The 57,671-nt window shown below is 50.8% G+C and carries 49 protein-coding genes and 1 pseudogene (2 of these 50 cut by a window edge); 37 read left to right on the forward strand and 13 right to left on the reverse strand.

The genetic code is table 11. The features are described from left to right. From SBG_RS01555 to SBG_RS01570, 4 genes are all read left to right on the forward strand, one after another. Window positions 1–361: the 3' portion of a hypothetical protein gene (locus SBG_RS01555; protein WP_001286315.1), read on the forward strand. It extends 74 nt beyond the left edge of the window; only the last 361 of its 435 coding nucleotides appear in the window; its start codon lies beyond the left edge, outside the window; it ends in the stop codon at window positions 359–361. A 78-nt stretch (window positions 362–439) separates the two neighbouring features. Beyond that, window positions 440–922, forward strand: coding sequence for a CaiF/GrlA family transcriptional regulator (locus SBG_RS01560; RefSeq protein WP_001015732.1), 483 nt, complete (start codon window positions 440–442; stop codon window positions 920–922). Beyond that, entirely contained in the window at window positions 909–1,616 is a 708-nt protein-coding gene (locus tag SBG_RS01565) for a LuxR C-terminal-related transcriptional regulator (RefSeq protein ID WP_141024918.1), read from the forward strand. The genes SBG_RS01560 and SBG_RS01565 overlap by 14 nt, the downstream gene beginning before the upstream one ends. A 178-nt stretch (window positions 1,617–1,794) precedes the next feature. Then, window positions 1,795–2,139, forward strand: coding sequence for a GrlR family regulatory protein (locus tag SBG_RS01570; RefSeq protein ID WP_000651477.1), 345 nt, complete (start codon window positions 1,795–1,797; stop codon window positions 2,137–2,139). Between the two features lie 316 nt (window positions 2,140–2,455). Here the strand turns inward: SBG_RS01570 and SBG_RS01575 are convergent, their stop codons facing one another. The 3 genes from SBG_RS01575 to SBG_RS01585 are packed head-to-tail and all read right to left on the reverse strand — an operon-like array spanning window position 2,456 to window position 8,341. Next, entirely contained in the window at window positions 2,456–3,913 is a 1,458-nt protein-coding gene (locus SBG_RS01575) for an efflux transporter outer membrane subunit (RefSeq protein ID WP_000691230.1), read from the reverse strand. A gap of 16 nt (window positions 3,914–3,929) precedes the next feature. Beyond that, a complete protein-coding gene (gene mdsB / locus SBG_RS01580; protein ID WP_000673165.1) occupies window positions 3,930–7,106 on the reverse strand; it encodes a multidrug efflux RND transporter permease subunit MdsB in 3,177 nt (1,058 codons plus the stop codon). Then, a complete protein-coding gene (locus SBG_RS01585; RefSeq protein ID WP_001250375.1) occupies window positions 7,103–8,341 on the reverse strand; it encodes an efflux RND transporter periplasmic adaptor subunit in 1,239 nt (412 codons plus the stop codon). Before SBG_RS01585 ends, mdsB begins: the two co-directional genes overlap by 4 nt. A gap of 279 nt (window positions 8,342–8,620) precedes the next feature. Between SBG_RS01585 and golT the strand changes: the two genes are divergently transcribed. The 10 genes from golT to SBG_RS01640 all read left to right on the forward strand — a co-directional run bounded on the left by golT (window position 8,621) and on the right by SBG_RS01640 (window position 21,368). Continuing rightward, window positions 8,621–10,909 (forward strand): gold/copper-translocating P-type ATPase GolT, encoded by a 2,289-nt coding sequence (gene golT / locus SBG_RS01590; protein ID WP_001076402.1) that lies wholly within the window; start codon window positions 8,621–8,623, stop codon window positions 10,907–10,909. Between the two features lie 11 nt (window positions 10,910–10,920). After that, on the forward strand, window positions 10,921–11,391 hold the full coding sequence (gene golS / locus SBG_RS01595) for an Au(I) sensor transcriptional regulator GolS (protein ID WP_001020591.1): 471 nt from the start codon (window positions 10,921–10,923) through the stop codon (window positions 11,389–11,391). Between the two features lie 89 nt (window positions 11,392–11,480). After that, complete coding sequence (locus SBG_RS01600) at window positions 11,481–11,675, forward strand: heavy-metal-associated domain-containing protein (RefSeq protein ID WP_001159472.1); 195 nt, start codon at window positions 11,481–11,483, stop codon at window positions 11,673–11,675. Window positions 11,676–11,944: 269 nt separating this feature from the next. Beyond that, window positions 11,945–13,198 carry an MFS transporter gene (locus SBG_RS01610; RefSeq protein ID WP_000288511.1) on the forward strand — a complete coding sequence of 418 codons (1,254 nt, stop codon included), beginning with the start codon at window positions 11,945–11,947 and terminating at the stop codon, window positions 13,196–13,198. Window positions 13,199–13,389: 191 nt separating this feature from the next. After that, window positions 13,390–15,348 carry a site-specific DNA-methyltransferase gene (locus tag SBG_RS01615; RefSeq protein ID WP_000910355.1) on the forward strand — a complete coding sequence of 653 codons (1,959 nt, stop codon included), beginning with the start codon at window positions 13,390–13,392 and terminating at the stop codon, window positions 15,346–15,348. Window positions 15,349–15,360: 12 nt separating this feature from the next. Continuing rightward, window positions 15,361–18,330 (forward strand): type III restriction-modification system endonuclease, encoded by a 2,970-nt coding sequence (locus SBG_RS01620; RefSeq protein WP_001023604.1) that lies wholly within the window; start codon window positions 15,361–15,363, stop codon window positions 18,328–18,330. A 277-nt stretch (window positions 18,331–18,607) separates the two neighbouring features. Then, on the forward strand, window positions 18,608–18,709 hold the full coding sequence (gene ssaA / locus SBG_RS01625; protein WP_000884894.1) for a small effector SsaA: 102 nt from the start codon (window positions 18,608–18,610) through the stop codon (window positions 18,707–18,709). A gap of 117 nt (window positions 18,710–18,826) precedes the next feature. Then, a complete protein-coding gene (locus tag SBG_RS01630; RefSeq protein ID WP_000393714.1) occupies window positions 18,827–20,230 on the forward strand; it encodes a cytochrome ubiquinol oxidase subunit I in 1,404 nt (467 codons plus the stop codon). Further along, window positions 20,227–21,237: a cytochrome d ubiquinol oxidase subunit II gene (gene cydB / locus SBG_RS01635; RefSeq protein WP_000151053.1), complete on the forward strand. Its 1,011-nt coding sequence runs from the start codon at window positions 20,227–20,229 to the stop codon at window positions 21,235–21,237. The genes SBG_RS01630 and cydB overlap by 4 nt, the downstream gene beginning before the upstream one ends. Next, window positions 21,237–21,368, forward strand: a complete 132-nt coding sequence (locus SBG_RS01640) for a DUF2474 domain-containing protein (protein ID WP_020842769.1) — start codon at window positions 21,237–21,239, stop codon at window positions 21,366–21,368. The genes cydB and SBG_RS01640 overlap by 1 nt, the downstream gene beginning before the upstream one ends. Before the next feature lie 56 nt (window positions 21,369–21,424). Here SBG_RS01640 and SBG_RS01645 read toward each other — a convergent pair whose 3' ends face one another. Beyond that, complete coding sequence (locus tag SBG_RS01645) at window positions 21,425–22,057, reverse strand: LysE family transporter (protein WP_000433506.1); 633 nt, start codon at window positions 22,055–22,057, stop codon at window positions 21,425–21,427. 232 nt (window positions 22,058–22,289) lie between these two features. Here SBG_RS01645 and yahO point away from each other — a divergent pair, with 232 nt between their 5' ends. Next, a complete protein-coding gene (gene yahO / locus SBG_RS01650) occupies window positions 22,290–22,565 on the forward strand; it encodes a DUF1471 family periplasmic protein YahO (protein ID WP_000848023.1) in 276 nt (91 codons plus the stop codon). Window positions 22,566–22,736: 171 nt separating this feature from the next. Here yahO and prpR read toward each other — a convergent pair whose 3' ends face one another. Continuing rightward, window positions 22,737–24,359: a propionate catabolism operon regulatory protein PrpR gene (gene prpR, locus SBG_RS01655; RefSeq protein WP_000259045.1), complete on the reverse strand. Its 1,623-nt coding sequence runs from the start codon at window positions 24,357–24,359 to the stop codon at window positions 22,737–22,739. A gap of 265 nt (window positions 24,360–24,624) precedes the next feature. Between prpR and prpB the strand changes: the two genes are divergently transcribed. The 4 genes from prpB to prpE all read left to right on the forward strand — a co-directional run bounded on the left by prpB (window position 24,625) and on the right by prpE (window position 30,180). Beyond that, window positions 24,625–25,509, forward strand: coding sequence for a methylisocitrate lyase (gene prpB / locus SBG_RS01660; protein ID WP_000172495.1), 885 nt, complete (start codon window positions 24,625–24,627; stop codon window positions 25,507–25,509). Between the two features lie 87 nt (window positions 25,510–25,596). Further along, entirely contained in the window at window positions 25,597–26,766 is a 1,170-nt protein-coding gene (gene prpC / locus SBG_RS01665; protein WP_001285884.1) for a bifunctional 2-methylcitrate synthase/citrate synthase, read from the forward strand. Between the two features lie 36 nt (window positions 26,767–26,802). Further along, window positions 26,803–28,254 carry a bifunctional 2-methylcitrate dehydratase/aconitate hydratase gene (locus SBG_RS01670; RefSeq protein ID WP_001275800.1) on the forward strand — a complete coding sequence of 484 codons (1,452 nt, stop codon included), beginning with the start codon at window positions 26,803–26,805 and terminating at the stop codon, window positions 28,252–28,254. A 39-nt stretch (window positions 28,255–28,293) separates the two neighbouring features. Beyond that, window positions 28,294–30,180 carry a propionate--CoA ligase gene (gene prpE, locus SBG_RS01675; protein WP_000010247.1) on the forward strand — a complete coding sequence of 629 codons (1,887 nt, stop codon included), beginning with the start codon at window positions 28,294–28,296 and terminating at the stop codon, window positions 30,178–30,180. A gap of 93 nt (window positions 30,181–30,273) precedes the next feature. On the opposite strand, the gene SBG_RS01680 is transcribed toward prpE, so the two are convergent. Beyond that, window positions 30,274–33,351 (reverse strand): beta-galactosidase, encoded by a 3,078-nt coding sequence (locus SBG_RS01680; protein ID WP_001071127.1) that lies wholly within the window; start codon window positions 33,349–33,351, stop codon window positions 30,274–30,276. Between the two features lie 601 nt (window positions 33,352–33,952). On the opposite strand from SBG_RS01680, the gene SBG_RS01685 reads away from it, so the two are divergent. Continuing rightward, window positions 33,953–34,669, forward strand: a complete 717-nt coding sequence (locus SBG_RS01685) for a YebC/PmpR family DNA-binding transcriptional regulator (protein ID WP_000532932.1) — start codon at window positions 33,953–33,955, stop codon at window positions 34,667–34,669. A 165-nt stretch (window positions 34,670–34,834) separates the two neighbouring features. Further along, a pseudogene (locus tag SBG_RS23005) lies at window positions 34,835–35,245 on the forward strand (LEM-3-like GIY-YIG domain-containing protein); the annotation flags it as partial. 57 nt (window positions 35,246–35,302) lie between these two features. Here the strand turns inward: SBG_RS23005 and SBG_RS01695 are convergent. After that, window positions 35,303–36,391 (reverse strand): LacI family DNA-binding transcriptional regulator, encoded by a 1,089-nt coding sequence (locus tag SBG_RS01695; protein WP_001101346.1) that lies wholly within the window; start codon window positions 36,389–36,391, stop codon window positions 35,303–35,305. Window positions 36,392–36,540: 149 nt separating this feature from the next. Here SBG_RS01695 and mmuM point away from each other — a divergent pair, with 149 nt between their 5' ends. Further along, window positions 36,541–37,476, forward strand: coding sequence for a homocysteine S-methyltransferase (mmuM, locus tag SBG_RS01700; protein WP_001135927.1), 936 nt, complete (start codon window positions 36,541–36,543; stop codon window positions 37,474–37,476). A gap of 72 nt (window positions 37,477–37,548) precedes the next feature. Here the strand turns inward: mmuM and hemB are convergent, their stop codons facing one another. Further along, window positions 37,549–38,523 carry a porphobilinogen synthase gene (gene hemB / locus SBG_RS01705; protein ID WP_000130732.1) on the reverse strand — a complete coding sequence of 325 codons (975 nt, stop codon included), beginning with the start codon at window positions 38,521–38,523 and terminating at the stop codon, window positions 37,549–37,551. Window positions 38,524–39,026: 503 nt separating this feature from the next. Between hemB and SBG_RS01715 the strand changes: the two genes are divergently transcribed. Together SBG_RS01715 and iprA are read left to right on the forward strand one after the other, a co-directional pair. After that, window positions 39,027–41,930: an autotransporter outer membrane beta-barrel domain-containing protein gene (locus SBG_RS01715; RefSeq protein WP_000556494.1), complete on the forward strand. Its 2,904-nt coding sequence runs from the start codon at window positions 39,027–39,029 to the stop codon at window positions 41,928–41,930. 84 nt (window positions 41,931–42,014) lie between these two features. Beyond that, the gene (gene iprA / locus SBG_RS01720; protein ID WP_000950237.1) at window positions 42,015–42,638 is read left to right on the forward strand and encodes a hydrogen peroxide resistance inhibitor IprA; all 624 of its coding nucleotides are present in this window, start codon (window positions 42,015–42,017) and stop codon (window positions 42,636–42,638) included. A gap of 42 nt (window positions 42,639–42,680) precedes the next feature. Here the strand turns inward: iprA and ampH are convergent, their stop codons facing one another. After that, on the reverse strand, window positions 42,681–43,838 hold the full coding sequence (ampH, locus tag SBG_RS01725; RefSeq protein ID WP_000830790.1) for a D-alanyl-D-alanine-carboxypeptidase/endopeptidase AmpH: 1,158 nt from the start codon (window positions 43,836–43,838) through the stop codon (window positions 42,681–42,683). Between the two features lie 359 nt (window positions 43,839–44,197). On the opposite strand from ampH, the gene sbmA reads away from it, so the two are divergent. Continuing rightward, window positions 44,198–45,418, forward strand: a complete 1,221-nt coding sequence (gene sbmA / locus SBG_RS01730; protein WP_000477014.1) for a peptide antibiotic transporter SbmA — start codon at window positions 44,198–44,200, stop codon at window positions 45,416–45,418. 14 nt (window positions 45,419–45,432) lie between these two features. Further along, on the forward strand, window positions 45,433–46,527 hold the full coding sequence (locus tag SBG_RS01735; RefSeq protein ID WP_001110469.1) for a DUF1615 domain-containing protein: 1,095 nt from the start codon (window positions 45,433–45,435) through the stop codon (window positions 46,525–46,527). A gap of 39 nt (window positions 46,528–46,566) precedes the next feature. Here the strand turns inward: SBG_RS01735 and SBG_RS01740 are convergent, their stop codons facing one another. Continuing rightward, window positions 46,567–46,875, reverse strand: coding sequence for a YaiY family protein (locus SBG_RS01740; RefSeq protein ID WP_000763142.1), 309 nt, complete (start codon window positions 46,873–46,875; stop codon window positions 46,567–46,569). Between the two features lie 266 nt (window positions 46,876–47,141). On the opposite strand from SBG_RS01740, the gene SBG_RS01745 reads away from it, so the two are divergent. Beyond that, window positions 47,142–47,357, forward strand: a complete 216-nt coding sequence (locus SBG_RS01745; protein WP_000550606.1) for a DUF2754 family protein — start codon at window positions 47,142–47,144, stop codon at window positions 47,355–47,357. A 25-nt stretch (window positions 47,358–47,382) separates the two neighbouring features. On the opposite strand, the gene ddlA is transcribed toward SBG_RS01745, so the two are convergent. Beyond that, entirely contained in the window at window positions 47,383–48,477 is a 1,095-nt protein-coding gene (gene ddlA, locus SBG_RS01750; RefSeq protein WP_001096579.1) for a D-alanine--D-alanine ligase, read from the reverse strand. Window positions 48,478–48,554: 77 nt separating this feature from the next. On the opposite strand from ddlA, the gene SBG_RS01755 reads away from it, so the two are divergent. From SBG_RS01755 to adrA, 5 genes are all read left to right on the forward strand, one after another. After that, window positions 48,555–49,268 (forward strand): extensin-like domain-containing protein, encoded by a 714-nt coding sequence (locus SBG_RS01755; RefSeq protein WP_000911640.1) that lies wholly within the window; start codon window positions 48,555–48,557, stop codon window positions 49,266–49,268. Window positions 49,269–49,436: 168 nt separating this feature from the next. Then, complete coding sequence (locus SBG_RS01760; protein WP_013991378.1) at window positions 49,437–50,645, forward strand: multidrug efflux MFS transporter; 1,209 nt, start codon at window positions 49,437–49,439, stop codon at window positions 50,643–50,645. A gap of 300 nt (window positions 50,646–50,945) precedes the next feature. Then, window positions 50,946–51,206 (forward strand): anti-adapter protein IraP, encoded by a 261-nt coding sequence (gene iraP / locus SBG_RS01765; protein ID WP_013991379.1) that lies wholly within the window; start codon window positions 50,946–50,948, stop codon window positions 51,204–51,206. Between the two features lie 349 nt (window positions 51,207–51,555). Then, a complete protein-coding gene (gene psiF / locus SBG_RS01770; RefSeq protein ID WP_000705168.1) occupies window positions 51,556–51,876 on the forward strand; it encodes a phosphate starvation-inducible protein PsiF in 321 nt (106 codons plus the stop codon). 91 nt (window positions 51,877–51,967) lie between these two features. Next, on the forward strand, window positions 51,968–53,080 hold the full coding sequence (gene adrA / locus SBG_RS01775; RefSeq protein WP_000484104.1) for a diguanylate cyclase AdrA: 1,113 nt from the start codon (window positions 51,968–51,970) through the stop codon (window positions 53,078–53,080). Window positions 53,081–53,094: 14 nt separating this feature from the next. Here adrA and proC read toward each other — a convergent pair whose 3' ends face one another. After that, the gene (gene proC / locus SBG_RS01780) at window positions 53,095–53,904 is read right to left on the reverse strand and encodes a pyrroline-5-carboxylate reductase (protein WP_000412199.1); all 810 of its coding nucleotides are present in this window, start codon (window positions 53,902–53,904) and stop codon (window positions 53,095–53,097) included. A gap of 139 nt (window positions 53,905–54,043) precedes the next feature. Between proC and SBG_RS01785 the strand changes: the two genes are divergently transcribed. The 5 genes from SBG_RS01785 (at window position 54,044) to ppnP (ending at window position 56,733) form a co-directional block, all read left to right on the forward strand. After that, window positions 54,044–54,499 (forward strand): YaiI/YqxD family protein, encoded by a 456-nt coding sequence (locus tag SBG_RS01785; protein WP_000158132.1) that lies wholly within the window; start codon window positions 54,044–54,046, stop codon window positions 54,497–54,499. Window positions 54,500–54,683: 184 nt separating this feature from the next. Next, window positions 54,684–55,229 (forward strand): shikimate kinase AroL, encoded by a 546-nt coding sequence (gene aroL, locus SBG_RS01790; RefSeq protein WP_000983563.1) that lies wholly within the window; start codon window positions 54,684–54,686, stop codon window positions 55,227–55,229. 26 nt (window positions 55,230–55,255) lie between these two features. Next, window positions 55,256–55,447: a protein YaiA gene (gene yaiA, locus SBG_RS01795; RefSeq protein ID WP_001143166.1), complete on the forward strand. Its 192-nt coding sequence runs from the start codon at window positions 55,256–55,258 to the stop codon at window positions 55,445–55,447. A 253-nt stretch (window positions 55,448–55,700) separates the two neighbouring features. Then, window positions 55,701–56,378 carry an AroM family protein gene (locus SBG_RS01800; RefSeq protein WP_001276435.1) on the forward strand — a complete coding sequence of 226 codons (678 nt, stop codon included), beginning with the start codon at window positions 55,701–55,703 and terminating at the stop codon, window positions 56,376–56,378. Window positions 56,379–56,448: 70 nt separating this feature from the next. Then, the gene (gene ppnP, locus SBG_RS01805) at window positions 56,449–56,733 is read left to right on the forward strand and encodes a pyrimidine/purine nucleoside phosphorylase (protein ID WP_000941949.1); all 285 of its coding nucleotides are present in this window, start codon (window positions 56,449–56,451) and stop codon (window positions 56,731–56,733) included. Window positions 56,734–56,769: 36 nt separating this feature from the next. Here ppnP and rdgC read toward each other — a convergent pair whose 3' ends face one another. Continuing rightward, on the reverse strand, window positions 56,770–57,671 hold the 3' portion of the coding sequence (gene rdgC / locus SBG_RS01810; RefSeq protein WP_000964299.1) for a recombination-associated protein RdgC. The gene runs 10 nt beyond the window's last position; the window shows 902 of its 912 coding nt (coding positions 11–912); its start codon lies beyond the right edge, outside the window — the gene reads right to left on this strand; it ends in the stop codon at window positions 56,770–56,772.

Here is a 57,671-nt window from a genome sequence, read left to right on the forward strand (position 1 = left end):
TGACATGAATGTAGGTAGTTTTTATCAATGGAGAGAGTCTGTTGGAGACCGAAAGATAAAGCGACTACTGAAATTAATGGAGTTACTGTTATGTCCTGAGAGTAGTAAACTTGAAATAAATTTTCTCACAGACATGATCATTAGCCAATTAAACGGACAAGAGCTTTTTAGTTGTTTTAAAATAAGTGGTAAAAAGATAGCCAAAGAGGGAATGAAAGGCGATATATATTGTATGCCAGTTTTGTACGTTTTGATTCGATATTTAATTGATAACACCCGGATTGTATCCCCATCCGATTTTGAGCTCGATCGGGAAGCCAGCTTAAATCTGACCCTTAGATTTAACCCAGACAAGATGTAGCATGGCTCACTACGTCCAAAATAACTAGAATCGTAGTTTATTAAATTTTGCAGCAATTTACACCATGGAGCGAAAAATATGAATCATAAAGAGCGTTACTTGAAAAAGCCAAATCAAAGCAACCATGAAAATACAATTATACCTGAAAGTGTTTCACAATATAGCAAACAACCTCTTTATATAATAATTGCTTTATGGTGCCAGCAACAAAACCGATGGATTAATCGTAATGATATTGCCCATGCTTTTTCGATGCCAGTAAGAAGGGCATCCTTTCAGCTTTCATACATGACGCGTCGTCCAAAGCATATCCATTTTCGATCGCGCCAGCAGATATCGTCCGGGGAAGGAAAACAACACCTGTACAATGAAATATGGGTAGAAAATGTCATCATAGAATCGCAGGACCAGAGTATAGAAAGAGCCCCGCCTAAGGGTGAACGAGGCGTTATGGGAGCCTATCGTTCACGTGTAGGAAACGGTATGTCTGGCGGGGCAAACATCTGGGATACGCTTATTACAATGCGGCGTGCAAAGAAGGAGGGAGATGATGAATTATAATCAATGTATTATTGTATATTCTTTGCGATGGCCAGAAACTTGTGCGATTGCGGGCTTGTATGCGCATATATCACCAAAAACTCATATTATGACATGTTTTTCACCAGAGGAACTGGTCGAGTTGTTGTCAGAATACACGACTGCACCAGTCATTCTGGGGATACATCCTCATGAAAGTGTTTTTTTAATATCCCTGCTTGGACCCTATTTGCAACATCGACCTGTGCTATTTTTTGGACAAAAATTTAACTATGCAGATAGAATGATACCTTTATATTTCTTAATCGGTAATATAATATTCTATCCATGGAAGGATAAATCGCTTATACAAACCCAGATGATGTTATCAGATTTTATAAGAGTTAAAAGCACTAATAAAAAAATCCAACACCATAGAACGGTATCATCAGAAATGTCGAGTGCTGATGAGTTGATATACCATCTTAATGGGTACTTATACCAAATGTTTTCCCATCATGGCCTGGAGGAACAATCTGGAATAATATTGATCATGCTATCACATGGCTTATCAGCCAAGAGGATTGCTACGTTATTGAATATTTCAACAAGAAATGTTAGCGTGCATAAATATAAAGGGTTGGCTCTCCTTGGAATAGAAACAGGTAGCTACAATATTTATCGAGGGATTTTAGTAAGAATAACGCTTCAGCAATATTCATTCGAGAGAAAATAAACCAACAGGGCTGTCTTGTGCTGGAAAAAGAACAGCAGGTATCTGTTTTTTTATCTATATTCAGAATGAGATAATTTCCTGTGAGTATAAATACCGTATTATGAATCAGTAGAACATGGAAGGGCTAAGTAGATACGAGGCAGGGATTTACCAGTAAATTTGATCAGTTGAGAAAAAAATGAAAGATGGTGTGTATCACGTGGCATTCACCAGCAATAGAGGCTCAGTTGGCGAAGGTATTTTAGTTCTTTGTTGTGGGCTGGTTAATGGTGGGGATATCGGTTTTGTTTATCAGGGCAAACTGGCTCGCCCGGAGATGACTTTACGAATTACCCGCTATTATGACGGTATACCTTCTGTTCTGGGTATAGAGAATGACTATGAACTGGAACTCTTAATGCAATATTCAAATGAAACAGAAGGAAAATACATGCTTCATGGTTATGTCAGGGAATACCCGGAACTTACCATTGATGCGTGTGCCAGTTTTTTAATGCCCATGCTTAAGAGTGACCAGGTGTAACGTGAAAAGAGAGTGACATGGATCAGGTTCAGGATGATACTGACTGCTTTAAGAAATCATAAACCTCTAAGTGTCTTCCTTATGCAAAGGTTATGGTGCTCCCATATTTGTCCGGATGCGAAGTAAGCACCATGATTTCTATCATGTCGCTTCTTACATAAACAGTGGGCTGGGCGAATGACCAGTCTACCTTAGTCGGCACCAGATAACGGGGCTGCTGCTGATAAGCTCACTGCTACTCATAGGGTAAGGAGCGGCAGGCAATGTATTCTGTTTAGCGCACGCGCCGCGCTGTCGGTGCGTGCGCTATCTTTGGTTAACCTGTTCTTTCCCGGCTGTATTCTCTCCAGCCGCCGCCTAAGGCCTTATACAGCCTGATGATATTCAACTGCTGCATGAGACGCGTACGCACCAGACGTTGCTGCGCGCCGTAAAGCATTTGATGGGTCTCAAGCAGTGTAAGGTAGTCATCAACGCCTTCCTGAAAGCGGAGTGCGGCCAACTCATATGCGATTTGGCTGGCTTCAACGGCACGTCGTTCTGAATGTACCTGGTCATTTAACGTGTTTTGGCCCGCCAGACCATCAGCGACCTCGCGAAAGGCCTCCTGGATAGTTTTTTCATACCTGACGATTTCAATCCGTTTTTGTACATGCGCCAGATCCAGATCGGCGCGTAACGCGCCCCCGTAAAAGAGAGGCAAGGTTATTTGTGGTAGAAAACGCCAACTTCCTGATCCCGGTTCGAAGAGCCCATTAAGAGACGCGCTGGCCGTTCCAGCTGTCCCCGTCAGGCTGATTGTGGGGAAGAAAGCGGCCCGCGCCGCGCCTATCCGGGCATTTGCGCTGCGTAGTTTGTGTTCGGCAGCGCGAATATCAGGACGGCGAATCAACAGTTCTGATGGTAATCCGCCCGGCAGCGTGCCGGGGAGCGTGCTTTCCGTAAGCGTGGCCGGTTCGTTTAGCCGACGTGACAGTTCTGGCGTGAGTGGCTGGCCTAACAGTAATTCCAGTGCGTTGCGATCCTGCGCGAGCTGTCGTGTATATGCCGCGCGGTTGATTTCAGCAGAACGTAGCGCGATCTCTGCCATACGCAGATCGAGCTGTGTGGCATTGCCTGTCCGGGCAAGTTGGGCCGTCAGTGCGTATGATTTTCTTTGCGCGACAAGGGTATCCTCGGTTAAGCGCAGAAGCGCTCTGTCAGCCCGTAGCGTCAGCCAGGCGCTGGCAACTTCAGAAACCAGACTCATTTGCGTCGCAATGCGCGTCTCGTCAAGCGCCATATAGGTGGCTAATGCCTGCTCGCTAAGGCTTTGCACACGCCCCCAGAGATCCAGCTCCCAGGCGGTCGTTGTTCCTGTTGCCTCGTAGCGCCGGTTCATCTCAGGCGCGTCCGTGGCGCGGAGATCGGCGGGAGTGCGACTGGCATCCAGAGTAGCGGAGAGGCTTAGATTCGGCAGCATCTCTGCGCGCTGGATACGGTATAACGCCCGGGCTGCTTCAACATTAAGACCTGCTTTACGTAAATCCCGGTTATTGCGTAATGCTATCTCGATCAATTCCTGTAGAAGCGGATCGTCGAAGAAATCACGCCAGCCAATGTCAGCGGCACCCGGCGCGCCTGAAACGGCTGACGTTTCGTAGGGATAGACCACCGCAGTCGGTAATGCAGGACGTTCATGCTTCGGCGCCATCGTACAGCCAGCAAGCATGGTGACGAAAGCAAGTGTCGACAGCGTGGTAGCCTGCCGATAGCGTGTAAAAATGATCTTCATTATGCCACCCCCATCGTTATGCTTGCTGATCGTGCGAACCAATACGGTTCTGTCGGGCTTCACGCTTTAACGCCAGCCTGCGAACTATCACGTAAAAGACGGGTGTCAATAACAGGCCAAATAGCGTTACTCCCAACATGCCAGCAAACACGGCGATACCCATGGCATGTCGCATTTCCGCGCCGGCCCCCGTAGCGAGCACCAGCGGTACTACTCCTGCAATAAAGGCGAAGGAGGTCATCAGGATTGGACGCAGACGTAGGCGAGACGCTGCCAGTACGGCGCCCAGAGGGTCTGTGCCTTCCTGTTCTTTGGCGCGGGCAAACTCGACAATCAAAATGGCATTCTTGGCCGCCAGGCCAACCAGCACCACGAAGCCAATCTGCGTAAAGATATTGTTATCTCCGCCGGATACCCATACGCCGATAATGGCCGAGAGTAGCGACATAGGCGCAATCAGCAGGACGGCGAAAGGTAGCGACCAACTGTTATACTGCGCCGCCAGAATCAGGAAGGCCAACAGTACCGCCAGGGCGAAGATAGCAAGCGCAGAGTTGCCAGCCTGTTTTTCCTGATAAACCAGATCGGTCCATTCGAAGACCATTCCCTCCGGCAGCGTTTCACGCACGATTTTTTCAATCGCGTCCGTCGCCTGGCCGGAGGAGTAGCCCGGCGCCGGGCCGCCGCTAATATCTACTGACGGGAAACCATTGTAATGGATGATTCTGTCTGGTCCCGACTGACGCGTGATGGTGACGAAAGCGCTCAGCGGGATCATCTCGCCCTTCGCATTACGGACTTTAAGCAGGCTAATATCCTCGCGCTGCATACGGAATGGCGCATCGGCCTGCACCATAACCCGCCAGGTGCGGCCAAAACGGTTGAAATCGTTGACATAAAGCGAGCCGAGGTTAATTTGTAAGGTTTCAAAGATGTCGGTGAGCGATACGCCCATTGCTTTCGCTTTCACCCTGTCGATATCCACCTGCAACTGTGGGGCGTTTGTCTGAAAACTGGCCAGCATATTGGCCAGTTCCGGCGCCTGCATTGCCTTATTCATAATCTCGCCTTGTACTTTGGCCATCGCTTCAAACCCCAGTTCCGCACGATCTTCGATCTGCAATTTAAATCCGCCAGTCGCGCCGAGCCCCGGGACGGGCGGTGGCGGGAAGATGCCAATAAATCCGTCGGGAATCTGGCTAAATTTATGCATTAGCTTTCCGGCAATCGCGTTAGCGGAAAGAGAAGGAGCTTCACGCTCATTAAAGGGCTTCAGCATGGCGAACATCAGCGCCGAGTTTGGCACATTCACCGGGCCGTTTACCGACAGGCCGGGAAAGGCGACGACGCTTTCAACGCCGGGTTCGGCCAGCGCGATAGCGGACATCTGTTTTACGACCGCCTCTGTGCGATCCAACGACGCACCACTCGGAAGCTGGGCGATGCCGACGAGAAAATATTTATCCTGCGCGGGCACAAAGCCGTTCGGCACCTGATGGAAACCAAGCCAGGTTAGCCCTACAAAGCCTGCATAGAGCAGCATCACAATAGTGCTGCCGCGCACGGCCCGACGGACGGCGCCAACGTAGCGGTTCGAAGCGCTGTCGAAGAAACGGTTAAAGCGATGGAAAAAACCACCAAGTGCGACGCCCATTAGCCGTGTTAACCAGTCCGCCTTCACGGTATCGTGATGCGGTCTGAGTAAAATAGCGGCAAGGGCAGGGGAGAGTGTCAGCGAGTTAATCGCCGACAGAATGGTCGAAATAGCAATGGTCAACGCGAACTGACGATAAAACTCGCCCTGCAAGCCCGCCAGGAATGCGGAGGGGATAAAGACCGCCGTTAGCACCGAGGTGATTGAGAGGATGGGGCCGGTGACTTCATCCATCGCTTTTAGCGCAGCCTCTCGGGGGCTTTTACCCTGTGAGATATGCCGCTCCACGTTTTCGACCACGACGATGGCGTCATCCACAACGATGCCTATCGACAGGACTAAACCAAACAGCGAAAGTGTATTAAGTGAAAAACCAAACAGATGCATGAGCGCAAAGGTGCCGACCAGGGAAACAGGAACCGCCACCAGCGGAATAATAGATGCGCGCCAGGTTTGCAGGAACAGCACCACGACAAGAACAACCAGCACGATAGCTTCAAGCAACGTAATCGCTACCGATTGCAGCGATGCGCGCACGAAGACCGTAGGGTCATAAGCGATTCGGTATTCGATATCTTGTGGGAAGGTTTGCTGCAATTCATCCATTTTGCCACGAATCGCGTTAGAGACATCGATCGCGTTAGCACCCGGACTTTGGATAATCTGCAGCGCAGGCGCCGCTTCGCCGTTCAGTAAGCTGCGCAGCGTATAGGCATCGGCACCCAAAGTGACGCGGGCAACGTCACGCAGACGTGTCACCTGGCCGTCAGCACCGATTTTTACCACAATCTCACCGAACTGTTCTTCGCTGGTCAGACGGCCCAGAGTATTCACTGTTACCTGAAAGGCGGCTGAAGCTTCTGGCTGTTGGCCGACCGATCCTGCGGCAACCTGCACGTTTTGTTCCCGCAGCGCTGTAACGATATCGCTGGCAGTGAGACCGCGACTGGCGACTTTTGCAGGCTCCAGCCAGACACGCATCGCATATTCGCCAGCCCCCCAGACCAGAACATCGCCGACGCCGGGTAAACGGGCCAGTTCGTCACGAACCTGCCGGATGGCGAAGTTAGACAGATAGAGCGAATCATAACGTTTTTGCGGCGAGACAAGATGTACGACCATCAGCACATCGGGTGACGTTTTCTCTGTGACCACGCCAATTCGCTGGACTTCTTCGGGCAGACGGGGCAGCGCGCGTGATACCCGGTTTTGCACCTGGATTTGCGCCATATCAGGATCGGTACCCTGTTCAAAGGCGATAGAGATGACCATTCGGCCATCAATGGCCATCTGGGTATTCATATACAACATATTATCAACGCCGTTGATCACCTGCTCCAGCGGCGCGGCTACCGTATCGGCAATGACTTTCGGGTTGGCCCCGGGATAGCTGGCGGTAACCTGTACTGTGGGCGGCGTAACGGCCGGATATTCGCTGAGCGGCAGTTTTAAAAAAGCGATAGCGCCAGCCAGCAGCATTAACAGTGACAGGACGATGGCGAAGACAGGACGCGCGATGAAAAAGTGGGTGAATTTCATTGGCGCACCGCCTTCGACACGCTGTCGCCGCCCGCTTTAGCCAGGGTCGCGGTCTGTTTGCCCGCTTCGTTTTGCCGCATCGGCACCAGACGCGGCGCGACCGTCATACCGGGACGTACCAGACCTTTAAGAATGATTTTTTCACCCGGCTGTAATCCTTGGGTTATGACGCGGAGCCCATCGACCATTTGTCCAGGCTCGACCTGACGATACTCAGCCTGATTTTCCTTTCCGACGATTAACACATAGCTTTTTCCCTGATCGGCTCCAATGGCCAGGTCGTCAATCAATACGGTTTCCTGCGGTTCGCCGGTGGGCAAACTGACCCGGGCGAACAGACCAGGGGAAAGGATGCCGTCGGGGTTAGGTATAATGGCGCGCGCACGGATAGTGCCGGTGCTGCGGTTTATCTGGTTACCGACAAAGTCGAGTTCTCCCTGATAAGGCAGCCCGTTATCCGTGGTTAAGCCCATGCGGACCCGTAGCGGCGATGTTCGCGGGGTTGTGTCGGAGCGGGAGTGCCGCACCGCTTTCAGCCAGGTCGCTTCGTCAATATCGAAGTACACATACATGGGATCGTGAGACACGATGGTCGTCAGAAGCGTGGCATTACCCGCGACGCCGCCGCTGACCAGATTGCCGCGAGTTACCTGGATTTGGTCAACGCGTCCGGCAATGGGGGCGGTAATACGGGTCCAGGAGAGCTCAAGGCGCGCTGCGGCGACGGCTGCTTTTGCCGACTGTACCTGCGCGCGTTGCGCGTTACGTGTGGCGACCGCATCGTCAAAATTCTTACGCGAAACGGCACCGCTGGTGACCAGCCGCTGAACGCGGTCGAAATCCGCCTGCGCCTGACGGGCCACGACTTCCGCCTGGCGTAACTGCGCGACGGCGGTGTCCAGGGCAACCTGGAACGGACGCGGATCGATCTGGAACAGTAGTTGACCACGATTAACCAGACGTCCTTCCGGAACGCTCACGGCCTCAAGAATTCCGCCCACGCGCGAACGTAGTTCCACGGTCTCCGGCGCGGCCAGAAAACCGGTGAATTCCGTGGTCGGCGTGAGCGGGCGGCTAAGGACTTCCGCAACCGGTACAGATGGCGGCGGCGCGCTGGCCGGTGGTCCTCCGATGGCGTTGCCCTTATCCCATAATGCTTTGCCCGCAATGATAATAACGCCGCCGATGGCGGCGATGACGCCAGCTATCAACGTAATTTTAAATGCTCTACGCATAGTCGTTTCCCTCTTTACCGCAGCCTTCCGGCCATTCCAGAACGCTGCCGCAGTATTTTTGGCAAAGGCTAGACGTTACAACGAAGGAAAGGTCAAGCATCCTGGCGGGGTTTTGACGAGGGGGCTTGTCGGCATCGCATGGCGGTTGTCTTGCATCTTCACGCTTTTGTGAGACATCTCTCATGCTGGCCGGGCCGCTCAGCCTGAATAAGCTTGACCTTCCCACAATGGCAAGCTTTACGCTTTCTGATACCGAATAGTCACGATGGGAAATTCGTCATGAATCAGTCAGAAAACCGCCACGACACGATAAGTCTGCTTATTGAAGGCATGACCTGCGCGTCGTGCGTCGCTCGCGTTGAAAAAGGTATTAAGGCTGTGCCAGGCGTAGCGGACGCCACGGTGAATCTGGCGACGGAGCGCGCCACCATTCGTGGGACAGCATCACCAGCCGCGTTAATCGCAGCAATTGAAAAAACCGGGTATGAGGCGCGGCCAGTAGAGGCAGAACGGCACGCTGAAGATGATGCTGAAGAGAAGAAAGTGGTTGAGCGTGTCAGACTTAAGCGCGATCTGATCCTGGCCTGCGTACTGGCGCTTCCCGTTTTTATCCTTGAAATGGGCTCGCATCTTATTCCGGGAATGCACGAATGGGTGATGGAAAACATTGGTCTGCAGCAAAGCTGGTATTGGCAGTTTGTTCTTACCCTGTTAGTGCTGGCGATCCCCGGCCGCCGTTTTTACCTTAAAGGGTTCCCGGCGCTGGCGCGTCTGGCGCCGGACATGAACTCCCTTGTTGCAGTTGGTACTGCCGCGGCATTCGGCTACTCGCTGGTCGCGACCTTTACACCGGATCTGTTGCCTGAAGGGACGGTAAACGTTTATTACGAGGCCGCCGCTGTGATAGTCGCACTTATTCTGCTGGGGCGTTTTCTGGAAGCAAGGGCGAAAGGACGGACTTCCGAAGCCATTAAACGCCTGGTGGGATTACAGGCGCGGGTCGCGCATGTCTTACGCGAGGGGCGCATCGTGGATATCCCTGTCGATGATGTTGTGCTGGGAGACAGGGTGGAGGTTCGGCCTGGTGAGCGCATACCGGTTGACGGCGAAGTAATAGAAGGCCGTAGCTTTGTTGACGAATCAATGATTACCGGTGAGCCGATTCCGGTCGAGAAAACAGCAGGAAGTGCGGTGGTGGGCGGCACGGTTAACCAGAAAGGCGCGTTCACGCTGCGCGCAACCGCTGTCGGCGGGCAGACCATGCTGGCGCAGATTATTCGCCTGGTGGAACAGGCGCAGGGATCTAAACTGCCGATTCAGGCCGTCGTCGATAAAGTAACGTTGTGGTTTGTGCCAATAGTAATGCTTATTGCCGTACTGACCTTCGTGGTATGGCTGGCGTTTGGACCGTCGCCAGCGCTGACTTTTGCACTGGTCAATGGCGTTGCGGTCCTGATCATTGCCTGTCCCTGCGCGATGGGGCTGGCGACGCCAACCTCCATTATGGTTGGTACAGGCCGTGGGGCGGAAATGGGCGTGCTGTTCCGTAAGGGAGAGGCGTTACAGCTACTCAGGGATGCTAAGGTCGTGGCTGTAGACAAAACCGGGACACTCACCGAAGGCCGCCCGGTATTGACCGATCTCGACGTGGCGGTGGGCTTTGAACGTCGTGATGTGCTGGCGAAAGTGGCGGCGGTGGAGTCGCGTTCAGAGCATCCGATTGCCCGGGCGATTGTTGTGTCGGCGGAAGAGGAGGGGATAGCGCTACCCACCCTGAGCGGGTTTGAATCAGTAACCGGGATGGGCGTATACGCTACCGTTGCCGGTACGCGCGTTGACGTGGGGGCCGATCGATATATGCGCGAAATTGGCGTGAAGATTAACGGCTTTGCCGGGACTGCCGAACGGTTAGGGCAGGAAGGCAAATCGCCGCTCTATGCTGCTATTGACGGACAGCTGGCAGCGATCATTGCCGTAGCCGACCCGATCAAACCCAGCACTCCCGCCGCGATTAACGCCTTACATCAGCTCGGCATTAAGGTCGCCATGATCACTGGTGATAATGCCCGTACGGCACAGGCTATTGCCAGGCAGTTAGGTATTGATGACGTCGTCGCCGAGGTACTGCCTGAAGGCAAAGTAGAGGCGATACGGCGTCTTAAGGCGGCGTATGGGCAGGTAGCGTTTGTTGGCGATGGTATCAACGATGCGCCGGCACTGGCGGAGTCTGATGTGGGGCTGGCGATCGGTACCGGCACCGATGTGGCGGTGGAATCTGCCGACGTCGTATTAATGTCCGGCAATCTGCAAGGTGTGCCGAATGCTATCGCGCTGTCTAAAGCAACCATCCGCAATATCCACCAGAACCTGTTCTGGGCCTTTGCATACAATACGGCGTTGATTCCTGTCGCGGCGGGCGCGCTATTTCCGGTCTGGGGCATTTTGTTGTCACCGGTCTTCGCTGCGGGGGCGATGGCGATGTCGAGCGTATTTGTGCTGGGTAACGCTTTGCGACTGCGTCGTTTCCGGGCGCCAATGGCAACCCCATCCGACACATCTACAGCATGAGGAGGAGAGAGATGAACATTGGTAAAGCGGCTAAAGCATCAAGAGTTTCCGCTAAGATGATTCGCTACTATGAACAGATTGGTCTGATCCCCGCGGCAAGCCGGACGGATGCTGGTTATCGGGCCTATACCCAGGCTGATATTAATCAACTGCATTTTATACGTCGCGCACGCGATCTCGGTTTTTCAGTGGCTGAAATCAGCGACCTGTTGAATCTTTGGAATAACCAGTCGCGGCAAAGCGCTGACGTTAAACGTCTGGCGCAGATGCACATCGATGAGCTGGACAGGCGCATCCAGAATATGCAGCAAATGGCGCAAACGCTCAAAGCGCTGATTCGCTGTTGCGCTGGCGACGCGCTGCCTGATTGTCCCATTCTGCATACGCTTGGACAGCCTGACGATAACGAGCCGGCGCCGGAAGCGCGTACGGGGGCGGTATTACGCCGTTCTCGTCGTCATGGGTTAGCAAAGCGGCTGTAAATTTGGTGATATTTGGGCAAATTGCGCTTGACCTTACAACGCTGGCAAGGCCCAGACTGGCAGGCGTTCCCACACTAAAGGAGTTCAACATGCAGTTCCATATTGATGACATGACCTGCGGCGGCTGCGCCAGTACGGTAAAAAAGACGATTCTGACTCTCGATCCTGATGCAACGGTAATCACTGATCCGGCGACGCGTCTGGTGGAGGTAGAAACGTCAGTAGCCGGAGAGCAAATAACCGCTGCTCTGAAAAAAGCCGGTTTCCCGCCGCGTGAGCAGTAATCGCCAGTCACGACCGGTCTGCTGACGGACCGGTTTTCTTTGTATGACAGAGTCCCTATAAAAACTGTGACAAATCATGTGCCAGTAAGCTTTGTTAATAATATGTAATGATTTGTCTATTTTTGCTAACATTTTACCTGCTATATACAAAAACATAACAAATAAGTAGCGCAACGCTACCTTGTTACGTCGCTTTGAGAAGGAGAACGTTTATTAGCGTCTCGTCATTTCAAAGCCTGATGTTATTTTTTTGATGCAGGACACTACCTATGTACACCCCCCTGAACTGGACGACGACACAACGGCATGTGGCGTTTGCCAGCTTTACCAGTTGGATGCTGGATGCGTTTGATTTCTTTATCCTTGTTTTTGTCCTCAGCGATCTCGCCGAATGGTTTCATGCTTCCGTATCGGAAGTGTCCATTGCGATTATGCTGACTCTGGCGGTACGTCCCCTTGGCGCGCTGCTTTTTGGCCGGCTGGCGGAAAAGTACGGACGTCGGCCAATACTGATGCTCAATATTCTGTTCTTTACGGTTTTTGAACTGCTGTCTGCCTGGTCACCTACCTTTATGGCATTTCTGATTTTCCGGGTGATGTACGGCGTGGCGATGGGGGGAATATGGGGCGTAGCGTCATCGCTGGCGATGGAAACCATCCCCGATCGCTCGCGGGGTCTGATGTCGGGAATTTTTCAGGCAGGCTATCCCTGCGGTTATCTGTTCGCCTCGGTCATTTTTGGCCTCTTCTACGGTGTGGTGGGCTGGCGCGGTATGTTCCTGATTGGCGCTCTGCCCATTGTTTTGCTGCCTTATATCTGGTTCAAAGTGCCGGAGTCACCCGTCTGGCTGGCAGCCCGGGCGCGTAAAGAGAGTACTGCGCTGCTTCCTGTTCTGCGCAGGCAGTGGAAGTTGTGTCTTTATCTGGTGTTGGTAATGGCTTTCTTTAACTTCTTTAGCCACGGAACGCAGGATCTTTATCCTACCTTTCTGAAAATGCAGCATGGTTTTGATCCGCACCTGGTCAGTATCATTGCCATTTTTTATAACATCGCTGCGATGCTCGGCGGGATTTTCTTCGGTACGTTATCAGAACGTATTGGGCGTAAAAAAGCGATTATGATCGCCGCCTTTCTTGCGTTGCCAGTACTTCCGTTATGGGCATTTTCCAGCGGATCATTCACTATTGGCCTGGGGGCATTCCTGATGCAATTTATGGTGCAGGGCGCGTGGGGAGTCGTCCCCACCTGGCTGAACGAGTTGGTCCCGGCGAATGCGCGCGCCGTATTACCGGGGTTTGTTTACCAGTTAGGCAATTTGCTGGCGTCGGTTAATGCTACGCTACAGGCCCGTATTGCGGAAACGCATGGTGGAAATTATGGATTGGCAATGGCGATTGTGGCGGGCGCGGTCGCTATTTTAATTTGTGTCTTCGTGGCGTTTGGGCGTGAGACCCAGGGAGTTACCCTCTCCGGTAAAGGGAGCGAGCCACTCCCGGCGTCAGCCGCCAGTCACCGCACATAAGCGATACGCTCCTGGTGAATGTCTTTACCGGGAGCATCTCTTTTCCTCGCTATTTTCCTCATCCTTTCAACGAACAGTAAGGTTAATGATGGCATCTGCCTTTCGTGACCATTACAATCATCGCTTATCTTTTTTTCTTACATAAGAAAATGCTTGTTAGACCTTAAAAATATCAACGGAGCGAAGATATCATGTTGAAAGATAACCAAAAACACAACGAGTCTGTTGCCCCGAATAGCGCTTTTCTGTCTGAGTTACAACGTGCATTGCCAGAATTCTTTACTGCCGATCGCTATGATGCACAAGGCGAGCTGATCGCGAAAGGCGGATTTGATCTCGCCAGATTTGAACGCGCGCTAAGAGCGCGTAATATCGATGAACTGACCAGCGGTTACCAGATTGATTTTATTGGCAAAGATTACGCAAAAAAACAGGCGGGTGAAAAATCTGTTACTGTTATCGTTCCTGACGTGGAACACAATACACTGGCGGAAAACAAAAACAGCCATAACCTTTTTCTGACCGGCGATAATCTGGACGTTTTACGCCACTTGCAAAATAACTACGCCGGTACTGTTGATGTGATCTATATCGATCCGCCATATAACACGGGCTCGGACGGGTTTGTCTATCCCGATCATTTTGAATATAGCGATCGGGCGTTGCAGGATATGTTTGGTCTTAACGATACTGAACTGGCACGCTTAAAATCTATCCAGGGTAAATCAACGCACTCCGCATGGTTATCTTTTATGTATCCGCGTCTTTTCCTTGCCAGGAAACTCCTTAAAGATACGGGATTCATTTTTATCTCTATTGACGATAACGAGCACGCCAATCTCAAATTAATGATGGATGAGATTTTTGGCGAAGGCGGATTTGTCACCAATGTGATGTGGAAGCGCAAAAAAGAAATTTCTAACGACTCTGATAATGTCTCTATTCAGGGGGAATATATTATTGTCTATGCCAAAACCGGTCAGGGCGCCTTACGTTTAGAGCCGCTTTCTAAAGAGTACATTCAGAAATCCTATAAAGAACCGACTAAACAATTTCCGGCAGGAAAATGGCGCCCGGTACCGTTAACGGTGTCAAAAGGGCTGAGCGGCGGCGGCTACTCCTATAAAATTACCACGCCCAACGGTACGGTACACGAAAGATTATGGGCTTATCCTGAGGCCAGCTACCAAAAACTGGTGGACGATAACCTGGTCTATTTTGGCAAAGATAACGGCGGTATTCCTCAGCGAGTCATGTACGCACATCATAGTAAAGGCCAGCCGACGACCAACTATTGGGATAATGTGGCCTCGAATAAAGAGGGGAAAAAGGAGATCCTGGATATCTTCGGCGACAATGTTTTTGATACACCGAAGCCGACCGCGTTATTGAAGAAAATCATAAAACTCGCTATCGATAAAGACGGCGTTGTACTGGACTTTTTTGCTGGCTCCGGCACGACAGCCCATGCGGTGATGGCACTGAATGAAGAAGACGGCGGACAGCGTGCGTTTATTCTGTGTACCCTCGACCAGGTATTGAGCAATAACAGTATCGCGAAAAAAGCGGGTTATAACACCATTGATGAAATCTGTCGCGAGCGAATTAAACGCGTGGCGGCGAAGATCCGCGCGAACCATCCTGCAACGAATTGCGATCTCGGTTTTAAACATTATCGTTTTGCCACTCCAACACAGCAGACGCTGGATGATCTGGATAGCTTCGATATTGCTACCGGCAACTTTATCAATACCAGCGGTCAGCTGGCTGCTTTCACCGAGTCAGGATTTACTGACATGATCAATCCTTTTTCCGCCAGAGGATTGGGCGTGCCGGGCGGCGCAGGTGGTGAAGAGACGATATTAACGACATGGCTGGTCGCCGATGGCTATAAAATGGATATTGAGGTGCAGTGCGTTAATTTTTCCGGCTATTGCGGCAGGTATGTTGATGATACGCGCCTGTATCTCATTGATGAAAGATGGGGAACAGAACAGACCCGTGAGCTGCTTAACCAAATTGGTACGCATCAGCTTCCGGTGCAAACCATTGTCATTTACGGCTACTCTTTTGACCTTGAATCCATTCGTGAACTTGAAATTGGCTTAAAACAGCTCGACCAAAAAGTGAACCTGGTGAAGCGTTATTAAGGGAGGATGAAAATGAATATCTTACTGGAAGAACTTCCCCATCAGGAGCAGGCGTTAGCAGCAATTCTGGCGAGTTTTACTGGCATTGATTACACGCAGGCCGATCATAATCACTACTCGAATCCATTGATTAACGGGCGCTACGACGATAAGACCAATATTGATGTTAAAATGGAGACCGGGACGGGTAAAACCTATGTGTATACCCGGCTGATGTATGAACTACATCAGCAATATGGCCTCTTTAAATTTGTGCTGGTGGTGCCGACCCCAGCCATTAAAGAAGGCGCGCGGAATTTTATCATCAGCGATTATGCCCGACAGCACTTTTCACAGTTCTATGAAAATACGCAGATGGAATTGTGTACTATCAATGCGGGTGATTTTAAAGTGAAGTCGGGGCGCAAAAATTTCCCGGCCCAGCTATTAAGTTTTACCGATGCCAGTCGTCGCGATAGCCATACGATTCAGGTTTTACTGATCAATGCGCAAATGCTAAATTCTGCCAGTATGACGCGAGACGATTACGATCAAACGCTGCTGGGCGGGTTGACGTCGCCAGTTAAAGGGCTGCAAATGACGCGGCCTGTCGTCATTATTGATGAACCGCATCGTTTTGCGCGAGATAACAAATTCTACAGAGCGATTCAGGCCATTCAGCCACAAATGATCGTGCGTTTTGGCGCCACCTTCCCGGATATTGTTGAAGGCAAGGGTAAAAATAAATGCGTTCGTAAAGATTATTACCGACGGAAACCGCAGTTTGACCTCAATGCGGTAGATAGTTTTAACGATGGTCTAGTGAAGGGCATTGATATTTATTACCCTAATCTCCCTGAAGATCAGGCCAAAAATCGTTATATTGTTGATAGCGTCACGGCAAAGAAATTAGTTCTCCGACAGGGGAGCAAAATTGAAGAGGTCGGTGTGGGCGAAAATCTCGCCGATGTCGATGCGGGATTTGAAGGTAATATTGTATATGTCGGCAGTAAAATGTTGTCGAACGATCTGGAGCTGGAAGCGGGAATGGCTCTGGTGCCTGGAACTTTTGGCGCGAGCTATCAGGAACTGATTATACAGGATGCTATCGATAAGCATTTCGACACCGAGCAGGTAAATTTCTTACGCAGTAATGAGAGAGAAAATAATGCTCCGCGAATTAAAACGTTAAGCCTTTTCTTTATTGATAGCATTAAAAGTTATCGTGATGATGAAGGCTGGTTGAAAGTCACGTTTGAGCGTTTGCTGAAAAAGAAACTGACGCAACTGATTGAGACCTATCAAGGTAAGACATTGCCGCGTGAAGTGGAGTATCTGTCATTCCTGCAGGCCACGCTTGCCAGCCTGCATTCCGCTAATCAAAACGTCCACGCCGGTTATTTTGGCGAAGACCGGGGCAGCGGCGATGAGGCAATCCAGGCAGAAGTCGATGATATTCTGAAAAATAAAGAAAAGTTGCTTAGTTTTACAGACCGTCACGGCAACTGGGAAACGCGTCGCTTTCTGTTTTCAAAATGGACGCTTCGCGAAGGCTGGGATAATCCGAATGTTTTTGTCATTGCCAAATTACGCTCTTCCGGAAGTGAGTCGAGCAAAATTCAGGAAGTGGGACGCGGTCTGCGGTTACCGGTGGATGAAAACGGTCATCGCGTTCAGCAGGAAGAGTGGCCGTCCCGGCTGGCGTTTCTGATTGGTTATGATGAAAAAGCGTTTGCCAGTATGTTGGTCGATGAGATTAACCGCGACAGCAAGGTTCAGCTCAATGAGCAGAAACTGGATGATGCGATGATCAAACTCATTGTCACTGAGCGGCAGAAAATTGACCCTACCTTTACAGAGCTTCGTTTGCTGGAAGATCTGGATGATAAAAACCTCATCAACCGGAGCAATGAATTTAAACCCAGCGTGACGCTTAACGGAGAAACCAAAAGCGGCTTTGCGTGGTTGCTGGAATTTTATTCTGAGTTGACGCAGGCGCGCGTGCGTGCAGATCGCATTCGTGACAACAAACCCGCTTCCCGCCTGCGGGTCAGGTTACGTAAAGAAAACTGGGAACAACTTCGCGGTGTCTGGGAGGCGTTTTCCCGCCGTTATATGTTGCAATTCGAGCGTAGCAGTTCGTCACTGGAACAGATTGCCGCCGAGGTTCTGCGTGACCCGGCGCTGTATGTTCGCCAGAAGCCGAGCCAGATGCAACAACGGTTGGTTTCGAGTGAGGATAATAACCGCTTTGAGGTGGCGCAACGTGAGGGAGAATTAGCCTCCAGCGAATTTATGGCAGGAATGAAATACGGTCATTTCCTTAAACAGTTGGTGTTACGCACCAGTCTGCCGGTGAACGTTCTGCACCCGGTGTTAATGGCGATGCTACGCGACGTTTTGCAGGGAGATTCACGCTATTTAAGCGAGATCTCTTTGAATAATATTGCGCGTGCTTTACTGGCTCACATCAACGATCATTTTGCACAGCGCCACGACTATCTGCCTCTTAATTTTCAGGCTTCAACGTCGGTGTTTGATTCTACTACCCGGCAGTTCAGAGAGGAAATTAGCGCTGAAATTGTGGGTAAAAATGTCGATGTGAATGCGATAGATGATCACCGTTCTCTCTACCAGCTACCACCGTTGCGGTATGACAGCGTCGATCCCGAATTGCCGCTATTAAAGCATGATTATCCGCAGCAGGTCTCTGTATTTGGCAAATTGCCCCGGCGGGCCATCCAGATCCCGAAATACACCGGCGGCTCCACCACGCCGGATTTTGTGTACCGTATTGAGCGCCAGGACGCCGACAGCGTTTATTTACTGGTTGAAACGAAAGCAGAAAATATGCGTGTGGGTGATAAAGTTATCCTTGATGCGCAACGTAAATTCTTTGATATGCTGCGTCGTCAAAATATCAATATCGAATTTTCGGAAGCAACCAGCGCACCGGCGGTTTTTTCTACGATCAATGACTTGATTGCGGGGAAGACAAACTAAAGGATTCGGAAGACGCCTTGCGGTTATCTGCTTGATAGACTTAAAAAATAGCCGGAGCGCCGCGAACGCTTCGGTTATTCTCCCTTCGCTAATCATTAGCTCCTTAAACCACGTTGACTTGAAGGTTATCGTTTTACGTCTATTCTTAACTTTCAGCTAAGGGTATTTTGCTGAAATTGCAAATAGTCTTGAGCGTGCTGGTGCTTTTGTTTTGCCGTTATTTTTCATAATGGCTGGGTAGATATTACCCATTGAATATAAATAAGGGAGACATGTTATGCTAGATAAATACTACCGTTTCGCTGTCGAAAAAGATGACCCCTCCGAAGCGCCTGAGTCTGGCGATAAGCCAGACAGCCAACCGAAGAAAAAGTCTTAATTTATCTGGATATTCCCCCGACGTTTTTACGTTTGGGGAAAATAACCGTTTCGTTTCAATTTGGTTGCGAACAGTGAATATTTTACGCAAAGTGACTGTCTATAAACGGGAGGGAACATGGAGTTTGATGCATTCTTTTTAGCGAGACTCCAGTTTGCCTTTACCGTCTCTTTTCATATTATTTTCCCCGCGATTACGATTGGCTTAGCCAGTTACCTGGTGGTACTGGAAGGTTTATGGCTAAAAACGCGTAATCCTGTCTGGCGCTCGCTCTATCAGTTCTGGCTGAAAATTTTTGCCGTTAACTTCGGAATGGGGGTGGTCTCCGGTCTGGTTATGGCTTACCAGTTCGGAACAAACTGGAGTGGTTTCTCCCAGTTCGCAGGGAGTATTACCGGGCCTTTATTGACCTATGAAGTGCTCACCGCATTCTTTCTTGAAGCGGGCTTTTTAGGCGTGATGCTTTTTGGCTGGAATAAAGTCGGGCCTGGCTTGCACTTCTTATCAACCTGTATGGTGGCGTTGGGAACCTTAATGTCTACGTTCTGGATCCTGGCCTCCAACAGTTGGATGCATACTCCGCAGGGATTTGAAATTCACAACGGTCAGGTTGTTCCGGTAGACTGGTTTGCGGTGATTTTTAACCCATCGTTCCCGTATCGTCTGCTACATATGACGGTGGCGGCGTTTTTAAGTAGCGCGATGTTTGTCGGCGCGTCCGCCGCGTGGCATTTATTGAAAGGCAACAATACACCCGCTATTCGCCGAATGTTCTCGATGGCGTTATGGATGGCCGTCGTGGTGGCGCCCGTTCAGGCATTGATTGGCGATATGCACGGCCTGAATACCCTGAAGCATCAACCTGTCAAAATTGCCGCGATTGAAGGTCACTGGGAAAATACGCCCGGCGAACCAACGCCGCTTACGCTGGTGGGCTGGCCGGATATGGAAGCGGAAAGAACCCGTTATGCGCTTGAGATCCCGGCACTGGGCAGCCTGATCCTGACGCATAGCCTGGATAAACAAGTGCCAGCGCTCAAGGATTATCCTAAAGAGGATCGCCCTAACTCTACTGTGGTGTTCTGGTCTTTCCGCATTATGGTGGGGATGGGCGTACTGATGATCCTGATGGGGCTGGCCAGTTTGTGGCTACGATACCGACACAGACTATATCAATCGCGCCCCTTTATGCACTTTGCATTATGGATGGGGCCATCCGGCCTTATCGCCATCCTTGCCGGATGGGTGACTACCGAAGTCGGACGCCAGCCGTGGGTGGTTTATGGCCTGCTACGGACGCGTGATGCGGTTTCCGCGCACAGTACATTGCAAATGAGCATCAGTTTGTTGGCCTTCTTTGTGGTGTATTCCCTGGTGTTTGGGGTGGGGTATATTTATATGATTCGCCTTATCCAGAAAGGGCCGCAGCCGACGGAGACACCGACCGCTGAAACCGATGGCAGACCTGCGCGTCCTATCTCTGCCGTAGGGGAATCGCTTGAGCAGGAGAAACGCGAATGACCATCGATCTTCCGGTTATCTGGTTTGCCATTATTGTATTCGCCACGCTGATGTATATCGTCATGGATGGTTTCGATCTGGGGGTCGGTATCCTGTTTCCGTTTATTCGTGATAAACACGATCGCGATGTCATGGTGAACTCGGTCGCGCCGGTATGGGATGGCAACGAAACCTGGCTGGTCATGGGGGGCGCTGGCCTGTTCGGCGCATTCCCGTTGGCCTATGCTGTTATCGCGGATGCGCTGACTATCCCGCTGGTGATAATGCTGCTTGGCCTGATTTTTCGCGGTGTCGCCTTTGAATTCCGCTTTAAAGCCACCGAGTCGCATCGCGCCTTTTGGGATAAGTCCTTTATCGTGGGGTCAATTCTGGCAACTTTTGCCCAGGGGGTTGTAGTAGGCGCTGTGGTGAGCGGTTTTCAGGTAGAGGGGCGAACCTTTAGTGGTTCACAGCTTGACTGGCTGACGCCGTTTAACCTGTTCTGCGGTGTGGGACTGGTCATCACCTATGCATTATTGGGCGCCACCTGGCTCATTATGAAAAGCGAAGATCCGCTGCATAGCCGGATGTGTGAACTGTCGCGCCCGCTGTTGATCGCCCTGTTGCTGGTAATGGGAGGCGTCAGTATATGGACGCCGCTGACCCACAGTGCTATCGCCGAGCGCTGGTTCACGTTGCCTAATTTATACTACTTCTTGCCGGTACCAGTACTGGTATTGATCTTTAGCGCATGGCTATGGCGCAGCGTGAAAAATCCTCAATCTCATGCGCGTCCGTTTGTCCTCACGCTAGGGTTAATTTTCCTGGGGTTCAGCGGGTTAGGCATCAGTATCTGGCCAAACATTATCCCGCCGGATATTTCGCTGTATGCCGCCTCTGCGCCGCCACAAAGTCAAAGCTTTATGCTGGTTGGAGCGCTGGTAATCATTCCGATCATTTTGGCTTATACCTTCTGGAGCTATTACGTTTTCCGTGGAAAAGTTCGGCATGGAGAGGGATATCACTGATGGCTAAAGTGAAAAAATGGTCGCAACGAGTGGTTTGGATGGTGGCGATATGGTGCGCCAGCGTGCTTCTGCTGGCAGGTGTCGGGATGCTATTCCGGCTACTTATGACCTCCGCTGGATTCCGTTCTTGATTGATATCACCTGAACGCGCTTTCGTTTTCTGGCGAAAGCGCGTCTTTGTCAATGCCTATCGATGCGTCATGCCCTCATAGATAAGTCGGAGCGCAAACATACCAATAATAGCGCCAATAACGCGGCTGGCGATGCGTTGTATACGCCCATAAGCGCGCCGGACAGCGGGCAGTGAGAAGGCCTGGCTAAGAAAAACACGCCAGATAACGGAGGAGAGCACAATCCCGGCCCAGGCCATCACTCTTGCCCAGCCAGGCGTTTCCGCGTGAAGCGTTACCGAAAATATACTGATAAAAAAAAGAACCGTTTGTGGATTAGATAAATCCGTCATCAACCCCCGGCGAAAGAAGACTATCCATGGCGCGGCAATGGGGGCCTGGAGTGTACTCATTTGAGGTGTCGCCTGGTGGCGAATACTGCTCCAGGCGAACCATAATAAATAGACGCCGCCGATCATTTTGATAACAGAAAATACCGTTTCGCACTGCGTAATAAGCGTTGCCAATCCAAAAAGTCCCAACCCGGAATAAAAAGCGTCTCCAGTGGCGACGCCCAGACCAGTGATTACGCCAGCCCGTCGTCCCGACGCCAGACTGGTTTGTACGACCACAAACAGATTTGCGCCCGGATTAAAAAAAGTTAAAACAAACAAACTAACGGTAAGCACGACAGCATGCAGCGGCTCCATAGACAACGATTCCTGTAATCCCGGAAATAATTTTTATCTTATAAATAGTCAAACTTATTGATTGCGAGTGAGATCACAAAGCAGGGGCTTTTTAATTCCTCTCGCTACGCCATCACAACATCGCCTGACTGGATTTTTCCAACAATCTACACTACTTATTTAAGGAGTCTGAACGGTATGTTTTGTTCTGATAAAGCAATGATGGCGTAATAACAAAAACGAGGGTTTTACTATGAAGACGGGCTATAAAGTTATGCTTGGCGCGTTAGCGTTTGTTATGACAAACGTTTATGCTGCAGAAATCATGAAAAAAGCAGATTTTGATAAAGTTTCCTCGGATTACACAAAAATTGGCACTATTTCTACTACCGGAGAAATGTCACCGCTGGATGCCAGAGAAGATTTAATCAAAAAAGCAGATGAAAAAGGTGCGGATGTGGTGGTACTCACCTCCGGGCAGACAGAAAATAAAATTCATGGTACGGCTGATATTTATAAAAAGAAATAATACGTTGAATCTTAAAAATACCCGCCTGGACTTCTGGCGGGTATTTTTTATGGGTAATCGGTATCCGTTTTGTTGGATGGCGGCATCAATATGTTATGTAGCCTGCAAGAACGCGCAGGCCGGGTAAGCGTAGCGCCATCAGACATACAGGGAGGAGAGCATCCGTCTTAATTACCCGTCTGGATTTTCAGTACGCGCTTTTAAACGACGCCACAGCGTGGTACGGCTGATCCCCAAATAACGTGCGGCGGCGCGCTTATCGCCATTAAAGCGTGCGAGCACCTCCTGCAATGGAAGCGCTTCTGCTGACGAGGGCGTGATTTCTGCTGTGGTCCCCACCAGTTCAGGTAATAATTGCCGCATAAATTGTCTGTCCAGTGTTGGTGCGGGATCGACGCTTAAAAAAAGCGCCAGGCGTTCCATCATATTCCGCAGTTCGCGAATATTACCGGGCCAATGATAGTTCAGTAGAAGCGGCTGACACTGCGTCAGCCCATGACGCACCGATTCGGTAAAAGGGATCTCCATCGCGGCCAGCGATTGTTTTAAAAAGTTTTCCGCCAGAGGCAGAATATCAGGCTGTCGCTCGCGCAAGGGGGGAAGCGGCAGACGCAGAATGCTCAAACGGTAAAACAGATCGGTACGAAAACGTCCTTGCGTTATCTCCCGATCCAGATCGCAATGCGTGGCGCTGATCACCCGGACATCTACCGGGATCGGCTGATGCCCGCCAACGCGGGTGACGGCTTTTTCCTCCAGTACGCGTAGAAGGCGGGTTTGTAACGGCAGCGGCATTTCGCCAATTTCGTCAAGAAACAGCGTGCCGCCGTGGGCGACCTCAAACAGCCCCGCACGTCCACCTCGTCTTGAGCCGGTAAACGCTCCCTCCTCATAGCCAAACAGTTCAGCCTCCAGCAACGACTCGGTAATCGCGCCGCAATTAACGGCGACAAAGGGCGGAGAAGGCTTGTTCTGACGGTGGGGCTGACGGTTAAACAACGCCTGATGAATCGCTTGCGCCGCCAGCTCTTTCCCGGTCCCTGTTTCCCCCTGAATCAGCACTGCCGCGCGGGAACGGGCATAGAGTGTAATCGTATGGCGAACCTGCTCCATTTGTGGTGAATCGCCGAGGATATCGCTCAGCGCATAACGGGTCTGTAATCCCTTGCTGGAGGTATGCTGGCTATACTGACGCCGTGTCAGGCGGGTCATATCCAGCGCATCATGGAAAGCCTGACGTACGGTGGCCGCTGAATAAATAAAGATGGCGGTCATTCCTGCCTCTTCCGCCAGGTCGGTAATTAGTCCTGCCCCAATTACAGCCTCAATGCCGTTAGCTTTGAGCTCGTTAATTTGCCCGCGAGCATCCTCTTCAGTGATATAGCTTCGCTGTTCAAGACGGAGGTGAAACGTTTTCTGAAAGGCGACCAGAGCCGGAATGGTCTCCTGATAGGTCACGATTCCCATTGAGGAAGTCAGCTTTCCCGCTTTTGCCAGAGCCTGTAATACATCGAATCCGCTGGGTTTGATGAGGATGACAGGTACCGACAGTCGGCTTTTTAAATAAGCGCCGTTGGAACCTGCCGCGATAATCGCGTCGCAGCGTTCGGTTGCCAGTTTTTTGCGAATGTAGGCTACTGCCTTTTCAAAACCGAGCTGAATAGGCGTGATCGTCGCCAGATGATCAAACTCCAGGCTGATATCCCGAAATAGTTCGAACAGGCGCGTTACCGAGACCGTCCAGATCACCGGTTTATCGCTATTATCGCGCGAAGCGCTATGCACAGTAACCATCGTCGTAGATTCATGTTTAAGGAACGAATTCTTGTTTTATAGATGTTTCGTTAATGTTGCAATGAAACACAGGCCTCCGTTTCATGAAACGTTAGCTGACTCGTTTTTCTTGTGACTCGTCTGTCAGTATTAAAAAAGATTTTTCATTTAACTGATTGTTTTTAAATTGAATTTTATTTAATGGTTTCTCGGTTTTTGGGTCTGGCATATCCCTTGCTTTAATGAGTGCATCTTAATTAACAATTCAATAACAAGAGGGCTGAATATGACGTTACACTCACCGGGTCAGGCGTTTCGCGCTGCGCTTGCTAAAGAAAAACCATTACAAATTGTCGGCGCTATCAACGCCAATCATGCTCTGTTAGCCCAGAGGGCTGGGTATCAGGCTCTCTATCTCTCGGGCGGCGGTGTTGCCGCAGGCTCGCTGGGGCTACCGGATCTGGGCATCTCCACCCTTGATGACGTATTGACCGATATCCGCCGTATCACCGACGTCTGCCCGCTGCCGCTGCTGGTGGATGCCGATATTGGCTTCGGATCGTCGGCGTTTAACGTAGCGCGTACCGTGAAATCGATTTCCAAAGCCGGCGCCGCCGCGCTGCATATTGAAGATCAGATTGGCGCCAAGCGCTGCGGGCATCGGCCAAATAAAGCGATCGTCTCGAAAGAAGAGATGGTGGACCGGATCCACGCGGCGGTGGATGCGCGGACCGATCCTGACTTTGTCATTATGGCGCGTACCGATGCGCTGGCGGTTGAAGGCCTTGATGCCGCTATCGATCGCGCGCGGGCCTACGTAGAGGCCGGTGCCGACATGCTGTTCCCGGAGGCGATTACTGAACTTGCGATGTACCGCCAGTTTGCCGACGCAGTGCAGGTGCCAATCCTTGCCAATATTACCGAATTCGGCGCGACGCCGTTGTTTACTACCGAAGAGCTACGCAACGCCAACGTGGCGATGGCGCTCTATCCGCTGTCGGCGTTCCGGGCGATGAATCGCGCGGCGGAGAAGGTTTACAACGTGCTGCGACAGGAAGGAACGCAAAAGAGCGTTATCGACATCATGCAGACCCGTAATGAGCTGTATGAAAGCATCAATTATTACCAGTTCGAGGAAAAACTTGACGCGCTGTACGCCAAAAAATCGTAGGCCACGGGTCTGATAAAGCGTAGCCGCTATCAAGTCTGTGGCGGACAACCTCAATACCCTACACATTACAAAAATGACGAGGACACTATGAGCGACACGACGATCCTGCAAAACAACACAAATGTCATTAAGCCAAAAAAATCCGTCGCATTATCCGGCGTACCCGCCGGAAATACCGCCTTATGCACCGTAGGTAAAAGCGGTAACGATCTGCACTATCGCGGGTACGATATTCTCGATCTCGCGGAGCACTGTGAATTTGAAGAAGTTGCGCATCTGCTCATTCACGGCAAGCTGCCCACCCGTGATGAGCTGAATGCCTATAAAAGCAAATTAAAAGCGCTGCGTGGCTTACCCGCTAACGTCCGTACCGTGCTGGAAGCGCTGCCAGCGGCATCGCACCCGATGGACGTAATGCGCACCGGCGTTTCTGCGCTGGGCTGCACCCTGCCGGAAAAAGAGGGGCATACCGTTTCTGGCGCGCGTGATATCGCCGACAAGCTGCTGGCCTCCCTCAGCTCCATTCTCCTTTACTGGTATCACTACAGCCACAACGGCGAACGCATTCAGCCAGAAACTGACGATGACTCTATCGGCGGGCATTTCCTGCATTTATTACACGGCGAAAAGCCATCGCAAAGCTGGGAAAAGGCGATGCACATTTCACTGGTACTGTACGCCGAACATGAGTTCAACGCCTCAACCTTTACCAGCCGGGTGGTAGCCGGTACGGGATCGGATATGTACTCCGCCATCATTGGCGCGATAGGCGCGCTTCGCGGGCCGAAGCACGGCGGGGCGAATGAAGTCTCGCTGGAGATTCAGCAGCGCTACGAAACGCCGGATGAAGCAGAAGCCGATATCCGTAAACGTATCGCCAATAAAGAAGTGGTGATTGGTTTTGGTCATCCGGTATACACCATCGCCGATCCGCGCCATCAGGTGATTAAGCGGGTAGCGAAGCAGCTTTCACAGGAGGGCGGTTCGCTGAAGATGTACAACATTGCCGATCGGCTGGAGACGGTAATGTGGGACAGCAAAAAGATGTTCCCTAATCTCGACTGGTTCTCGGCGGTCTCCTACAACATGATGGGCGTTCCCACCGAAATGTTTACCCCGCTGTTTGTGATTGCCCGCGTTACAGGTTGGGCGGCGCACATCATCGAGCAACGACAGGACAACAAAATTATCCGTCCTTCCGCCAATTATATTGGCCCGGAAGATCGCGCCTTTACGCCGCTGGAACAGCGTCAGTAAACCCTTACCTCTAACGATAAAAAGGAGTTGCACCCTATGTCCGCACCTGTTTCGAACGTCCGCCCTGAATTTGACCGTGAAATTGTTGATATTGTTGATTATGTGATGAAGTACAACATCACCTCAAAAGTGGCTTATGACACCGCGCACTACTGTCTGCTTGATACCCTGGGCTGTGGGCTGGAAGCGCTGGAATATCCGGCCTGTAAAAAATTGATGGGGCCTATCGTGCCAGGTACCGTGGTGCCGAACGGTGTACGTGTACCGGGCACTCAGTTCCAGCTCGATCCGGTGCAGGCGGCATTTAATATTGGCGCGATGATCCGCTGGCTCGACTTTAACGATACCTGGCTTGCCGCTGAGTGGGGACACCCTTCCGATAACCTCGGCGGTATTCTGGCGACCGCCGACTGGTTGTCGCGCAACGCCGTCGCCGCCGGTAAAGCGCCGCTGACCATGCAGCAGGTGCTGACCGGGATGATCAAAGCCCACGAAATCCAGGGCTGTATCGCGCTGGAAAACTCGTTTAACCGCGTGGGTCTCGATCACGTTTTGCTGGTGAAAGTGGCTTCCACGGCTGTAGTGGCTGAAATGCTCGGCCTGACCCGCGATGAAATTCTCAACGCCGTATCGCTGGCGTGGGTGGATGGGCAGTCGCTGCGTACCTATCGCCATGCGCCAAACACCGGTACGCGCAAATCCTGGGCGGCAGGCGATGCCACTTCACGCGCGGTGCGTCTGGCGCTGATGGCGAAAACTGGCGAGATGGGCTATCCCTCGGCGTTGACCGCCAAAACCTGGGGCTTTTATGACGTCTCGTTCAAAGGCGAAAAATTCCGTTTCCAGCGCCCGTACGGCTCCTACGTGATGGAAAACGTGCTGTTCAAAATCTCCTTCCCGGCGGAGTTCCATTCGCAGACCGCCGTTGAAGCAGCGATGACGCTGTATGAGCAGATGCAGGCGGCTGGAAAAACGGCGGCGGATATCGAAAAAGTAACGATTCGCACCCATGAAGCCTGTATACGCATCATTGATAAAAAAGGCCCGCTGAATAATCCGGCTGACCGCGATCACTGTATTCAGTATATGGTGGCGATCCCACTGCTGTTCGGACGCTTAACGGCGGCGGATTATGAGGATGGCGTGGCGCAGGATAAACGTATTGACGCGCTGCGTGAAAAAACGCATTGCTTTGAAGACCCGGCGTTTACCACTGATTATCATGACCCGGAAAAACGTTCGATTGCCAACGCCATTAGTCTTGAATTTACTGACGGTACCCGTTTTGACGAGGTGGTTGTCGAGTACCCGATCGGCCACGCGCGTCGTCGCGGCGACGGCATTCCAAAACTTATCGAAAAATTTAAAATCAATCTGGCGCGCCAGTTCCCACCCCGCCAGCAACAACGCATCCTGGATGTCTCCCTGGACAGAACGCGCCTGGAGCAGATGCCGGTTAATGAGTATCTCGACTTGTACGTCATCTAGAACCTGTCTCATTAGGCGTAAGTTCTACAGGAGAGCATTATGTCTTTTAGCGAATTTTATCAGCGTTCGATTAACGAACCGGAGCAGTTCTGGGCTGAACAGGCCCGGCGTATCGACTGGCAGCAGCCGTTTACGCAGACGCTGGACTACAGCAACCCGCCGTTTGCCCGCTGGTTTTGCGGCGGCACCACTAATCTGTGCCATAACGCGATTGACCGCTGGCTGGATACCCAGCCGGATGCGCTGGCGCTGATTGCGGTTTCCTCTGAGACCGAAGAAGAACGTACCTTCACCTTTCGTCAACTGTATGACGAGGTGAATGTCGTGGCCTCTATGCTGCTGTCACTGGGCGTGCGGCGTGGCGATCGGGTACTGGTGTATATGCCGATGATTGCCGAGGCGCACATCACATTACTGGCCTGCGCGCGCATTGGCGCGATCCATTCAGTGGTGTTTGGTGGTTTTGCCTCGCACAGTGTAGCCGCGCGCATCGACGATGCCAGACCGGTGCTGATTGTCTCGGCGGACGCCGGAGCGCGAGGTGGGAAGGTCATTCCCTATAAAAAGCTTCTTGATGAGGCGGTCGATCAGGCACAGCATCAGCCGAAGCATGTACTGCTGGTGGATCGGGGGCTGGCGAAAATGGCGCGGGTTGCCGGGCGCGATGTGGATTTTGCGACCCTGCGCGAACACCATGCCGGGGCGCGTGTGCCAGTGGCCTGGCTTGAATCTAATGAAAGTTCCTGCATTCTTTATACCTCCGGCACTACCGGCAAACCGAAAGGCGTTCAGCGTGACGTTGGTGGCTACGCCGTGGCGCTGGCGACATCGATGGACACCCTCTTTGGCGGCAAAGCGGGCGGCGTCTTTTTCTGCGCTTCGGATATCGGTTGGGTAGTGGGGCACTCTTATATTGTGTATGCGCCGCTGCTGGCGGGTATGGCGACCATCGTTTATGAAGGATTGCCGACGTATCCGGACTGCGGCGTATGGTGGAAAATTGTCGAGAAATATCGGGTGAGCCGGATGTTTTCAGCGCCAACCGCCATTCGTGTGCTGAAGAAATTTCCCACCGCGCAGATACGCAATCATGATCTCTCCTCGCTGGAAGTTCTCTATCTGGCAGGCGAGCCGCTCGACGAGCCAACGGCAGCCTGGGTTAGCGGAACACTGGGTGTGCCGGTGATCGACAATTACTGGCAGACCGAATCCGGCTGGCCGATTATGGCGCTGGCGCGCACGCTTGATGACAGACCATCGCGTTTGGGCAGTCCCGGCGTGCCGATGTACGGCTATAATGTTCAACTGCTCAACGAGGTGACCGGTGAACCCTGTGGTGCGAACGAAAAGGGAATGGTGGTTATTGAAGGGCCGCTGCCGCCGGGCTGCATTCAGACCATCTGGGGCGATGACGCACGCTTTGTGAATACCTACTGGTCACTGTTTACTCGTCAGGTGTATGCCACCTTTGACTGGGGGATCCGCGACGCCGACGGCTATTATTTTATCCTTGGGCGCACGGATGATGTGATCAACGTCGCCGGACATCGTCTCGGCACCCGTGAGATAGAGGAGAGCATCTCCAGCTATCCCAACGTTGCGGAAGTGGCGGTGGTAGGGGTAAAAGACGCGCTGAAAGGGCAGGTAGCGGTAGCCTTCGTGATCCCGAAACAGAGTGACAGTCTGGAAGACCGCGAAGTGGCGCATTCGGAAGAGAAGGCGATTATGGCGCTGGTCGATAGTCAGATCGGCAACTTTGGCCGCCCGGCGCACGTGTGGTTTGTCTCGCAGCTACCAAAAACCCGATCCGGGAAGATGCTCAGACGAACGATCCAGGCGATCTGCGAGGGCCGGGATCCAGGCGATCTGACGACCATTGACGATCCGACGTCGTTGCAACAAATTCGCCAGGTCATTGAGGAGTAACGTTGCAACATGCCTGGTGGCGCTTCGTTTACCGGGCCTGCGTCCGTTCCCGTACCAGTGGCCGGATCAGCCGCAGCGCCATCCGGCATCGGTTCAGTACCAGCTTAACTGGTAATGGTAGCGTCCGGCGCTGAGCACATATTCCGCCGATACCGACGGGCTCCATGAGTCATCGCCCCCCACACCCATGTGGAAACCGTCAATATTGAGCCACGTTCCTGCTTCCGGTTGTAGCAGGTGACGATGGCGGGTTTCCATCAACTGCTGCTGGCTAAAGCGACTGATGTTGAACTGAAAATCCCCCCGCCAGCGGTGCGGGCCATAGTTCAGCTCGCGAGTGGCGCAGCGCAGGCCATTTTCGCTCGGGAAGACGTACGGCGTATACATTTCCTCAAGCGGTAGCTCCCAGCGATCGAAACAGGCAGCGCTGAGTCTGTCCGGGTAGCTTTCATGGGGGCCAAGTCCCAACCAGTTCACCCGATCCGCCACCGCTACCAACTGGCAGTTCAGACCGATACGCGCAGGCGGCGGTGTGCCGTAGTTAACGTCAACATCGACCGTAATTTGCATCTCGCCATTACCATCGATGCGGTACGTTTTCCGGCTGATAAACAGCGGGTTACCCTCATACTGCCACACATGGACGGTGGTAATCAGTACCGCGCTTGCCAGCGCGTCGGCATCACATTGCAGTAAGCTGGCTTCTGCCTGATAATGACCTGCGGCCTTCCAGCGCTCAACCCAGGCGGTGGGATCGATGCGCGTGGCCTCGCTGACACCGATATCGTTATCCAGCGGCGCGCGGGTAAACTGGTCAACGAGCGGCGTCAGCAACTGCTCTTCATCATTTATTCTGTACTGAATCAGAAAACCCAGCTTGCGGCAGAACTGCCAGCGCTTACCGTTGACTTCCACCGTAAAGGCATGATCATCAACGCTTAATTGTGGTGTGGTGTTTGCAGTGGGAGGAAGCTGGATATTAAGTTTTTCCGCCAGTTTCCATTGTTGCCAGGCGCAGATGTGTCCGGCTTGCGACCACGCTGTTGCCTGCGGCTGTTCGACGCGCACGGTTAGCCAAAGCTGGCCCGCGGTCTCCGGCTGCGGAAATTCGGGGAGCGTGATGCGCTGATGCCCTTGTGGAGGAATATCCAGCGTTACTTCGCCACCAGTGACCGGTTTGCCGTTCTGTGCCAGCGACCAGTGCAGACGTTCGTTGTCGCTGTGACGGAACAGATATTCGCTGGTCACTTCAATCTGGCGCCCGGAGCCTGGCAGTAACCGGAACTGGAAAAACTGTTGGGCGTGTTTGGCTTCAAACAGTGCGGGATGTGGGGTACGATCGGCAAAAACCAGCCCGTTCATGCAGAACTGGCGATCGTTCGGCGCATCGCCAAAGTCGCCGCCGTAGGCCGACCATGGTTTGCCATCGGCATCATATTTGATCAGCGATTGGTCGACCCAGTCCCAGACAAAACCACCTTGTAGCCGCGGGTATTGACGAAAGGCCTGCCAGTATTTGGTGAAACCGCCGAGGCTATTCCCCATCGCATGAGCGTATTCACAGAGGATCAGCGGGCGCTGTTCGCCGGGTAATGACAACCATTTCTTGATTGACCACTTCGGTACGGCGGGGAAGGGTTGATCCTGATCGACACGTGCGTACATCGGGCAGACAATATCGGTTGCGGCGGTATCCGCACCGCCACCTTCATATTGCACTGGACGGGAAACGTCTGCGGATTTGAGCCAGCGATAGAGCGCATCATGATTTGCGCCATGGCCGGATTCATTGCCCAGCGACCAGATAATAATGCTCGGATGGTTGCGATCGCGCTGCACCATCCGCGTTACGCGCTGGCTCATGGCCGGTAGCCAGACGGGATCGTCGCTCAGGCGATTCATGGGTGTCATGCCGTGGGTTTCGATATTGGCCTCATCCACCACATACAGACCGTAGCGATCGCACAGCGTGTACCACAGCGGATGGTTCGGGTAGTGCGAACAGCGCACGGCGTTGAAGTTATTCTGCTTCATTAACAGGATATCTTTCAGCATGGTGTCGTAATCCATGACCTGACCCTGCTGTGGGTGATGCTCATGGCGATTCACGCCGCGAATCAAAAGCGGTTTACCGTTCAGCAACAACAGGCCGTTTTCGATACGTACCTGGCGAAAACCAATGTCGCAGGCTTCGGCTTCAATCAGCGTATTGTCGGCGGTGTGTAGCAGCGCAACGGCGCGGTACAGATTCGGCGTTTCGGCGCTCCACAGCCTGGGATGTTCAACCTTCAGGCGCAGCGTTGTACGGTCATGGTACGCGCCGCGTTCATCAATGATATCGCTGCCTAATGGCGCGGTTTTCTTGCCGATTAAGGTTTCGCCATCCCATAGCTGTACCGTCACGTGTAAATTATCGTGCAGATCGCCTGTCGATCTGATTTCCGCATCCACCACCGCCCGGCTGAAATCGTCGTTGAAGTGAGTGTTAATGTGCAGATCGCTGATGTACGTCGAGGGTTTATGCAGCAGGTAAACATCACGGAAAATCCCGCTCATTCGCCACATATCCTGGTCTTCCAGGTAGCTGCCATCACTCCAGCGCAGCACCATCACCGCGAGGCGGTTTTCCCCCTCACGTAAAAAATCACTGAGATCGAATTCCGATGGCAGACGGCTGTCCTGCCCGTAGCCTACCCAGCGTCCGTTGCACCACAAATAGAATGCGGAGTTGATACCATCAAAAATGATCCGCGTTTTCCCATCCTGTAATTCATCGTTATTAATATTAAATGTGAGCGAATAACATCCCGTGGGGTTTTCTGCCGGAACGAACGGTGGATTAACCGGAAACGGATAGGTAATGTTAGAGTAAATCGGCGCGTCATAGCCGTACATCTGCCAGTTCGATGGTACGGTAATGGTATCCGCGTGTTGCAGGTCATGCAGACGCCACGCCTCCGGAACGGCTTCGGGCGAGGCGAACCAATTAAATTTCCATTGGCCGTTCAGGCTACGACGTCGGGATGATGGTTCGTCGTGGCGTGCGTCATCAGCATGACGCCAGCTATAAAAAGGTGGGTGTGAGGCCAGCCGGTTGAGTTGTGTTACGCCAGGATTCTCCCAGTCACGCCTGGATAATACTGAAGAGAGAAAATCACGCTCCTGATTCATTCCGTATCCTTAAGTGAGTTGTTATTCGCTCACAATTTTTATTGAAAATACGGCGATAACGGAAACAGTGTAAAGCCAGGGATGTGCGTTAAGTGATGTCACTCACATTAATTATTGCGTGGGGAAAGGTGGGGGGCATTATGCTGAAGTTCAGGCTATATGAAGCGGAGCTGGCAGGAGGCTATTGCGATGGGCTGGAGCAGTCGTGAACGTTTTAGATAAAAGGCGAAGGCGGCGCTTTGCTTGAATGGAATGATAACTTCCAGAATCTGACCTCGACAATGATCTGCAGCGCTCTGTCAGTAGTGCGGCGGCAATTTTATGGATAGGTGTTTTTGCCTGGATAATCACTTTTATTTTTCCTGTCTTGGGTATTATTGCTGCGCTTCAATTATTAAGAATAAAAAAGGTTCAGAAGAAAATATTGGAATAGCTTATACACAATATTAACTATAGGTAAATTTAAAGTAACAATCTGTAAAATGGGTCGTTTTTGTTTCTCATAGACGAGAATTTATACATTATGATATAATATCGCGGAAAAAATGCAGGTTAATAATCTGCCAGTAATGTAAATATCATTTTCCAGGAGACGATTCCAGTGGGACGTAAATGGGCCAATATTGTTGCTAAAAAAACCGCTAAAGACGGTGCAACGTCTAAAGTATATGCAAAATTCGGTGTGGAAATCTATGCGGCTGCTAAGCAAGGCGAACCAGACCCAGAATTAAACACCTCTTTAAAATTTGTTATTGAACGTGCGAAACAAGCGCAGGTTCCAAAGCACGTTATTGATAAAGCCATTGATAAAGCCAAAGGTGGTGGAGATGAAACCTTTGTACAAGGGCGCTATGAAGGCTTTGGACCAAATGGTTCAATGATTATCGCTGAAACGTTGACGTCAAATGTTAACCGTACGATTGCCAATGTTCGCACAATTTTTAATAAAAAAGGCGGCAATATTGGAGCGGCAGGTGCTGTCAGCTATATGTTTGATAATACTGGCGTGATTGTTTTTAAAGGCACAGACCCCGACCATATTTTTGAAGTTTTGCTCGAAGCTGAAGTTGATGTTCGTGATGTAACCGAAGAAGAAGGAAACATCGTTGTTTATACTGAGCCGGCAGATCTTCACAAAGGAATTGCAGCACTAAAAGCAGCTGGAATTACTGAATTCTCAACAACAGAATTAGAAATGATTGCTCAATCAGAAGTTGAACTTTCACCAGAAGATTTAGAAATCTTTGAAGGACTTGTTGATGCCCTTGAAGATGACGATGATGTTCAGAAAGTCTATCACAACGTTGCCAATCTCTGATTGTAAATTAAAGAAATCTGTCGTTATGGCAGATTTTTTTTAACTTATCGATTTGTTATAAAAAAGTTTGTCTGGCCAGATAGATTGATTATAAAAATAGATAAAACGGCTCTCTCCTGAAATAAATCACATTAATTGAAACTTCTGATCTTAATCGGCAGATTTCTGATAGGACGAATAACAATTGATGAGCTCCATCATTTGCTACTAAAAATCGCACCTGAACATGTCGGGCTCGCTTTCCTTCTTAACAGTACATATAAATCAGGCAGGAGCGCACGGGAATGATATGAGTCTACGCGCGGTATTTAGGTAAAAATTCCTGACGATGAGAGGCGTAAGTGCGCCTGTGCAACTTATGGTGGTCTCATCATGGACGTTTACCACATCCCGTGCCGGGTGAAGGCTGGCTTTCAGCAGTATTTTACTCGCGAATTGTCTATTTCCCTGATATGAATCGTATAGCGTTTGTTGGGCATATCGCAGATGAAAGAAATGAGAGCGTTATACGTGGGAAGACTCGGTAAAAAAGAGCGCAGCCATGGCCGTCCCTTTATGAAAGCCGGGATTAGGTAATACTCTTAGCTAAATTTAGCGTCCTAATCAGAGAATCCCACTCCGCTCATGTAGCGTTTATTTGCCTGGTGTTAACCGTGCAACCTGCCGCGCCAGTTGCATGAGCGAGTCGGCGAGCGCTTGTGCAGATGCGCTCCCGGCTGCGGGGCGCTGCACGGTTTGGCGTTCCACCAGCGTGACCGGCAGCAGCGTGTCAGGCTCGCTTATTTCGCCCCGCGAGAGCTGCATAAGCCTGTCGACGCTGCTTTCGCCCAACCGGCGAAAGTCTTGTCGGAGAGTGGTCAGCGGTGGAATGTAGCAGGCGCTGTCTTCGGTATCATCGTAGCCAATCACCGAGATATCCGCGGCGACCCGCAGACCGAACTCGCTAATCGCACGCATGGCGCCCAATGCCATCTGATCGTTGGCGACAAGTATGGCGCTGGGGATCGTACCGCCATTGAGCATTTGCATGGTTTGCTGAAAGCCTGACATCGCGCTCCAGTCGCCTTCCCTCTCAACTAGCGGCTGCAACCGGTACTGCGCCAGATACTTATGCCACCCGGCATGACGCAGGCGGGCTGATACAGAAGAGTGGGGGCCCGCCAGTAAAGCAATTTGGGTATGACCGTGGTGGACCAGATGCTCGACGCCTAAACGCGCGCCGTCATCGTGGGAAAAAATGATACGATTCACCGGCGTCTGGTCAGAGACGTCAAGAAATAGCGCCGGCACCGCGCCGCAGGAGGCCGCTACGGTGACGGCATCAACTTCATCCAGCGGAAAGTTAATAATCAACCCCGTTACGCGCTGAGCGAGCAGGTTGTGTATTGCCGCTTTACAGGCCTCGACCCCTGTCTGTTCAACCATAGCAATCACCACGCTGGCTGTGGACTGGTCGGCGCGGGATTTGATGGCAGCGACAATCTGTGAGGGGGCATGTAGCGCCAGATTGCTGGTGGCGACGCCAATCAGCGGCGATTGCTTTCCAGCCAACTGTTGCGCGACGCGGTTGGGGATGTAATTCAGCGCTGCCATTGCCGTTTCGACTTTCTCGCGTGTTTTGGCCGAAACGTGGCTGGCCTGGTTTACGACGCGTGAGACGGTCTGATAAGAGACGCCTGCATGGGCTGCGACATCGTAGAGCGTTACCGGTTTCACATTCATCCCCTGATTCCAACGTTATCCGGTCGCTATGATGCCACACCGTGAAAGGTTTTTCGCCATTGCGCTGTGGTACGGTTTACCATTTACGACGCTATATTATGGTGTTTACTTCCTTCTCCAGCCAGGAAATCAATATCAGGAGTCATCATATGCCGCAGAATAATCCATTAAGCGCCCTACTCGAAAAGCATGACTTTCTGTTGCTGGATGGCGCGATGGCGACGGAGCTGGAAGCGCGGGGCTGCGATCTCAGCGATAGCCTGTGGTCCGCGAAAGTACTACTTGAGAAACCGGCGTTGATTCGTGATGTCCATCTGGACTATTTTCGGGCCGGGGCGCAGTGTGTGATTACCGCCAGCTATCAGGCGACTCCGGATGGGTTAGCGGCGCGCGGTCTGAGTAAGGCGCAGGCAACATCGCTGATTGGCAAGAGCGTGGAGCTAGCACGCAAGGCGCGCGAAGCGTATCTGGCGGAAAACCCACAGGCGGGCACTTTGCTGATCGCCGGATCGATCGGACCTTATGGCGCATTTCTTGCCGACGGGTCGGAGTACCGTGGCGATTATGCGCGTACGCCGGAACAATTTCAGGCGTTTCACCGCCCGCGCGTGGAGGCGCTACTGGATGCCGGGGCCGATCTGCTGGCCTGTGAAACGTTGCCGAATTTCGTGGAGATTCAGGCGCTGGCAGAACTGTTAACCGCGTACCCGCGCGCCAGGGCGTGGTTCTCGTTCACCCTGCGTGACAGCAAACATCTGAGCGATGGTACACCGTTGCTGGAGGTGACGGCGTGTCTGAACCATTATCCCCAGGTGGTTGCCATTGGCATTAACTGTATCGCACTGGAAAACGCCACCGCTGCGTTACAGCATTTATACGGCTTAACAACGCTGCCGCTGGTAGTTTATCCTAATTCTGGCGAGCAGTATGACGTGGCCAGTAAAGTCTGGCGCCACCACGGCGAGACTTGCGCACGGTTGGCGGATCATTTGCCGCAGTGGTGGGCTGCGGGCGCACGCTTAATGGGTGGATGCTGTCGAACGACACCTGCGGACATTGCCGGGTTAAAAGCACAACGCCAGTAGGCCCGACAAGAGGTTTGTTACCGGGGGAGAGTGTGCCGGATAGCGCACGCCATCCGGCAAAAGAAGGAGTAATTAACGCAGAATTTTCTTCTCAGCCAGATCCAGCGCGAAGTAACTAAAAATCACATCGGCACCGGCGCGTTTAATTGAGCCCAGACTTTCCAGCACGACTTTTTCTTCGTCAATGGCGCCAGCCATAGCGGCAAATTTAATCATGGCGTATTCGCCGCTCACCTGATAAGCGCCAATCGGCAACTCCGTGCGCTCGCGGATTTCACGCAGCACATCCAGATAGGCGCCTGCGGGTTTAACCATCAGACAGTCTGCGCCTTGCGCTTCGTCGAGTAGAGATTCGCGAATCGCTTCACGACGGTTCATCGGGTTCATCTGATAGGTTTTGCGATCGCCTTTCAACGCCGTCCCTGCTGCCTCACGGAAAGGACCATAAAAAGAAGACGCAAATTTAGTGGAGTAGGACATGATGGCCGTATCGGTAAAACCAGCGGCGTCCAGCGCCTGACGAATGGCCTGGACTTGTCCATCCATCGCCGCAGAAGGCGCGATAAAATCTGCGCCAGCCGCTGCTGCAACAACGGCCTGCTTGCCGAGGTTGGCCAGCGTCGCATCGTTATCAACGCCATGTTCGCACAGGACGCCGCAGTGACCGTGCGAGGTGTACTCGCAGAAACAGGTATCGGACATGACAATCATCTCCGGCACGGTTTGCTTACAGATGCGGGACATTCTCGCCACCAGGCCATCTTCTTTCCAGGCATCGCTGCCAGTGTCATCGGTATGGTGAGAAATGCCGAAGGTCATAACAGAACGAATACCAGCGTTGGCGATACGTTCAATTTCCCGCGCCAGCTGTTTTTCCGGAATACGCATCACACCGGGCATGGCGTCGATGGCCTGGTAGTCGTCGAGTTCTTCTTCAACAAAGATCGGCAACACCAGGTCGTTCAGACTGAGTGTTGTCTCTTCAAACATAGCGCGCAGCGCGGCAGATTTGCGCAGGCGACGAGGGCGATGGATAAGGTCTGTCATGGTTTGCCTGATGTTTGTGGAATTGAAGGTGCCAGTATACCTGAATTCGGCCGGGAATGTTTTACGAAAACTGTCCTTAACGCACCGCCAGCGCCGGGAGAAAATGCCACCGTTTTATATACCCGGAATTAATATTTTAAGGTATGAAGTATTTTTCGGAGAAATTAATTTGGCGTTGCTTTTAGTTTTATTTAATTTATTTTTAAGTATTATCAGCTCTGGCTATTATTTGTATTCATTTTGTGTTTCTGTTAAATATATTATTTTTATATGTGTTTTGCTTTTGGTTTTTCTGGCAACAAATTGAAGTTCAAGGTGTTTTAACGACTTTTGTCTATTTTGTGAAGTGTGTTTTATTCACGTCCGGATCCGGACAGTGGGTAAAGAATAATTGAACCTTTTAGCGATGCCGCCGCATAATCGTCCTCGCTAAACATATATATGTTTTCATGCATTGATAATTGATGGATCAACGATATTACGTCCCTGAGGAGGGATGACAAATGCACTCCTGGAAAAAGAAACTTGTAGTCTCACAATTAGCATTGGCTTGCACTCTGGCAATCACTTCTCAGGCGAATGCTGCCACTTACGATACCTGGACTTATTACGACAATCCTACTACCGCACTTGACTGGGATAATATGGATGCTGCGGGTACCGTTGATGGTAACTATGTAAACTATAGTGGTTTCGTTTACTACAATAACGCCAATGGTGATTTCGACCAGTCGTTTAACGGCGACACGGTTAACGGTACGATTTCTACTTATTACCTGAATCATGATTATAATGACGCAACCAGTAATGAGTTGAATATTAGTAACTCAGTTATTCATGGCTCAATTACATCTATGTTACCTGGCGGTTATTATGATCGGGCTGATATGGATGGAAATGGTCTGGTTGGCTATAATTTCTACAATGATACCGTTGTTGATAACAATTGGTATGATGGCGATGTATTCACGCTGAACATTGCTAATTCCACTATTGATGATGATTATGAAGCGTTTTACTTCACTGATTCCTATAAGGACGGTGATGTAACCAAATACACCAATGAAACATTTGATGTCAGTGAAGGCGTGGCGGTGAATCTTGATGTGGAAAGTAACATCAATATTTCCCACAACTCCCGCGTTGCCGGTATTGCCCTGTCTCAGGGAAATACTTACAACGACACTTACACGACAGAATCCCATACCTGGGATAACAATATCAATGTTTATGATTCTACCGTAACCTCCGGTTCAGATTTCATTCTGGAAAGTAATACAGCTTCCTTCGGTAATTCTGATGAGCCTGGCGATTATACCGGACCTGGTGACAACGCGTTGTCTTTCACGGATAGTGCTGCTTCAGACTATGCAATGAAGAACAATGTCTATTTCAGCAATTCTACGCTGATGGGTGATGTCGATTTCACCAGTACCTGGAATGCTAACTTCAATGCTACTGGCGATGACACCAATGGTGATGGTATTGCTGATACCAACCATGGCTGGGCTGATGATAGCCTGAACGTTGATGAACTGAATCTCACTCTTGATAATGGCAGTAAGTGGGTGGGTCAGGCTACGATTAATGCTGAGGTTATTGCTCCGGCTAATATGTTTGATGTTGCAGCCAATAGCTTGACTCCGGGAGCAACCACGGAGGCGAATGCGTGGGGCCGTGTCGTTGGCAATCAAGTCTTCCAGAGTGGCGTGTTTAACGTTGTATTAAACAACGGTTCTGAGTGGGATACTGTTGGGGATTCTCTTGTTGATACATTGACGGTTAACAATGGTTCCCAGGTGAATGTTTCTGATTCTGATGTAACAGCAGATACTGTTGATTTAAATAATGGTTCTTCAATGAACATCGGTGAAGGTGGTTACGTAGATACTGATCACCTGACCATTAACACCTACAGTACGGTTAACCTGGATACGTCTACTGGCTGGGGTACTTACTCTAATCTGTATGCTAATACCATCACTGTAACTAACGGTGGTGTATTGGATGTTAATGTCGATCAGTTTGATACTGAAGCATTCAACACCGATACCCTGGAACTGACCAGCGGTAATGTTGCTGATAACTCTGGCCATGTTGTTTCTGGTGTATTCAACATCCATAGCAGCGATTATGTTCTGAATGCCGATCTGGTGAACGACCGTACCTGGGATACCACCCAGGCTAACTACGGTTACGGTACTATCGCGATGAACTCTGATGGTCACCTGACTATCAACGGTAACGGCGATATCAACAACGGCGACGAACTGGATAACAGCTCTGTTGACAATGTTGTCGCGGCAACCGGTAACTACAAAGTGCGTATCGACAACGCCACTGGCGCAGGTTCCGTTGCGGATTACAAAGGCAACGAGCTGATTTATGTCAACGACGTAAATACCAATGCAACCTTCTCCGCTGCAAATAAAGCTGACCTGGGGGCTTACACCTATCAGGCTAAGCAGGAAGGCAACACTGTCGTTCTGGAACAGATGGAACTGACCGACTACGCTAACATGGCGTTGAGTATTCCTTCTGCGAACACGAATATCTGGAACCTGGAGCAAGACACTGTTGGCACTCGTCTGACCAACGCTCGTCATGGCCTGGCGGATAACGGCGGTGCATGGGTAAGCTACTTCGGTGGTAACTTTAACGGCGACAACGGCACTATTAACTATGATCAGGATGTCAACGGCATCATGGTCGGTGTTGATACTAAAGTTGACGGTAACAACGCTAAGTGGGTCGTTGGTGCAGCAGCGGGCTTCGCGAAGGGAGATCTGAGCGATCGTACCGGCCAGGTGGATCAAGACAGCCAGTCTGCCTACCTCTACTCTTCTGCTCGCTTCGCAAACAATATCTTTGTTGACGGTAACTTGAGCTACTCTCACTTCAACAACGATCTGTCTGCTAACATGAGCAACGGCGATTACGTTGATGGCAACACCTCTTCAGATGCCTGGGGCTTCGGTCTGAAACTGGGCTACGACTGGAAACTGGGTGATGCAGGTTACCTGACTCCGTACGGCAGTGTATCTGGTCTGTTCCAGTCTGGTGATGACTACCAGCTGAGCAACGACATGAAAGTTGATGGTCAGTCTTATGACAGTATGCGTTATGAACTGGGTGTAGATGCCGGTTATACCTTCACTTACAGCGAAGATCAGGCGCTGACACCGTACTTCAAACTGGCTTATGTTTACGACGACTCCAACAACGATGCTGACGTAAATGGCGATTCTATCGACAACGGCGTAGAAGGTTCTGCGGTACGTGTTGGCCTGGGTACTCAGTTCAGCTTCACGAAGAACTTCAGCGCCTATACCGATGCTAACTACCTCGGCGGCGGTGATGTTGATCAAGACTGGTCTGCAAACGTTGGTGTTAAATATACCTGGTAATTATTTTCTCTCAGGAGAAATAAAGGTAATTTAAACGGGAAATGCCCGTCAAGGATTTGACGGGCATTATTGCAAGGAATGCATATGTTATCTTTAAGTAAACCTCTGCAGGAATTTAGCATACTTGATAAATACCTTTCTAAGCAGGGGGCTCGTTTCGAGTTTGTTAATGATAAAGAAATTATCTGTTCGTCTGAAGAGAGTAACACCCATACTTTTGTTATTTTAGACGGTGTGGTTTCGTTGATCCGTGGAGATAAGGTTCTTATCGGTATTGTGCAGGCTCCCTTTATTTTTGGCCTGGCTGATGGGCTGGCAAAAAAAGAGTCACAATATAAATTAATTGCGGAAAGTGGCTGCATTGGCTATCGCCTTGCGTCGTCACAAACCCTCTCCATCATTGAACAACATCAGCTGTGGCGTGAAGCCTTTTGTTGGCTGGCATGGAAAAATCAGGTCCTGGAACTTCGTGACAGGCAACTTATTGGCAATAATTCTTACGACCAAATTCGGGCCACGTTAATAACAATGATTGAATGGGATGAAGAACTTCGTTCTCGTATTGGTGTCATGAATTATATTCATCAACGAACGCGTGTATCACGATCGGTAGTGGCAGAAGTTCTCGCGGCCCTGCGTAAGGGAAATTATATTGAAATGAACAAAGGCAAACTGGTCAGTATTAACCGTTTGCCCTCTGAATATTAAAAAGTAGTGCGCCTCGTTTGGTATACGATGAGCGACGATAACTCAGGACGTGGGAATAGCTATCGGTTTATTACCGTTTAACTCGCTAACCAGATCGTTAATACCGTCACTCATATTAGTAAATCGCGTGAGGGGAGAACGAGTGACGACGACAAAGGCACCAATATTATATTGCGGGATCATCGCCATATAGGTAATAAAACCACCACCGCCTCCTGTTTTCTGGATAATGCCTGGACGTCCATCTTTAGGTGCCATATAGACCCAGCCCAGACCGAGCGCGTCTGCTTTACCCGGTACGTCCATCCCGACCATTTTTTTTAGTTGTGCGCGTTGATAAATTAGTGTTTGCATTCGATCGGCCTGTCGGCTGCGATGATTGAAATCCGACGACAGATACTGTTGCATCCAGCGCATCATATCTCCCGGCGTAGAGTAGACGCCGCCGCTGCCGATGGCAGCCAGAGTATTATTACAGGGGCTGGCGCCTTTCTCCGCCACCATCAGGCGCTTACACTGATCGGGAGACGGAGTAAACGTGGTGTCTTTCATTCCCAGCGGACGGGTAATATTCTCTTCAAACAGTTGCGTATAAGGCCTGCCGGATGCGGTCGACAGCGCGTCGGCTAACAGGTCGAACGCCAGATTGGAATAGGCCGCCTGCGAGCCAGGCGCCACTTTTAAGGTTGCAGTAGAGATCCAGCTCCAGCGCTGTTCACGAGTGGGCCAGACAAATACCGGGCGATGTGGCGCTCCGCCGGGTTGCTCTCGCGGTAGTGCGCTGGTATGGGTGGCTAAATTGACCAGTGTAATTGGTGTACCTTTATACGTCGGGACATGTGCGCCGGGGGGCGCATATTTGCTGAGAGGATCGTTTAATTTTACCGTGCCTTGATCGAGCAGTTTCACCAACATCTCGCTGGTCATCAACTTGGTGAGAGAGGCGATACGAATGACTGAATCAAGCTGTGGACGAACATTATTACCTGGCCGGGTTTCACCGAAACTACGAAACACACGTTGATTGCCGTCGATCACCACCAGAGCCATACCTGTGGCACCGCTGCCATAAAAGATATGCTCGGCGTAGCGATCAACAATGTCAGAGGCAAAAACGGGATCGGCAATCGGCTGAGCCGCCTGGACAGAAGTACATGACGCCGTTAACAGCGTGGCAGTAAAAAGCAGACTACGTTTCAACGGTAATGTCCATAAATGAAATAACGGTAGTTATGCGTATTTATACTACCCGGCGGCACATTGCAAAGTGTTAAAGAGAAAAAAGTTACTGAGAAAACGTAACGGCGAGTAAAACGTAACGTTTGGCATGAAGGATAATGTTTACTTTTGTGATATAGCGCATGTGATAATCTGATAGCGTCAGCCTATCCGCCCGGTATGAAACTCGTCGAAACAATTCTGTTGGGCTGACATGCGAACTAACCGCCGCAACGTAGGTCACAATGCCTGGTTTAGCCCTTTCATTTTCCTGGGCATGGCTTGATATTGCAGTTGTCACAGCCGCCGTCATAAAGATAAGAAGTTAGCAGGAGTGCATAATGTTTAAATCTTTTTTCCCAAAGCCAGGGCCGTTTTTCATTTCGGCGTTTGTTTGGGCGCTGGTCGCTGTCATTTTCTGGCAGGTGGGAGGGGGAGCGTGGGTTGCGCGGCTTGTCGGTGCGTCCGATAAGATCCCCATCAGCGCAGCACGATTCTGGTCGCTGGACTATCTGATTTTTTATGCTTATTACCTGATTTGTGTCGGTTTATTCGCAACGTTCTGGTTCATCTATAGCCCGCACCGTTGGCAGTACTGGTCGATACTTGGCACCTCGCTCATTATTTTTGTCACCTGGTTTTTGGTGGAGGTTGGCGTCGCGGTTAACGCCTGGTACGCACCATTCTATGATTTGATCCAGACCGCGCTCAGCTCGCCGCATAAGGTGACTATTGGTCAATTCTATTATGAGGTGGGCGTTTTTCTCGGTATTGCGCTTATCGCGGTGGTGATCGGCGTGTTAAATAATTTCTTTGTCAGTCACTATGTCTTTCGCTGGCGTACCGCAATGAACGAGCACTATATGGCGCACTGGCAGTATTTACGCCATATCGAAGGGGCTGCCCAGCGTGTGCAGGAAGATACCATGCGTTTTGCCTCTACGCTTGAGGATATGGGCGTGAGTTTTATCAATGCCATTATGACACTCATCGCCTTTTTGCCTGTATTGGTTACCCTGTCAGCGCATGTGCCGGATTTACCCGTTGTGGGACACATCCCTTATGGTCTGGTTATTGCCGCTATTGTCTGGTCATTAATGGGAACGGGTCTGCTGGCGGTCGTCGGGATTAAATTGCCGGGGCTGGAATTTAAAAACCAGCGCGTAGAAGCAGCCTATCGTAAGGAACTGGTTTACGGTGAAGATGACGCCAGCCGCGCCACGCCGCCAACTGTGCGTGAACTGTTTAGCGCGGTGCGCCGTAACTATTTCCGTCTCTATTTTCACTATATGTACTTCAACATTGCACGTATTCTCTATCTGCAGGTTGATAACGTTTTCGGTTTGTTCCTGCTGTTTCCTTCCATTGTTGCCGGTACGATTACACTGGGTCTGATGACGCAAATCACTAACGTGTTTGGCCAGGTGCGTGGTTCATTCCAGTATCTGATTAACTCCTGGACAACACTGGTGGAACTGATGTCCATTTATAAGCGTTTGCGTAGTTTTGAGCGCCAGCTGGATGGACAGCCGGCTCAGGAAGTGACTCACTCTTTTAGCTAACAGAAGGAAACGTTATGCCGGCGGCGTCCCGTCTTTATCCAGTGTCTTTTTTGGCAGTCGCACTACTGGCTGGCTGTAGTAGTCAATCCCGGCAGCCAGTGAATCAGGGCGAGAAGCCTGTCGACGTTGCAAGCATAGTACGCCAGAAAATGCCAGCCAGCGTTAAAGACCGGGACGCCTGGGCGAAAGATATCGCCACAACGTTTAAGAGCCAGGGGCTGGCACCGACGGTAGAAAATGTCTGTTCGGTGCTGGCGGTTGCGCAGCAGGAATCTGGTTATCAGGCAGATCCCGTCGTACCGGGGCTGAATAAAATAGCCTGGCAGGAAATTGATCGCCGCGCTGAACGGCTGCATATCCCACGGTTTGTTGTGCATACCGCGCTGAAAATGAATTCCCCCACCGGGAAAAGTTATAGCGAACGACTGGATACAGTAAGAACCGAAAAACAGCTTAGCGCCATTTTTGACGATTTTATCAATATGGTTCCTATGGGACAGACTCTGTTTGGCTCTTACAACCCGGTACATACCGGCGGCCCTATGCAGGTCAGTATCGCCTTCGCTGAACAGCACGCTAAAGGCTATCCGTGGAAAATGGCGGGTACGGTACGTCAGGAGGTCTTTACACGCCGTGGCGGGCTGTGGTTTGGGACATATCATTTACTCAATTATCCGGCGAATTACAGCGCGCCGATTTTCCGCTTCGCCGACTTCAATGCCGGGTGGTATGCCAGTCGTAATGCAGCGTTCCAGAATGCCGTCAGTAAAGCCAGTGGTGTAAAACTGGCGCTGGATGGCGATCTGATTCGTTACGACAGCAAAGCGCCCGGCAAAACGGAGTTAGCCACGCGCAAACTGGCTGCACAGTTGGGAATGAATGAACGCGAGATCCGCCGCCAACTGGAGAAAGGCGATAGTCTGGATTTCGAAAAAACAGCGCTCTACAGGGACGTCTATAAGCTGGCTGACGCCAAAACGGGCAGGACATTGCCGCGTGAAATACTGCCCGGCATTCAACTGGAAAGCCCGAAGATTACACGTAAGCTGACAACGGCCTGGTTTGCTAAACGGGTTGATGAACGACGGGCCCGGTGTATGGGGCGATAGAGGACGCGCCGAAGGGGAGCCTCTTCAGCGCGCTCACGTTTACTGGTGGCGGTGGCGCCAACGTAAAAATGCGGCGATAACGCCAAAAATCAGACAGCCTGTCAGAAAGGGCACCAGTCCAAAAATTGTCCCGACGCCCAGTCCAATCTCTACGCGTGGTCGACCTGTATTTTGCACCTGCATCAGATGTTCATAGATGCCAGGGGCATGAACCAACAGGTTTAAAAGTTGTGCCCCGGCCCAGAAACAAAACAGTACAAAAACGGCGTAAGCAATATTTCCAGGCGTAGAGGAGGTTTCTCGATATTTTCCGCTGAACAGCGATTTTGAGAGAGTGAAATCAGCCATAAAGACCTCCAGGGTGATCGGTTACGATCTGGCGTTATGCCATCGGCTTACTGTGAAGTCTGACAGGTCATTGCGTTTGTCAATATCAGAATCATGGTAATTTCACATCAGGAATGTATCCACAACGTAAATTTTTGTTAGTTGTCACAAAACATTCACCTTAATCAAAATTAATTAACATTTAAGAAATTCCGTATCCTCCACAGACCGTTCGCAAGAAGTATGTAAAAATGCGCCTTTGCTATGATTAATACGTCGGAGTCGTTATGCATTTGCCTGTAAAAATTCGTCGTGACTGGCACTATTATGCCTTCGCTATTGGGTTAATCTTTATTTTGAACGGCGTGGTGGGATTGCTGGGGTTTGAGGCGAAGGGGTGGCAAACCTACGGCGTAGGGCTGGTAACGTGGATTATCAGCTTTTGGCTGGCGGGGCTCATTATTCGTCGGCGTAGCGATGACGAGGCAAAAGACGCCCGATAAATGTTTCGTTATCGGGCATACAGTATTACATCGTCCTTTTTAAGGCGTTATCCGCCGTATGGCGTTCCAGCGCCAGTTCAATCAGGCGGCTGATCAAATCAGTATAACTCAGTCCGCTCGCCTGCCAGAGTTTTGGATACATGCTGATATTGGTAAAACCAGGCAGCGTATTGATCTCGTTGATCACCACCTCATTATCTGCCGTTAAAAAGACATCGACACGCGCCATACCTGCGCAGCCCAGCGTCTGATAAGCCTGAATCGCGATCGCGCGGATCTTGTCGTTCACCTCGGAAGGTATTTGCGCCGGTACCACAACCTGAGCGCCATTATCATCAATGTATTTAGTATCGTAGGCGTAAAATTCGCTATTCAGCACGATTTCACCACAGGTACTGGCCTGCGGGCGATCGTTACCTAATACGGCGCATTCGATCTCGCGGCCAGCGATCCCTTGTTCGACTACAACTTTATGATCGAATTCGAAGGCCAGCGCGACCGCCTGATGGTACTGCGCTTCATTGGCGACTTTACTGACACCGACCGAAGATCCCTGGTTGGCAGGTTTAACGAACAGCGGCAGGCCCAGACGGGATTCAACCTCGGCAAAACTAAACGCGTGACGATTCGTTCGGGTGAGGGTAATAAACGGGGCGATATTCAGACCTGCATCGCGCAGCAGTCGTTTGGCAACGTCTTTATCCATGCAGGCCGCGGAACTCAGGACGTCTGAACCGACAAACGGTAAGTTTGCGACGCGTAGCATGCCTTGCAATGAGCCGTCTTCACCTAACGTACCGTGGACGATGGGGAAAATCACATCTACCGTCGGTAGCGGCTGACCGTTCTGGGCGTTGATCAATTGGTGCTCATGTTTGCCTGGCACCTGGGCAAGACTCATTTCCGAAGGGCGTAGCGCGATATGTGCCGGATCGTCGGCATTCTGTAAATAATTTTCCGCATCGTTAACATGCCACTGTCCCGCTTTATCTATCCCTAATAGCACTACGTCAAAGCGAGTTTTATCTATTGCCTCAACGATATTTTTCGCCGATTGCAAAGACACTTCATGTTCTGCTGATTTACCACCAAATACTATTCCTATCCGCAATTTCGCCATCTTAAAAACCCATTCCATCGAATGCAAAACGTATACATTACCACGACAAAACGCGGGTTTCGCGGGCTTCTGCCATAATGCTTAAGGGATTTAAGAAAGGAGGCCGTGTGAAAGGTAAGGGTTTTCTGATTATTGTGCTGCTGGGCGGCATTAGCGGACTGGGATATCGTTATCTTCCCTCTTATTATAATCCTTTTGCCCCGTTACAACTTTCCGATCCGCCAGGCCTGATCACGACCTTCAAACTACAGCGCCTTACACCAGCGCAATGCCAGGAACTCCTGACCGCGGCCAATCAACAGGGGATAATCTCATCACAGCCTGTTGCAGATAGCGCTGGCGAATGCCCATTAACCCATGTTGTGCGCGTCAGAGATTTTGGTCAGGTTAAATTGAGTAGCAGTTTTTTAGCCTCCTGCCCGTTGGCGCTGAGCTCCGCGCTGTTCGTTGAACAGCAGGCAAAACCTTTAACAAAAACCTTGATGAAACAGCGCCTGGCCCGAATCGAACATCTGGGCAGCTACGCCTGCCGTAATATTTATCACCGTCCGGATGCACGCCGTAGCGAACATGCCAGTGCACAAGCGCTGGATATTAGCGGGTTTCAGTTGTCGAATGGCCAAAAAATTACCGTGCTGCGAGGCTGGAAGAATGAGGAGACGGGCCCCTGGCTGCGCGCCTTGCTCAACGCCAGCTGCCATTATTATGGCAATGGGCTTGGGCCTGACTATAACGCCGCCCATGCCAACCATTTCCATCTTGGAATGCGTGGTTATGGCGTGTGTCGTTAAAGCATAAACGTCTGCCTTTTGCGTCCGTACTATGTGATATGTTTCACAAAAATGATGAACGGGGAGACAAAATAGCAAAATGTGATGTATCGCACCTCTGGAACCACCAGGAAAAAGTGAGCTTGCTAAGCTAGCATGTATTTTCAGCTACTTATCGTTACGAGTCTTATGGAATCCTGGAAAGTTAATCTCATTTCCGTCTGGTTTGGCTGTTTTTTTACCGGGCTGGCAATCAGTCAAATCCTGCCTTTTTTACCCCTTTACATTTCCCAGCTAGGGGTCTCTTCCCATGAAGCCTTGTCAATGTGGTCCGGGTTAACGTTTAGTATTACGTTTTTGATTTCCGCCATTGTATCGCCGATGTGGGGCAGTCTGGCTGACCGAAAAGGGCGCAAATTGATGCTGTTGCGCGCGTCGCTTGGGATGGCGATTGCTATTTTGCTCCAGGCGCTCGCGACTCATGTCTGGCAGCTTTTCCTGTTGCGCGGAATCATGGGCCTGACGTCAGGCTATATTCCCAATGCTATGGCGCTGGTGGCCTCTCAGGTACCGCGCGAACGCAGCGGTTGGGCGCTCAGTACACTTTCTACCGCGCAGATTAGCGGCGTCATCGGCGGGCCGTTAATGGGCGGTTTTGTCGCGGATCATATTGGTCTGCGGGCGGTCTTTTTGATTACTGCCATGCTGTTGGTGGTGAGCTTTCTGGTTACGCTATTTTTAATTAAAGAAGGCGTGCGCCCAGTTATCAAAAAAAACGAACGTCTGAGCGGCAAAGCCGTTTTTGCGTCGTTACCGTATCCTGCGCTGGTGATCAGCTTGTTTTTTACTACAATGGTCATTCAGCTTTGTAATGGCTCCATCAGTCCAATCCTGGCGCTGTTTATTAAATCGATGATGCCAGACAGTAATAACATCGCCTTTCTTAGCGGGTTAATTGCCTCGGTGCCTGGTATATCCGCGCTTATCTCCGCGCCTCGTCTGGGAAAACTTGGCGACAGAATCGGCACCGAAAGAATTCTGATGGCCACGCTTATCTGCGCGGTGTTGCTTTTCTTCGCGATGTCCTGGGTCACTACGCCGTTCCAGTTGGGGCTGTTGCGTTTCTTATTGGGCTTTGCCGATGGTGCGATGCTACCTGCCGTACAAACGTTGTTAGTAAAATACTCCAGCGACCAGATTACCGGGCGTATTTTTGGCTATAACCAGTCGTTTATGTACCTGGGCAATGTGGTAGGGCCGTTGATGGGAGCGACGGTGTCAGCGATGGCCGGTTTTCGCTGGGTATTTATCGCCACGGCAGCGATTGTGTTGATTAACATTAGTCAGCTTACTCTGGCGTTACGTCGTCGGCGTTACGCGCAAAAAATGAAAGGGTAGTCGTTTTACATCGTAACGGTCCTTCAGCCGTTACGATGTGGTTTAAATTAAAAAGATATATTCTCCATAAGTGAAATTTCTTTATGGATGGTATAAATTTAAATTATGATATAGCGTGATTATTGGTTTTTTATCGTTTATTATCGTCTCGCTTACGGTTTGAGAAACGTTTCGCTACGGTGATGGTGAGAATTATTTATGTAAAGTTATTCCTGTATCATAAAAATAGTACTTTCAACCTCTAGGCAGTGGTTCTTCATAGTGATAACGTCACCCTGGAACTAATAAGGAAATATGGTCATGAAAAATCTCATAGCAGAGTTGTTGCTTAAGCTGGCCCAAAAAGAAGAAGAGTCGAAAGAACTGGTTGCTCAGGTAGAAGCGTTAGAGATTATCGTCACAGCGATGTTACGTAACATGGCGCAAAGCGAGCAACAAAAGTTGATAAGTCAGGTAGAGGGGGCGCTTGAAGACGTAAAGCCGGATGCCAGCGTTCCTGATAACGATACGGAATTGCTGCGCCAGTATGTAAAAAAGTTGCTGAAACACCCCCGGCACTAATCGTATTTAAAACAGAATGTTTGTTATAACGTTACTTATATGAAATAACTATAGCCGCTTTGTTTTTATTTTCCCCTGCACTAAGCATGAAAAAAATAAAAACAAAGCGGCTATAGTAATAGCAGCGTAACGCTAAGTGTTCTTCTTCATTATGTCAGTGCGACGGCGAATAATCGAGTTGCACATGAGACCTTAGTTTGTCAATCGATAAAACAAAGATTAAGTACGGTAGTAATACTTTTACTGCCGGGTGGTATTTTTGCCAGTAACAGCCAGACTTATATAAAGTCTCTGAGATATTTCTCAAAGAGACAACGTGTCGTGTAAACACTGACAAAAGGATGGTGCTATGAAAATAACATTACTGGTGACTTTACTTTTTGGTCTGGTCTTTTTAACTACCGTCGGCGCTGCCGAGAAACCGTTAACCCCGCAACAGCAGCGCATGACTACCTGTAATCAACAGGCGACAGCGCAGGCGTTGAAAGGCGATGCACGTAAGACTTACCTCAGTGACTGTCTGAAAAATAGTAAGTCAGCCCCAGGTGAGAAAAGCCTGACACCACAACAACAGAAAATGCGTGAATGTAATCTCCAGGCGACGGAGCAGTCGCTGAAAGGCGACGATCGCAGCAAGTTTATGAGCGCTTGCCTGAAAAAAGCGGCGTAGTGCTATCGGGTGAGCTTCGAAAAACGTTCACCCGAAATCTCATACTCTCTTTATGCGCTCTGTTTCTATAATTTGGGAAAATTGTTTCTAAATGTTCCCAAAAATAATGAATGATGAAAATTTTTACAGAAAAGCGGTCGAACGGGCTGTAGCGCCGCCAGCTTCTCAGAATGAACAGCAACGCTCCGGATTGCGCTTTGCCCGGCGTATCCGGCTACCGCGTGCGGTGGGGTTAGGAGGCATGTTTTTACCGGTCGCTGCTGTGTTAGTGTCGCAGCCGCTCGGTGGTGGATGGTGGCTGTTGCTGGTTGGCTGGACTTTTGTCTGGCCGCATCTGGCGTGGCAATTGGCAGCGAAAGCGCGCGATCCGCTAAGCCGGGAAATTTACAATTTAAAAGCGGATGCGATTCTCGCTGGTATGTGGATCGCACTAATGGGCGTCAATCTGTTGCCTGCTGCCGCGCTGTTAATGATGATGTGCATGAATTTAATGGGCGCTGGTGGGCCGAGACTGTTTTTTGCCGGGATGGCGCTTTTGTGGGCGTCATGTCTGGTGACGTTGCAGCTCACCGGGTTACCCGTCGCGACACGGAGTTCGTCACTGGAAGTCACGCTCTCTTTACCGGTTATTGTGCTGTATCCCCTCTTGTTTGCCTGGGTGAGTTATCAGACAGCCATTAAATTAGCGGAACATAAGCGACGACTGCAGGCAATGAGTTCCCGGGATGGCATGACCGGTGTCTATAACCGACAGCACTGGGAAATTTTATTACGCGATGAGTTCGATCATTGCCGACGCCATCATCGGGAAGCGACATTATTGATTATCGATATTGATCATTTTAAGAGCATTAACGATACCTGGGGGCATGATGTTGGGGATGAGGCGATTATCGCTCTGACGCGCCAGTTACAGTTAACGCTACGCGGGAGCGACATTATCGGGCGCTTCGGCGGCGACGAGTTTGCGGTGATTATGTGCGGAACACCGGCAGACAGCGCGATTACCGCCATGTCGCGAGTGCATGAACGGTTAAACACATTACGCTTGCCTGGCGCGCCACAGGTAGTACTACGTATCAGCGTGGGCGTGGCGCCATTAACGCCACAAATCGGTCATTACCGGGAATGGCTTAAATCTGCGGACATGGCGCTTTATAAAGCAAAGAATGCCGGACGTAACCGCACCGAAGTGGCGGCATGACGTCCAGCCGGGTATCAGGATTTACTGAGCGCCTCTGATTTTTCCATACACTTCGTCATCGCTTCAATTACCGCGGCGCGGAAACCTCGTTCTTCCAGAACGCGTACGGCTTCAATCGTCGTTCCGCCAGGCGAGCACACCATATCTTTCAGCTCTCCGGGATGTTTTCCCGTCTCAAGTACCATTTTCGCCGATCCCATGACTGCCTGCGCAGCAAATTTATACGCCTGAGCGCGCGGCATACCGCCCAGAACGGCGGCATCCGCCATCGCTTCGATGAACATAAAGACATAGGCCGGAGATGAACCGCTCACGCCAACTACCGGGTGGATCATGGGTTCAGCGATTACTTCCGCTTCGCCAAAGCAACGGAAAATATTCAGTACATCGGCCGTATCCTCCGGCGTCACCAGCGCATTCGGTGTTACCGAGGTCATGCCGGTGTTAACCAGCGACGGCGTATTCGGCATGGCGCGGATAATTTTACGGTCGTGGCCCAGAGCACGCGCAAGTTGTTCAAGCGTTACGCCTGCGGCGATGGAGACAACCAGAGAATCTTTGTTCAGGCTGGAGGTAATTTCACTCAGTACCTTTATCATAATGCCCGGTTTTACCGCGCCGAAAACAATATCCGCGACCTGGGCAACTTCCTGCGCGCTTTGCGCCGCATTAATACCATACTGGTCATGCAGGGCGGTAACTTTATCGGGGGAAGGGGTGTAGACCCAGATCTGACCGGGAAGCACCTGACCGCTGGCAATGAGTCCGCCAAGAATAGCCTTACCCATATTACCGCAGCCAATAAAACCGATTTTCTTCTCCATCTCGTCACTCCCTATGTTTATGGATTATGGGGAGTGGTTAGCTTAACGCGGATTGAAAACGGGCAGAAGAAGAAACAGCACTTTGATGAAAGACAAAAGCGCGAGACAATAAATAATGGCATACAGTACGGGAGACATTATGACCATTTGGGTGGATGCGGACGCGTGTCCGAATGTCATTAAAGAGATTTTGTATCGCGCCGCTGAGCGGATGCAACTACCGCTTATTCTGGTGGCGAATCAGGCATTGCGCGTGCCGCCGTCACGTTTTATCCGTACGCTTCGCGTGGCTGCCGGCTTTGATGTCGCAGATAATGAAATAGTGCGGCAATGCGCAGCGGGGGATCTGGTGATCACTGCAGATATTCCACTCGCTGCTGAAGTGATGGAAAAAGGCGCTGCGGCCCTCAATCCCCGTGGAGAACGCTATAGCGACGCCACGATTCGCGAACGTCTGACGATGCGTGACTTTATGGACACGCTACGCGCCAGCGGCGTACAAACAGGGGGACCGAATACGCTTTCGCCGCGTGATCGGCAGCATTTTGCTGCCGAGCTGGATAAATGGTGGCTGGAAACTCAGCGTAAAAGATAATTTGTGTAATGAAATTTTTACAGTTCCTTCATCTTTAATTCTTGCTATAGTACGATAATCGTGAGTTTAGCGTATTTGTGTAAATTAATCTTTACATTTTTAAGTCGTACTAGTTTGGTGATATGATTACGACATTGCTGAGATCAAATCCTGCGTATTTGCAGCGCCCTGGGGAACGCCTGTTATGATGCAACCTCTTTATCTTGTTGGCCCGCGGGGCTGTGGGAAAACGACCATCGGTTTGGCGCTGGCGCAGGCAACCGGTTTCCGGTTTGCGGATACCGATCGCTGGCTGCAATCCCATGTACAGATGACCGTTGCCGATATCGTCGAAAAAGAGGGCTGGGAAGGGTTTCGCGCCCGAGAAACGGCGGCTCTGGAAGCGGTAACCGCGCCTTCGACAGTCATTGCGACAGGGGGAGGTATTATTCTTACTGAATATAATCGCCGCTATATGCACCGCGTTGGCGTGGTGATTTATCTTTGCGCGCCGGTATTGACGCTCGTTAACCGGCTTGAGGCTGAGCCAGACGTTGATTTACGTCCGACCTTAACGGGAAAGCCATTGAGTGAAGAGGTTCAGGAAGTGCTTGAGCAACGTGACGCGCTGTACCGTGAAACGGCGCATTACATTATTGACGCTACGAAAGCGCCGACCCAGGTGGTGTCCGAAATTATGGCTGCGCTGCCGCCATCGACGCAACGGTTACAGGGAGATGTCTATAATTAACGCTCACCCCGAACAAAGGAAATACTATGCCAACCAGACCACCTTACCCGCGGGAAGCGTATATCGTCACCATTGAAAAAGGCGTGCCGGGCCAGACGGTGACATGGTATCAGCTACGGGCTGACCATCCGAAACCTGATTCGCTCATTAGCGAGCATCCGACCGCAGAAGAAGCGATGGATGCGAAAAAACGTTATGAAGACCCGGATAAATCATAGCGATATGAACGACTCAGAAGGGACTCTGAGTATTTCTAAATCATATCTCCATCACATTTTTGAAACATTTACACTGACAATTAAAACGGTAAATTAAGCGATAACAATACAATACTGGAATTATTTGGAATCTTTACACAATGCACTGCGAATCTGCTGCTACGCTTTTTGAGATTTATAGGGCAGGTAGCGCAGTGGTCGTGTAAATATTTGCCCGGGAATTACGACGAAGTAATAAGAAGGTGGTAGAAAAATGAGTGCGTCGTTGGCAATCCTCACAATCGGCGTTGTGCCAATGAGCGAAGTGTTACCGCTCCTGACGGAATACATCGACGAACAACACATTACCCATCACAGCCTGTTGGGTAAAATGAGCCGGGAAGACGTTATGGCGGATTATGCCGTGGAGCCCGGCGACGATCCGCTCCTGACATTGTTGAATGATAATCAGATAGCCCATGTTTCCCGCCAGAAAGTGGAGCGCGATTTACAAGGTGTCGTCGAAGTGCTGGATAACCAGGGCTACGATGTCATTATATTGATGAGTACCGCCGCGATTAAAAGTATGGCCGCCCGCAATTCTATTTTGCTTGAGCCGCTGCGTATTATTCCACCGTTGGTTGCCTCTATTGTGGATGGACATCAGGTGGGTGTTATTGTGCCAGTGGCGGAGCTTCTGGCGGCTCAGGAGAAAAAATGGCAGGTATTGCAAATGCCGCCAGTTTATTCACTGGCGAATCCGGTTCACGGGACGGAGCAACAGCTCATTGATGCCGGACAGGCACTTTTGGATCAAGGTGCGGACGTCATCATGCTTGATTGTCTGGGGTTTCATCAACGACATCGGGATATCTTGCAGAAAGCGCTGGACGTGCCGGTTTTACTCTCTAATGTTTTGATTGCGCGATTGGCTTCAGAACTCCTTGTTTAATTTTACGTGACAGGCCGAATGCCAGGACTCTATATTGGTTGTTAGTTTAATAACGAGACGGGGCCTGTTTATGCTACAAAGCAACGAATACTTTTCCGGGAAAGTAAAATCGATTGGATTTACCAGCAGCAGCACCGGCCGGGCCAGTGTCGGTGTGATGGCAGAAGGGGAGTATACCTTTGGCACCGCTGAGCCTGAGGAAATGACAGTCGTAAGCGGCGCACTGAAGGTCCTGCTGCCAGGGACTGTCGACTGGAAAGTGTACACGGCGGGTGAGGTGTTTAACGTGCCGGGTCACAGCGAGTTCCATCTCCAGGTTGCTGAGCCTACGTCATATCTGTGCCGCTATTTGTAATAGAGAGCCCCCTCTCCGCGGAGAGGGACCTTCTTATCAGCGTTGTGCTTCGCCGCCTAATCCTTCCACCAGGTTTTGAATCAGAGCCGCCAGTTCGCCGGTCATCAGAATAAAGTCCGCGTCGAAACGCTGGGCGAAATCGTCCCGGTCGATATCTTCATTCTGATCACGCAGTTCATCGCAAAATTTCAGCCGTTTAATAGAGCCGTCGTCGCATATCACGAACTGAATGCGCTGCTGCCAGTCGAGCGCCAGTTTTGTGACCACTTTACCCGCTTCAATATGTACGGCAATTTCGTCACTGACCAGATCCTGCTTTTTCGCACGGATTACGCCGCCATCTTCCAGCATCGCTTTTAATTCGGCTTCATCCAGTAACTGGAAACCCTGCGCGACAGTGCCGGAGCGCACCCATTCGGTGAGCGTCAGCTCAATCGGATTTTCCAGCGCCAGCGGGACGACCGGCAGTGAACCGAGACTTTTACGCAGCAGCGCCAGGGTATCCTCTGCTTTTTTCGCGCTGGCGCAGTCAACCATAATCAGACCGTTAACGGTATCAATCCACATCATCGTCTGACTAAAGCGGCTGAATGCGCGCGGCAGCAAGGAGTGCAGTACTTCATCTTTCAGGGCGTCTTTTTCCGTTTTCTTCAGCTTGCGCCCCTGATCAGCTTCCAGTTTCTGGATTTTCGCTTCCAGCGCCTGCTTAATCACCGGCGATGGCAGGATTTTCTCTTCTTTGCGCGCACAAATAATAATTTGGCCATTGGCGGTGTGCGTTAACGCATCGCTGTGAGCGCCCATCGGCGGAACCCAGCCCATTTTGGCCATATCCTGGCTACCGCATGGGGTAAACGTCATTGAGGCGAGCTGTTTCTCCATCTCTTCGGCGCGCAACGAGATATCGCGGCTAAGACGGTAAACCATTAAATTTTTGA

The sequence above is a fragment of the Salmonella bongori NCTC 12419 genome, from assembly GCF_000252995.1.
Lineage (GTDB): Bacteria > Pseudomonadota > Gammaproteobacteria > Enterobacterales > Enterobacteriaceae > Salmonella > Salmonella bongori.

Excerpts from the sequence above, each read along its gene's own strand:
- SBG_RS01745 (WP_000550606.1), top strand. The coding sequence starts at position 47,142 with ATGCATTTGCCTGTAAAAATTCGTCGTGACTGGCACTATTATGCCTTC.
- SBG_RS01620 (WP_001023604.1), top strand. The coding sequence starts at position 15,361 with ATGAATATCTTACTGGAAGAACTTCCCCATCAGGAGCAGGCGTTAGCA.
- ssaA (WP_000884894.1), top strand. The coding sequence starts at position 18,608 with ATGCTAGATAAATACTACCGTTTCGCTGTCGAAAAAGATGACCCCTCC.
- SBG_RS01735 (WP_001110469.1), top strand. The coding sequence starts at position 45,433 with ATGCCGGCGGCGTCCCGTCTTTATCCAGTGTCTTTTTTGGCAGTCGCA.
- golT (WP_001076402.1), top strand. The coding sequence starts at position 8,621 with ATGAATCAGTCAGAAAACCGCCACGACACGATAAGTCTGCTTATTGAA.
- prpR (WP_000259045.1), bottom strand. The coding sequence starts at position 24,359 with ATGGTTACTGTGCATAGCGCTTCGCGCGATAATAGCGATAAACCGGTG.
- SBG_RS01565 (WP_141024918.1), top strand. The coding sequence starts at position 909 with ATGATGAATTATAATCAATGTATTATTGTATATTCTTTGCGATGGCCA.
- SBG_RS01785 (WP_000158132.1), top strand. The coding sequence starts at position 54,044 with ATGACCATTTGGGTGGATGCGGACGCGTGTCCGAATGTCATTAAAGAG.
- SBG_RS01575 (WP_000691230.1), bottom strand. The coding sequence starts at position 3,913 with ATGAAGATCATTTTTACACGCTATCGGCAGGCTACCACGCTGTCGACA.
- SBG_RS01570 (WP_000651477.1), top strand. The coding sequence starts at position 1,795 with ATGAAAGATGGTGTGTATCACGTGGCATTCACCAGCAATAGAGGCTCA.
- SBG_RS01585 (WP_001250375.1), bottom strand. The coding sequence starts at position 8,341 with ATGCGTAGAGCATTTAAAATTACGTTGATAGCTGGCGTCATCGCCGCC.
- SBG_RS01560 (WP_001015732.1), top strand. The coding sequence starts at position 440 with ATGAATCATAAAGAGCGTTACTTGAAAAAGCCAAATCAAAGCAACCAT.
- SBG_RS01630 (WP_000393714.1), top strand. The coding sequence starts at position 18,827 with ATGGAGTTTGATGCATTCTTTTTAGCGAGACTCCAGTTTGCCTTTACC.
- mdsB (WP_000673165.1), bottom strand. The coding sequence starts at position 7,106 with ATGAAATTCACCCACTTTTTCATCGCGCGTCCTGTCTTCGCCATCGTC.
- SBG_RS01715 (WP_000556494.1), top strand. The coding sequence starts at position 39,027 with ATGCACTCCTGGAAAAAGAAACTTGTAGTCTCACAATTAGCATTGGCT.
- iprA (WP_000950237.1), top strand. The coding sequence starts at position 42,015 with ATGTTATCTTTAAGTAAACCTCTGCAGGAATTTAGCATACTTGATAAA.
- psiF (WP_000705168.1), top strand. The coding sequence starts at position 51,556 with ATGAAAATAACATTACTGGTGACTTTACTTTTTGGTCTGGTCTTTTTA.
- SBG_RS01600 (WP_001159472.1), top strand. The coding sequence starts at position 11,481 with ATGCAGTTCCATATTGATGACATGACCTGCGGCGGCTGCGCCAGTACG.
- SBG_RS01645 (WP_000433506.1), bottom strand. The coding sequence starts at position 22,057 with ATGGAGCCGCTGCATGCTGTCGTGCTTACCGTTAGTTTGTTTGTTTTA.
- yahO (WP_000848023.1), top strand. The coding sequence starts at position 22,290 with ATGAAGACGGGCTATAAAGTTATGCTTGGCGCGTTAGCGTTTGTTATG.
- proC (WP_000412199.1), bottom strand. The coding sequence starts at position 53,904 with ATGGAGAAGAAAATCGGTTTTATTGGCTGCGGTAATATGGGTAAGGCT.
- SBG_RS01755 (WP_000911640.1), top strand. The coding sequence starts at position 48,555 with ATGCTTAAGGGATTTAAGAAAGGAGGCCGTGTGAAAGGTAAGGGTTTT.
- ddlA (WP_001096579.1), bottom strand. The coding sequence starts at position 48,477 with ATGGCGAAATTGCGGATAGGAATAGTATTTGGTGGTAAATCAGCAGAA.
- SBG_RS01610 (WP_000288511.1), top strand. The coding sequence starts at position 11,945 with ATGTACACCCCCCTGAACTGGACGACGACACAACGGCATGTGGCGTTT.
- yaiA (WP_001143166.1), top strand. The coding sequence starts at position 55,256 with ATGCCAACCAGACCACCTTACCCGCGGGAAGCGTATATCGTCACCATT.
- mmuM (WP_001135927.1), top strand. The coding sequence starts at position 36,541 with ATGCCGCAGAATAATCCATTAAGCGCCCTACTCGAAAAGCATGACTTT.
- iraP (WP_013991379.1), top strand. The coding sequence starts at position 50,946 with ATGAAAAATCTCATAGCAGAGTTGTTGCTTAAGCTGGCCCAAAAAGAA.
- SBG_RS01670 (WP_001275800.1), top strand. The coding sequence starts at position 26,803 with ATGTCCGCACCTGTTTCGAACGTCCGCCCTGAATTTGACCGTGAAATT.
- prpE (WP_000010247.1), top strand. The coding sequence starts at position 28,294 with ATGTCTTTTAGCGAATTTTATCAGCGTTCGATTAACGAACCGGAGCAG.
- SBG_RS01680 (WP_001071127.1), bottom strand. The coding sequence starts at position 33,351 with ATGAATCAGGAGCGTGATTTTCTCTCTTCAGTATTATCCAGGCGTGAC.
- SBG_RS01695 (WP_001101346.1), bottom strand. The coding sequence starts at position 36,391 with ATGAATGTGAAACCGGTAACGCTCTACGATGTCGCAGCCCATGCAGGC.
- golS (WP_001020591.1), top strand. The coding sequence starts at position 10,921 with ATGAACATTGGTAAAGCGGCTAAAGCATCAAGAGTTTCCGCTAAGATG.
- ppnP (WP_000941949.1), top strand. The coding sequence starts at position 56,449 with ATGCTACAAAGCAACGAATACTTTTCCGGGAAAGTAAAATCGATTGGA.
- prpC (WP_001285884.1), top strand. The coding sequence starts at position 25,597 with ATGAGCGACACGACGATCCTGCAAAACAACACAAATGTCATTAAGCCA.
- SBG_RS01800 (WP_001276435.1), top strand. The coding sequence starts at position 55,701 with ATGAGTGCGTCGTTGGCAATCCTCACAATCGGCGTTGTGCCAATGAGC.
- SBG_RS01760 (WP_013991378.1), top strand. The coding sequence starts at position 49,437 with ATGGAATCCTGGAAAGTTAATCTCATTTCCGTCTGGTTTGGCTGTTTT.
- cydB (WP_000151053.1), top strand. The coding sequence starts at position 20,227 with ATGACCATCGATCTTCCGGTTATCTGGTTTGCCATTATTGTATTCGCC.
- prpB (WP_000172495.1), top strand. The coding sequence starts at position 24,625 with ATGACGTTACACTCACCGGGTCAGGCGTTTCGCGCTGCGCTTGCTAAA.
- SBG_RS01740 (WP_000763142.1), bottom strand. The coding sequence starts at position 46,875 with ATGGCTGATTTCACTCTCTCAAAATCGCTGTTCAGCGGAAAATATCGA.
- SBG_RS01615 (WP_000910355.1), top strand. The coding sequence starts at position 13,390 with ATGTTGAAAGATAACCAAAAACACAACGAGTCTGTTGCCCCGAATAGC.
- sbmA (WP_000477014.1), top strand. The coding sequence starts at position 44,198 with ATGTTTAAATCTTTTTTCCCAAAGCCAGGGCCGTTTTTCATTTCGGCG.
- aroL (WP_000983563.1), top strand. The coding sequence starts at position 54,684 with ATGATGCAACCTCTTTATCTTGTTGGCCCGCGGGGCTGTGGGAAAACG.
- SBG_RS01640 (WP_020842769.1), top strand. The coding sequence starts at position 21,237 with ATGGCTAAAGTGAAAAAATGGTCGCAACGAGTGGTTTGGATGGTGGCG.
- adrA (WP_000484104.1), top strand. The coding sequence starts at position 51,968 with ATGTTCCCAAAAATAATGAATGATGAAAATTTTTACAGAAAAGCGGTC.
- hemB (WP_000130732.1), bottom strand. The coding sequence starts at position 38,523 with ATGACAGACCTTATCCATCGCCCTCGTCGCCTGCGCAAATCTGCCGCG.